At 44.1% G+C, this 57671-nt stretch carries 52 protein-coding genes and 1 pseudogene (1 of these 53 only partly in view); 31 read left to right on the top strand and 22 right to left on the bottom strand.

What is annotated here, in order from left to right; all coding sequences use genetic code 11:
- The 5 genes from ACFP56_RS16190 to ACFP56_RS16170 form a co-directional block, all read right to left on the bottom strand.
- A protein-coding gene (locus tag ACFP56_RS16190) for a response regulator transcription factor (protein WP_379236404.1) crosses the window boundary here: on the bottom strand, positions 1-1245 show its 5' portion. It extends 324 nt beyond the left edge of the window; the window shows 1245 of its 1569 coding nt (coding positions 1-1245); it begins with the start codon at positions 1243-1245; its stop codon lies beyond the left edge, outside the window.
- A 3-nt stretch (positions 1246-1248) separates the two neighbouring features.
- On the bottom strand, positions 1249-3090 hold the full coding sequence (locus ACFP56_RS16185; protein WP_379236402.1) for a sensor histidine kinase: 1842 nt from the start codon (positions 3088-3090) through the stop codon (positions 1249-1251).
- Positions 3091-3248: 158 nt separating this feature from the next.
- Positions 3249-4907 (bottom strand): extracellular solute-binding protein, encoded by a 1659-nt coding sequence (locus ACFP56_RS16180; protein ID WP_379236400.1) that lies wholly within the window; start codon positions 4905-4907, stop codon positions 3249-3251.
- A gap of 96 nt (positions 4908-5003) precedes the next feature.
- Positions 5004-5888 (bottom strand): carbohydrate ABC transporter permease, encoded by an 885-nt coding sequence (locus tag ACFP56_RS16175; protein WP_379236398.1) that lies wholly within the window; start codon positions 5886-5888, stop codon positions 5004-5006.
- 18 nt (positions 5889-5906) lie between these two features.
- Positions 5907-6827 (bottom strand): ABC transporter permease, encoded by a 921-nt coding sequence (locus ACFP56_RS16170; protein WP_379236396.1) that lies wholly within the window; start codon positions 6825-6827, stop codon positions 5907-5909.
- A gap of 146 nt (positions 6828-6973) precedes the next feature.
- Between ACFP56_RS16170 and ACFP56_RS16165 the strand changes: the two genes are divergently transcribed.
- From ACFP56_RS16165 to ACFP56_RS16155, 3 genes are all read left to right on the top strand, one after another.
- A complete protein-coding gene (locus tag ACFP56_RS16165) occupies positions 6974-7720 on the top strand; it encodes a glycoside hydrolase family 16 protein (RefSeq protein ID WP_379236394.1) in 747 nt (248 codons plus the stop codon).
- A gap of 97 nt (positions 7721-7817) precedes the next feature.
- Positions 7818-9008, top strand: a complete 1191-nt coding sequence (locus ACFP56_RS16160) for an oxalate decarboxylase family bicupin (RefSeq protein WP_379236392.1) — start codon at positions 7818-7820, stop codon at positions 9006-9008.
- A gap of 240 nt (positions 9009-9248) precedes the next feature.
- Positions 9249-10631 carry a diguanylate cyclase gene (locus tag ACFP56_RS16155; RefSeq protein ID WP_379236390.1) on the top strand — a complete coding sequence of 461 codons (1383 nt, stop codon included), beginning with the start codon at positions 9249-9251 and terminating at the stop codon, positions 10629-10631.
- A 65-nt stretch (positions 10632-10696) separates the two neighbouring features.
- Here the strand turns inward: ACFP56_RS16155 and ACFP56_RS16150 are convergent, their stop codons facing one another.
- Together ACFP56_RS16150 and ACFP56_RS16145 are read right to left on the bottom strand one after the other, a co-directional pair.
- The gene (locus ACFP56_RS16150) at positions 10697-11074 is read right to left on the bottom strand and encodes a PilZ domain-containing protein (protein ID WP_379236388.1); all 378 of its coding nucleotides are present in this window, start codon (positions 11072-11074) and stop codon (positions 10697-10699) included.
- A gap of 76 nt (positions 11075-11150) precedes the next feature.
- Positions 11151-11942 (bottom strand): DUF817 domain-containing protein, encoded by a 792-nt coding sequence (locus ACFP56_RS16145; protein WP_379236386.1) that lies wholly within the window; start codon positions 11940-11942, stop codon positions 11151-11153.
- A gap of 229 nt (positions 11943-12171) precedes the next feature.
- On the opposite strand from ACFP56_RS16145, the gene ACFP56_RS16140 reads away from it, so the two are divergent.
- A complete protein-coding gene (locus ACFP56_RS16140; protein ID WP_379236384.1) occupies positions 12172-12897 on the top strand; it encodes a 3-ketoacyl-ACP reductase in 726 nt (241 codons plus the stop codon).
- Positions 12898-13182: 285 nt separating this feature from the next.
- On the top strand, positions 13183-13833 hold the full coding sequence (locus tag ACFP56_RS16135; RefSeq protein WP_379236382.1) for a FusB/FusC family EF-G-binding protein: 651 nt from the start codon (positions 13183-13185) through the stop codon (positions 13831-13833).
- 104 nt (positions 13834-13937) lie between these two features.
- Here ACFP56_RS16135 and hxlB read toward each other — a convergent pair whose 3' ends face one another.
- The 3 genes from hxlB to ACFP56_RS16120 form a co-directional block, all read right to left on the bottom strand.
- The gene (hxlB, locus tag ACFP56_RS16130; RefSeq protein WP_379236380.1) at positions 13938-14495 is read right to left on the bottom strand and encodes a 6-phospho-3-hexuloisomerase; all 558 of its coding nucleotides are present in this window, start codon (positions 14493-14495) and stop codon (positions 13938-13940) included.
- A 6-nt stretch (positions 14496-14501) separates the two neighbouring features.
- On the bottom strand, positions 14502-15134 hold the full coding sequence (gene hxlA, locus ACFP56_RS16125) for a 3-hexulose-6-phosphate synthase (protein WP_379236378.1): 633 nt from the start codon (positions 15132-15134) through the stop codon (positions 14502-14504).
- A 208-nt stretch (positions 15135-15342) separates the two neighbouring features.
- Positions 15343-15720: a winged helix-turn-helix transcriptional regulator gene (locus ACFP56_RS16120; protein WP_379236376.1), complete on the bottom strand. Its 378-nt coding sequence runs from the start codon at positions 15718-15720 to the stop codon at positions 15343-15345.
- 244 nt (positions 15721-15964) lie between these two features.
- Between ACFP56_RS16120 and gnd the strand changes: the two genes are divergently transcribed.
- Positions 15965-16864, top strand: a complete 900-nt coding sequence (gnd, locus tag ACFP56_RS16115; protein ID WP_379236374.1) for a phosphogluconate dehydrogenase (NAD(+)-dependent, decarboxylating) — start codon at positions 15965-15967, stop codon at positions 16862-16864.
- Between the two features lie 125 nt (positions 16865-16989).
- Here the strand turns inward: gnd and ACFP56_RS16110 are convergent, their stop codons facing one another.
- The 3 genes from ACFP56_RS16110 to ACFP56_RS16100 all read right to left on the bottom strand — a co-directional run bounded on the left by ACFP56_RS16110 (position 16990) and on the right by ACFP56_RS16100 (position 19845).
- Complete coding sequence (locus ACFP56_RS16110; RefSeq protein WP_379236372.1) at positions 16990-17589, bottom strand: cupin domain-containing protein; 600 nt, start codon at positions 17587-17589, stop codon at positions 16990-16992.
- A 218-nt stretch (positions 17590-17807) separates the two neighbouring features.
- Entirely contained in the window at positions 17808-18641 is an 834-nt protein-coding gene (locus ACFP56_RS16105) for an aldo/keto reductase (protein ID WP_379236370.1), read from the bottom strand.
- Positions 18634-19845: an MFS transporter gene (locus ACFP56_RS16100; protein ID WP_379236368.1), complete on the bottom strand. Its 1212-nt coding sequence runs from the start codon at positions 19843-19845 to the stop codon at positions 18634-18636. Before ACFP56_RS16100 ends, ACFP56_RS16105 begins: the two co-directional genes overlap by 8 nt.
- A 165-nt stretch (positions 19846-20010) precedes the next feature.
- Here ACFP56_RS16100 and ACFP56_RS16095 point away from each other — a divergent pair, with 165 nt between their 5' ends.
- The 6 genes from ACFP56_RS16095 to ahpF all read left to right on the top strand — a co-directional run bounded on the left by ACFP56_RS16095 (position 20011) and on the right by ahpF (position 24911).
- Positions 20011-20385 carry a winged helix-turn-helix transcriptional regulator gene (locus ACFP56_RS16095; RefSeq protein WP_379236366.1) on the top strand — a complete coding sequence of 125 codons (375 nt, stop codon included), beginning with the start codon at positions 20011-20013 and terminating at the stop codon, positions 20383-20385.
- A gap of 19 nt (positions 20386-20404) precedes the next feature.
- Complete coding sequence (locus tag ACFP56_RS16090; protein ID WP_379236364.1) at positions 20405-21079, top strand: YdeI/OmpD-associated family protein; 675 nt, start codon at positions 20405-20407, stop codon at positions 21077-21079.
- 158 nt (positions 21080-21237) lie between these two features.
- A complete protein-coding gene (locus ACFP56_RS16085) occupies positions 21238-21666 on the top strand; it encodes a MarR family winged helix-turn-helix transcriptional regulator (RefSeq protein WP_379236362.1) in 429 nt (142 codons plus the stop codon).
- A gap of 32 nt (positions 21667-21698) precedes the next feature.
- Positions 21699-22325 carry a nitroreductase family protein gene (locus tag ACFP56_RS16080; RefSeq protein ID WP_379236360.1) on the top strand — a complete coding sequence of 209 codons (627 nt, stop codon included), beginning with the start codon at positions 21699-21701 and terminating at the stop codon, positions 22323-22325.
- 220 nt (positions 22326-22545) lie between these two features.
- On the top strand, positions 22546-23109 hold the full coding sequence (ahpC, locus tag ACFP56_RS16075) for an alkyl hydroperoxide reductase subunit C (protein ID WP_379236358.1): 564 nt from the start codon (positions 22546-22548) through the stop codon (positions 23107-23109).
- Between the two features lie 245 nt (positions 23110-23354).
- Positions 23355-24911, top strand: coding sequence for an alkyl hydroperoxide reductase subunit F (gene ahpF, locus ACFP56_RS16070; RefSeq protein ID WP_379236356.1), 1557 nt, complete (start codon positions 23355-23357; stop codon positions 24909-24911).
- Between the two features lie 114 nt (positions 24912-25025).
- On the opposite strand, the gene ACFP56_RS16065 is transcribed toward ahpF, so the two are convergent.
- A complete protein-coding gene (locus tag ACFP56_RS16065; RefSeq protein WP_379236354.1) occupies positions 25026-27353 on the bottom strand; it encodes a helix-turn-helix domain-containing protein in 2328 nt (775 codons plus the stop codon).
- A gap of 141 nt (positions 27354-27494) precedes the next feature.
- Here ACFP56_RS16065 and ACFP56_RS16060 point away from each other — a divergent pair, with 141 nt between their 5' ends.
- The 5 genes from ACFP56_RS16060 (at position 27495) to ACFP56_RS16040 (ending at position 33950) form a co-directional block, all read left to right on the top strand.
- Entirely contained in the window at positions 27495-29000 is a 1506-nt protein-coding gene (locus ACFP56_RS16060; protein ID WP_379236352.1) for an extracellular solute-binding protein, read from the top strand.
- 258 nt (positions 29001-29258) lie between these two features.
- Entirely contained in the window at positions 29259-30806 is a 1548-nt protein-coding gene (locus ACFP56_RS16055) for an extracellular solute-binding protein (RefSeq protein ID WP_379236350.1), read from the top strand.
- A gap of 110 nt (positions 30807-30916) precedes the next feature.
- On the top strand, positions 30917-31870 hold the full coding sequence (locus tag ACFP56_RS16050) for an ABC transporter permease (protein ID WP_379236348.1): 954 nt from the start codon (positions 30917-30919) through the stop codon (positions 31868-31870).
- Between the two features lie 23 nt (positions 31871-31893).
- On the top strand, positions 31894-32769 hold the full coding sequence (locus ACFP56_RS16045; protein ID WP_379236346.1) for a carbohydrate ABC transporter permease: 876 nt from the start codon (positions 31894-31896) through the stop codon (positions 32767-32769).
- Between the two features lie 74 nt (positions 32770-32843).
- Positions 32844-33950 carry a glycoside hydrolase family 88/105 protein gene (locus ACFP56_RS16040; protein WP_379236344.1) on the top strand — a complete coding sequence of 369 codons (1107 nt, stop codon included), beginning with the start codon at positions 32844-32846 and terminating at the stop codon, positions 33948-33950.
- A gap of 125 nt (positions 33951-34075) precedes the next feature.
- Here the strand turns inward: ACFP56_RS16040 and ACFP56_RS16035 are convergent, their stop codons facing one another.
- Genes ACFP56_RS16035 through ACFP56_RS16025 form a run of 3 tightly spaced genes read right to left on the bottom strand, consistent with a single transcriptional unit; the run spans position 34076 to position 36968 of the window.
- The gene (locus ACFP56_RS16035) at positions 34076-34750 is read right to left on the bottom strand and encodes an HAD family hydrolase (protein WP_379236782.1); all 675 of its coding nucleotides are present in this window, start codon (positions 34748-34750) and stop codon (positions 34076-34078) included.
- The gene (locus ACFP56_RS16030; RefSeq protein WP_379236342.1) at positions 34740-35672 is read right to left on the bottom strand and encodes an RNA polymerase sigma-70 factor; all 933 of its coding nucleotides are present in this window, start codon (positions 35670-35672) and stop codon (positions 34740-34742) included. The genes ACFP56_RS16035 and ACFP56_RS16030 overlap by 11 nt, the downstream gene beginning before the upstream one ends.
- Positions 35673-35681: 9 nt before the next feature.
- Positions 35682-36968, bottom strand: a complete 1287-nt coding sequence (locus tag ACFP56_RS16025) for a phytoene desaturase family protein (RefSeq protein ID WP_379236340.1) — start codon at positions 36966-36968, stop codon at positions 35682-35684.
- 356 nt (positions 36969-37324) lie between these two features.
- On the opposite strand from ACFP56_RS16025, the gene ACFP56_RS16020 reads away from it, so the two are divergent.
- The 7 genes from ACFP56_RS16020 to ACFP56_RS15990 all read left to right on the top strand — a co-directional run bounded on the left by ACFP56_RS16020 (position 37325) and on the right by ACFP56_RS15990 (position 43838).
- Complete coding sequence (locus ACFP56_RS16020; RefSeq protein WP_379236338.1) at positions 37325-38824, top strand: malate:quinone oxidoreductase; 1500 nt, start codon at positions 37325-37327, stop codon at positions 38822-38824.
- 156 nt (positions 38825-38980) lie between these two features.
- Positions 38981-39427: a DUF1801 domain-containing protein gene (locus ACFP56_RS16015; protein ID WP_379236336.1), complete on the top strand. Its 447-nt coding sequence runs from the start codon at positions 38981-38983 to the stop codon at positions 39425-39427.
- On the top strand, positions 39414-40349 hold the full coding sequence (locus ACFP56_RS16010; protein WP_379236334.1) for a M15 family metallopeptidase: 936 nt from the start codon (positions 39414-39416) through the stop codon (positions 40347-40349). The genes ACFP56_RS16015 and ACFP56_RS16010 overlap by 14 nt, the downstream gene beginning before the upstream one ends.
- Before the next feature lie 270 nt (positions 40350-40619).
- Entirely contained in the window at positions 40620-41369 is a 750-nt protein-coding gene (locus tag ACFP56_RS16005; RefSeq protein ID WP_379236332.1) for a methionine ABC transporter ATP-binding protein, read from the top strand.
- On the top strand, positions 41362-42024 hold the full coding sequence (locus ACFP56_RS16000; protein ID WP_379236330.1) for a methionine ABC transporter permease: 663 nt from the start codon (positions 41362-41364) through the stop codon (positions 42022-42024). The genes ACFP56_RS16005 and ACFP56_RS16000 overlap by 8 nt, the downstream gene beginning before the upstream one ends.
- A 21-nt stretch (positions 42025-42045) precedes the next feature.
- Positions 42046-42879 carry a MetQ/NlpA family ABC transporter substrate-binding protein gene (locus ACFP56_RS15995; RefSeq protein ID WP_379236328.1) on the top strand — a complete coding sequence of 278 codons (834 nt, stop codon included), beginning with the start codon at positions 42046-42048 and terminating at the stop codon, positions 42877-42879.
- A 71-nt stretch (positions 42880-42950) separates the two neighbouring features.
- Positions 42951-43838, top strand: a complete 888-nt coding sequence (locus tag ACFP56_RS15990) for a DMT family transporter (RefSeq protein ID WP_379236326.1) — start codon at positions 42951-42953, stop codon at positions 43836-43838.
- A 48-nt stretch (positions 43839-43886) separates the two neighbouring features.
- Here ACFP56_RS15990 and ACFP56_RS15985 read toward each other — a convergent pair whose 3' ends face one another.
- A complete protein-coding gene (locus tag ACFP56_RS15985; protein WP_379236324.1) occupies positions 43887-45464 on the bottom strand; it encodes a BCCT family transporter in 1578 nt (525 codons plus the stop codon).
- A gap of 150 nt (positions 45465-45614) precedes the next feature.
- Between ACFP56_RS15985 and ACFP56_RS15980 the strand changes: the two genes are divergently transcribed.
- Positions 45615-45884, top strand: coding sequence for a hypothetical protein (locus ACFP56_RS15980; protein ID WP_210178562.1), 270 nt, complete (start codon positions 45615-45617; stop codon positions 45882-45884).
- A 184-nt stretch (positions 45885-46068) separates the two neighbouring features.
- Positions 46069-46977 (top strand): SDR family oxidoreductase, encoded by a 909-nt coding sequence (locus tag ACFP56_RS15975; protein WP_379236321.1) that lies wholly within the window; start codon positions 46069-46071, stop codon positions 46975-46977.
- Positions 46978-47090: 113 nt separating this feature from the next.
- Here the strand turns inward: ACFP56_RS15975 and ACFP56_RS15970 are convergent, their stop codons facing one another.
- Positions 47091-47945 carry an SDR family oxidoreductase gene (locus tag ACFP56_RS15970; protein WP_379236319.1) on the bottom strand — a complete coding sequence of 285 codons (855 nt, stop codon included), beginning with the start codon at positions 47943-47945 and terminating at the stop codon, positions 47091-47093.
- Complete coding sequence (locus ACFP56_RS15965; protein ID WP_379236317.1) at positions 47942-48970, bottom strand: polysaccharide biosynthesis protein; 1029 nt, start codon at positions 48968-48970, stop codon at positions 47942-47944. Before ACFP56_RS15965 ends, ACFP56_RS15970 begins: the two co-directional genes overlap by 4 nt.
- Positions 48971-49388: 418 nt before the next feature.
- On the opposite strand from ACFP56_RS15965, the gene ACFP56_RS15960 reads away from it, so the two are divergent.
- Positions 49389-49940, top strand: coding sequence for a DUF1697 domain-containing protein (locus ACFP56_RS15960; RefSeq protein ID WP_379236780.1), 552 nt, complete (start codon positions 49389-49391; stop codon positions 49938-49940).
- Between the two features lie 73 nt (positions 49941-50013).
- Here the strand turns inward: ACFP56_RS15960 and ACFP56_RS15955 are convergent, their stop codons facing one another.
- Both ACFP56_RS15955 and ACFP56_RS15950 read right to left on the bottom strand, forming a co-directional pair.
- Complete coding sequence (locus ACFP56_RS15955) at positions 50014-50466, bottom strand: RICIN domain-containing protein (protein WP_379236778.1); 453 nt, start codon at positions 50464-50466, stop codon at positions 50014-50016.
- Positions 50458-51810, bottom strand: a pseudogene (locus ACFP56_RS15950) (family 43 glycosylhydrolase); the annotation flags it as partial. The pseudogene ACFP56_RS15950 and the gene ACFP56_RS15955, both read right to left, overlap by 9 nt.
- A 330-nt stretch (positions 51811-52140) precedes the next feature.
- Here ACFP56_RS15950 and ACFP56_RS15945 point away from each other — a divergent pair.
- The 4 genes from ACFP56_RS15945 (at position 52141) to ACFP56_RS15930 (ending at position 57361) form a co-directional block, all read left to right on the top strand.
- Positions 52141-54162: a family 43 glycosylhydrolase gene (locus tag ACFP56_RS15945; protein WP_379236315.1), complete on the top strand. Its 2022-nt coding sequence runs from the start codon at positions 52141-52143 to the stop codon at positions 54160-54162.
- A gap of 117 nt (positions 54163-54279) precedes the next feature.
- Positions 54280-55560, top strand: a complete 1281-nt coding sequence (locus tag ACFP56_RS15940; RefSeq protein ID WP_379236313.1) for an ABC transporter substrate-binding protein — start codon at positions 54280-54282, stop codon at positions 55558-55560.
- Between the two features lie 69 nt (positions 55561-55629).
- Entirely contained in the window at positions 55630-56526 is an 897-nt protein-coding gene (locus ACFP56_RS15935; RefSeq protein ID WP_379236311.1) for a carbohydrate ABC transporter permease, read from the top strand.
- Position 56527: 1 nt separating this feature from the next.
- The gene (locus ACFP56_RS15930; protein WP_379236309.1) at positions 56528-57361 is read left to right on the top strand and encodes a carbohydrate ABC transporter permease; all 834 of its coding nucleotides are present in this window, start codon (positions 56528-56530) and stop codon (positions 57359-57361) included.
- The last annotated feature ends 310 nt before the right edge of the window (positions 57362-57671 follow it).

Raw genomic sequence — 57671 nt, 5'->3', positions numbered from 1 at the left:
AATAAAGCGGATGGCCTCATTCAAATCCTGTGAATTGCGATAGCTGCATTTATACTCATAGTAAAACTGATTCAATCTAAGCAGCTGCTGCTGAAGCGCCTGAATATAGTCGCGAATGCCTGGATAATCGAATAGGTTGTGCAAGCAGGCCGTATCCAATGTTTCTTCGCCCATGTAAGGGAGAATAACCCGCTCATATTCCTCAAGCATTTCTACAGTGGCGCGGCATAGCTGCTGCGTGTAGTGAATGTGATAGCGCTGCAGCACATCCTTGTGAAAAATCATCGAGATGCCTTGCGCGATCTTTCCGCTGTTTTTCGTACCAATCAGCTGAAACAAGGCGTACAGCTCATCGTAAGGAAGCTCCCACTGCTGCTCCAGTTTTTCTATCTGCTCTGGCAGAATGCAGGGCTTATCTGGAAACAGATAACTGTGCTGATAGAGCTCTAACACCTGCGTGTAGCTGTTAGGCAGCTCCTTTAATCCATGAAACGGATCAGTCATCGCGATAATAGCATCAATTTGCGCCGTTTTAAGCGCAGCGGGCAATGCTTGAACCTCAACATTGGCATCAACAGCGAGAATAAGATACGGACGGTGCTGAAGGCATATGCATCCGTGCCTGCCATATACTTGGTAGGCGATTGATTCTATGCTATGCGAGCTGCTGGCACCAGGTTGGTTAATCCATAGCTCCTCGCGCAGCAGACATAGACGATATCGCTGCCACAGCTCAGGATGCTGCTGCTCGGTCTGTTCAATCCACGCCTCATCGCTAGCCGCTCCTTGCATAAACATGCGCAGCTCCTTGCGATCCGTTTCTTGTGCCCGGCGAGATAGATGCTCCATATTGCGCGAAAGGGCTTGCCTCGTTTGAATTTCTTGATAGACGTGATCCACCGCAGCTTGAAGGTCCTCACGCTTAACAGGCTTAAGCAGATAGCCTTTGACGCCCAGCCCAATCGCTTTTTGAGCATAAGCGAAATCGCTATATCCGCTAATAATCAAAAAGTCGACCTTGATGTGCTCCTCTTTCGTTTTCGCCATCAACGTTAGTCCGTCCATATCCGGCATCATAATATCGGTAATGACCAACTGGATGCAATGCTGACGCAAGCACTGCATCGCTTCAAGACCATTTGCAGCGCAATAAATACTGCCGAGCTGCAGAGGGAATTGTCGCAGCATAGCCTGAAGACCATCACGTATATGCTTTTGATCATCTACAATCAGTATATTGATCATGACCTACCACCCTCCAAGATTCACATTTTCCCAAGGCAAACGTAAGGTTACACACGTATAAGCGTCTTGCACGCTGTCAATCCATAGACCGCAGTCCTTGCCGTAATGCAGCTGCAGCCGTTTATGCACATTTTCCAGCCCAAGTCCATTTTTACTGGCAACGATCGGTGTATCCGAATCTGTCTTCAGCGCATGCTGCAAGCTTGCAAGCATCGCGGGTTCAATACCCATGCCATCGTCTCGTATCTCGATTAGCAGCAAACTGTCGCGTTCTACTTTTACGTTTATTTCGATGTGCACACTACCGCCAGATGGGGCAGCGTGGTGGACCGCATTTTCAACAATTGGCTGCATGCACATTTTCGGAATTGTATAACGCAGTACGTCCTGTGGCAGCTCAGCCTGCAGGACAATATTGCTGCCCTCCATAAAATTAATGAATTGTATATAGCTTTGGATGTTCGCGAGCTCATCCTTAAGCGCAACCGTATCACTACGCCACTGCATGCTATAGCGAAGCTGAGAGCCTAGCGATACAAGCGCACCTGCAATAGCCGGCTGCTGCTCGACTTCCGCTCTCATGCGAATGGATTCCAGCGCGTTATATAAAAAGTGTGAGTTAATCTGCGAATGCAGCGAGTGCAGCTGTGCATTTTTTGCAATGAGCTGCTTATCAACAACCTGTGTCATGAGACTTTTGATCTCATCCAGCATATGGTTGTAGTTGATGGCAACCTCATCAATTTCGTCACCTGTTTCATGCTCGTCGAGATCTATCTCGATTTTGGCATCAAGCTTTCCTTTTCCAACCTGCCTCATTGAGGACAGAACACTGTCTAGACGGCGCAGCATGCGGCGTGTTGTAAGCGAGACAAGAATCATAATGAGCAGCAGCACGCACAAGGTTATGGCTGCCACAAGTAGATACCAGGTGCGCGGACCCTTCATCAGAGCCTGATGCGACGCAATATCAACGACATAAGCATCCAGCGGCGCAATGTAGCGATACAGTGCGTAATAGGTTTGATCGCTTACATGAACCTTTATCGGATTGCTTTGCTGCTGCAGCATATCAAGCTCCTGATGAATTCCGCTTACAATATCGCTAAGTGCATCTCCTGCATGTTGAGCAAAGCCATGCTGAGGATTATAGACTACCTGTGTGGGATTCGATGCATCCACTACGATCGAAAAGAAATCTCCACCGTCATCTTCCAGCAGGCTGTTGAAAAACTCCTGATGCTCAACACGAATTTCCATAATCGTAGGCAGCTTGTTTTGCTGCCCTTGAAGACGAACTAATCGATAGTAGGAAAGGGTATGCTCCCCGTCCTTCCATGCGAATAATCGAAATGCGGCCCCGCCTTCATCACGCAACGTTACCCAATAATCCTGTGGCGAAAACCTGTCATAATGATAAATTTCCGGCCATATTTCAAATAAATTAGGATTGTCGACATAAAAGCTCAGCTCGCTAATCATTTCATGGCTTTGAATGATGTTATGCATTTGCTCATACTGATTTTGTCTAAATTTCACCAGCCGCAAGCCATCGATACGCATATCAGTATGAATAAAATCAACAAATGCTTTTTGCGTAAGCACAGTTGAGGAAGCGTTTTCAAGCATATCCATTTTAGAGCGAAGCTGTTCGTTCAATCGTGCTACATGACTGCTTCCTTTTGCCATGGCATCCTTGTACAGCTGATTTTCCTGTGTGCGAATAAATAAAAATGATACTAGAATTGCAGGGATGACAATCATAATGCTAAAAGCCAGAAACAATTTTTGTGATATACGTGCGTTTCGATAAAGCTTTTTCATATTTGTTATTATATCATTCATTCAGGTAGCCTCCCTACCTTTGTAATATACCATATATTACAAAAACGCTGATAGGGAATGAACAGTTCTCTCCCATTTTAATACGCCAAGGATACGCTCAATAGTCAAGGAAGGCCGGCCACCATATCGGCAGCCGGCAATACTTAACCTATGCACTATTACTCTGACATTTTAGCTTTGCGCGCATCAAGCTCAGCTTGGCGGAATGCCATAACCTGCTCAAAGCCGTAGTTGTTACGACGATCAAGGAAGCTTTCGAAAATTTTGTCAAAAGCAGCCTCATCCTTTGCTGTAATCAGCTCAGGCAATACTTCCTCCCAGTTTTGGGAAATACGCGACCAAGCGACTGCCACATCGGAATCACCAAGTGGGTCCAGGCCTTTGTAGATTCCGCTATCGATATCAGCCTGGCTGTTGGCGAAGTCCTCCATTTGCTTAATAACAGGAGCCTTTTCTGGTCTCCATTGATTAATAATAACAGGGTTGCGCACCATCCAGTACGTGTCCATAATACCGTATTCTTTTTCCAGCTTTTCAATATCATTATCAAGCAGCTGTACCATATCTGGCTTCAATTGCGGCTTGCCATCAACCATATCCCATGTTTCGCCTTCTTTTCCAAGGAACAGATCGCGTTGACCTTCTTCACTAACGAGGTAGGTTAAGAAGCGAATCGCACGCTCAGGGTTTTTCGTGGACTTGCTAATCATCGTAACCATCCAGCCGTCCATGTTGCCAGGGAATAGCTTAGCGCTGTCGCCATTGCTATTCTGCGGTCCATCAACTGCGATGTAGTAAGAGTCTGGATTCTCACTAGAAGCAAGCATAGGATTGACAGCAGCCATACCCGTCCATTCGCGAACCATCATGAAGTAGCGAGCGTTGTTTGTTTTTTCTTCAACCTGTGTATCGGAATCTACTAGGAAATCAACATTGATAAGTCCGCGCTCGTAAGCGGTACGGAACGTTTTCAACCACGTAACATAATCTGGATCGGTAATACGGTCATAGACCTGACCATCCTTCTCATGTGGAACGGCAAGCAGATTTTGCAGATACTCAGTCATGCCGTAAGGAACATTTCCTTGTGCGAAAAATGGGCTGATCGGTTGCCCCTTGTACGTAGAATACTCATCCTTCAACAATTGAAGCGCATTCAAAAACCCTTCAGGCGTGCTTAGATCTGGACGCCCCATATCCTCATACAAATCCTTGCGAACAAGGAAGGTTTGGTTAGCGGCAGTCATACCTGTTTCGTGCATCAGGTTAGGGCTGTAAGAATCGTTCGGAACGCCGTAAGTGTTGCCATTTTCCTGACGATACCATTTCAGCGTGCCATCGCCTGCTACTTGGAAGAAGTAAGGATCATATTGCTCAGCCAATTCGTTCAACGCATAGACGTGATCGCCTTCCCACAGTTTTTTGACAGCTGTTTCCCACGAGCCCATCGTAATCAAATCAGGCAGCTTGCCAGAAGTCATCATAAGTGTAATGTGCTCATTTGCTTCACCAGAAGGCATTTCAAGCTTAATGTTAACGCCTGTTTTCTCCGTTACATACTTGGAAGCCAAGCTTTCGCCCCAGCTATGCGGATACCAGTTCGCACCAACGAACCAAGTTAGATCAACCGGGCTTGTATCCAGCTGCCAGGCTGGCTCATCGGGGTTAGGAGGTGTTTCAGTTGTTTGCTGCGGGGTTTCCGTAGGCTGATTTGAAGAGCCCGGATTATTCTCGGATTTGGTGCAGGCCGCTAAACTAAGCGTTAGGATAACGGCAAAAATAATCGTCATGTAAAGCTTGTTGAATTTGTACGTCATGACATAATCATCCTTTCTTTGTTTCTATATTTTTGTATGATGGCGTCATGCTCCTCCCTGTACGGTTAGAATCGCATCGAGAGGTTGACGACCCCCTTACCCTTTAATCGCGCCAATCATAACGCCTTTGACCAGATAGCGCTGTATAAAGGGGTAAACCATGAGAATCGGAAGTGTAGCTGCCATCATAGATGCGAATTTAATCGAATTGCTTGGCAGCCTTGCACCAAATTGTGCCATAGCTTGCTGCTGCATGAATGACATCGAGTTTTCGGCAATGATTTTGTACAGCATCGTTTGCAGCGGAAGCTTATCCTGCGAGTGAATATAGATAACGCCTTGATAGTAGTCGTTCCAATGATAGACGGCAGAGAAAAGTGCAATCGTCGCAATAACCGCCATACTGTTTGGCATAACAATTTTGAACAGGACGCCGTAATCGGACGCACCGTCCACCTTCGCAGATTCCTCGAGACTTTCAGGAATGGTACGAAAGAAGCTCATGAAAATAACCATGTTGAAAAAGGTGTACATGGCTGGAATGATAAATACCCAGAAGCTGTCATACAGCCCGAGCTTTGTCATCAAAATAAAGGTAGGAATAAGACCGCCTGAAAACAGCATCGTAATTAATGCAATTTTCATATAAATTTTACGACCGACTAAATGCGTTTTGCTGAGCCCGTATGCAACAATTGCAGTAAACAGGACGTGTACGACAGTTCCAATCACTGTACGCAGCGTCGTAATATAAAAGCCGTTCATCAAGCTTTTATCATTAAATACGACACTGTAGCTGGCTAGAGAAAATTCTTTAGGAAACCAGTTGACCGTACCCAGCATCGCCTGCTCTGGCGAATTGAGTGAGTTCACAAATACAAACCACATCGGATACAAGGTAATGAAGCAAACTGCCAGCATAAATGTCGTGTTAACGATTTCAAAAGCACCGATGCGTCGAAGCTTTCTCCTTCTTTCCATCGCATGAATCTCTCCTTCCTAGAAAATGCCGTCGCCCGTTAGTTTTTTCGATGTGTAATTTGCCAAGAACAACAGACCTAGTGCCACGATGGAACGGACAAACAGGACAGCTGTTGAGAAGGAATGTCGTCCAGAAACCAAGCCCATGTTGTAGATATACAGATCGAGACTTTCAGCCATCCTCATATTCATATTGTTTTTCAGCATGAAGATTTGCTCAAAGTTACTACCGAGTATACCGCTGACCGCGAGAATGAATAGAATTGCAATCGTCGGACGGATGCTCTGAATCGTAATATGCCACATGCGCTGCCAGCGGTTCGCACCGTCTAGCTCAGCAGCCTCATATAGACCTGGGTCAATACCGGCTATTGCGGCAATGTAGATGATCGCACTCCAGCCCATTTCTTTCAGTGTGTCGGTGAAATAGACAATCCACCAGAAGTACTTGGGATCACTGTTATACAAAATCTCTCGATCCTGAAATCCTAAGGCCATCATAAGCTGATTGACGACTCCGCCTTCGCCCAGCCAATTCAGCGTAATACCGCCAAAGATCGTCCAAGCGATAAAGTGCGGGAGATACGAGATTGTTTGTACCGTGCGCTTGAATCGAAGCTTGCGTATTTCGTTAAGCATTAAGGCGAAAATAATTGGAATTGGAAAGCCTAGTAGCAGCTTAATGGTGCTCATCCCCAAGGTGTTGCGAATGGAGCGCCAAAACCGGTCATCCGTCATAAAGTCCTGAAAGTGCTTTAGACCGACAAATGGTGATTCCAGCATTGGCTTTGCAATGCTGTAGTCCATAAATGCAATGATCAGCCAGAACATGGGGATATAGCAGAAAATAAACATCCACACAATCCCGGGTATGACCATACTCTGCAGCTGCCATTGTTTTAAAAAGAGTTTGAGTTGTCCTCTCTTGGTTTGGATCATATGCTGTGCCCCCTTCCCTTTCATCGTATGAAAATAGTCATAGGAAAAAAAGGCCATGATTTTTGACCCTATCCCAATATTTTGGATTCAATTGACCAGAAAAGAGAATGAAGTATGATGTGAGTAAATGAAGGGAGTGTGCATGGATGAATAAGCTTACATGGGAACAGAATTTTTTGAAGCCTGATGCTAATTTAAGTGCATGGAACATTCGAATTGGAAATGACTTGCTGGACGACAATGGCAATGCAATATGTCCAGGTTGGGGCAATGGGGAAGAGCAGTTCTATACTGATCATCCCAATAATTTGTATATCGATGAGGCTGGGTTGAATCTATGCGCTCGCAGTGAAACAACGGACTTTAATGGAAAGCAATATGCATATACGTCAGCTCGCTTGGATACGAAGGATCATTTCTCGTTTTGCTACGGGAAGCTCGTCATTCGAGCAAAGTTGCCGGTTGGACAGGGGCTATGGCCGGCAATATGGCTGCTTCCGCAAGATCAGGCGTATGGACCTTGGCCTGCGTCTGGGGAGATCGACATTATGGAAGCAAGAGGTCGTCTGCCTAAGCAGGTGTCGGGAACGCTCCATTACGGCAAGGATTGGGAGCATAAGGTTATCGACGAGTTTTCCTATGATTTAGAAGATGGGACGATCAACCAATTCCGCGATTATGCTCTGGAATGGGATGCTAACGCGATTAAGTGGCTGGTTGATGGACACTGCTACGCTGAGCGTCGCATGGAACCGGACATCATGCCTTTTGACAAGCCGTTTTATCTTGTGCTTAATCTCGCTGTAGGCGGCTGGTATGACAAGGTACCAGTTGATGAATCGGCTCTTCCAGCGCGGATGACGGTGTCTGGCATATGGCTATATCAATCGTAGAATAATAGGACATTATTCTAAAATCAGCTTCAGTTCATAACTTGTTAATAGGCATTATGCCGTTAATATAATCAAGTGAAGAACGAAGGTGTGCGAGATGAATGACTTTCCTTGGAATAGAAGAATTCCACAGCCAATCAGAGAGGATGGAGCGGGATGGCAGGATGTAGGTCCACGGGATGTAATGAGAGATCTGCAAAATCCTGATATGTTCATTCCGCCCGTAACGGATGCTGGAACGGTTCCCAATCTGAAGTTCTCATTTTCCGATACGTATATGCAGCTGAATCATGGGGGCTGGTCGCGTGAAATTACGATCAGACAGCTCCCGGTTGCGACTACGCTTGCTGGTGTCAATATGGCGCTAACACCAGGCGGTGTGCGAGAGCTGCATTGGCATCAGCAAGCAGAATGGTCGATTATGCTAGCAGGTCGTGCACGGATCACGGCCGTTGACCAAAACGGCAGAAATTTTATCGCAGATGTGGGAGTAGGCGATCTATGGTACTTTCCGCCGGGTATCCCACACTCGATACAAGGGCTGGAGGAGGGCTGTGAATTTTTGCTTGTGTTTGATGATGGCAGCTTTTCCGACTTGAATACACTATCAATCTCTGATTGGTTGGCTCATACGCCCAAGGATGTACTTTCAGCCAATTTTGGAGTACCGGAAAGTACTTTTGATTCTATCCCGCAGGAGCAGCTCTATATTTTTCAAGGCTCAGTACCTGGTTCGATAGAAAGCCAACAGGTTCCGGATCCTTATGGAGAAGTGCCGTTAAGCTTTTCACATCGTTTGCTGGCGCAACCGCCCGCTGTTTTTCCAGGTGGGACTGTACGTATCGTGGATACGACCAACTTTCCCATTTCCCGAACGGTTGCAGCCGCACTTGTAGAGATTAAGCCTGGCGGGATGAGGGAGCTTCACTGGCATCCGAACGCGGACGAGTGGCAATATTATATTTCGGGAACAGCGAGGATGACCGTGTTTGCTGGCAGAGGAACTGCACGAACCTTTAATTATCGGGCTGGCGATGTTGGCTATGTTCCGCATGCCTTCGGTCATTATATTCAAAACACGGGTGATGAAAGTGTATGGTTTTTAGAGATGTTTAGAAGCAGCTTGTTCGAAGATGTATCACTTAATCAATGGATGGCGCTAACTCCATCTCAGCTCGTACAGGATAATGTGCGGGCTGGAAATGATCTATACCACGCCTTGCGCAAAGAAAAGTGGTCCGTTGTGAAATATCCTGGGTATACGTATTACCCAAAAAAGCATCCATAAGAAAACATAAAAAAAGCCTTTGGAGTAATCTCCTTAGGCTATTTTTAATTTGTGTAAGAAAAACCGACTAATAAAATTCAGTCATTCATAGCAAAATGAATATTAAATTTATTTGACATAGATAGCACCATTTAATCTTTTAATTGAAACCTTTTCACATAGTGATCCCTTGTTGAAATTACTGTTTACAAAAGCTCGTTATTGGACTACTATTCGATTATGTTGCTTGAGGGGGATACTATGAAAAAGGCACTAAATCTAGCCAACCATGTTTTGCTGTCGTTACTTTTTTTTGGTTTGGTGGCTTATGTTAAAGTCAAATACTTTTACCAGCTTCCGTATTATACGCATTTCTTTTTTGATATATTGTCGATTTCTTTTGTATATCTCTACGTACAGCCTGTATTTATTAATGTCTTTCATAAATACCGTCGTTGGGTTATTTACGGAACGACCGGAATTTCCTTCATACTATCGATGCTTTGGAATTTTGAATATGCGTATTTTACCCATCAGAAGATGGATATCAGCATATATTTCATCCCGATCATTTTTGCAACCGTATTTCTTTCTGTAAAAATAGGCTTGGGATTAACGGCAATGGCTTCTATTTCTCATATCCTTATGGATGTTGGCATACATGAGTTTGAATTCAACTTTATTGTAACGGGTATTCTGCTTGGCATTATTCACGGACTGGTCGTTATTCTTCTGGATAAAGTGATCAAGCAGCGAGATCGATTTGCCAATAAGCGAAATTTGCTCGTTCAGGAGTCGAATGCACTAATTATTGGTGTAAATGAAGAAGGAAAGATTGATATATGCAATAAAAAAATGCTGGAGTTTCTAGAGCTAACGGAGAAAGAAACACTAGGACAGTATTTTTGGAAGGTTAAGCCAAGTATTAAGAAGAAGGAAGCGTTGGAGATCTTCAATCTGCTGATAGAAGAAAAACCAGTCGAAAATGCAGAGCTGGAGCTAACGATTAATAAAGAGAATCATTATTTTATTCTAGATACGTATAGTCTCCGAGACGATGGATTTACGAATGGAAGAATGATTTCATTAAAGAATATTACAGAACGCAAGGAGATGGAGCGTAAGCTTCATGAGCTGTCGGTTAAGGATGAATTGACAGGTATGTATAATCGACGTTACTTCCAATCCAAATTCGAAGAGGAAATTATCCGTTCCGAGCGCTATCAGCATGACTTGTCTCTCATAATGATTGATCTGGATCATTTCAAGCAGGTAAATGATACGTATGGTCATGTGGCAGGAGACTATGTGCTGAAGGAGGTTGGACGAGCAATTGAGAGCTCTATTAGGCGTACTGATATAAGTGCTAGATTAGGTGGCGAGGAGTTGGCGGTGCTGCTTCCAGAAACGAAGCAATCGGATGCCTATGAAGTTGCTGAACGAATTCGGCTTCAAATTATGGAGCTGGAGTTTGAAGTAGAGCAAGGTGTCTTTCGGGTAACGGCCTCCCTTGGTGTAACGACACAATCAGAGGGATTTGTGATCGAACAGATGATGGAGGAAGCCGATAAGGCGCTCTACTCAGCAAAGGAAAGCGGCAGAAACAAGGTTGTACAATCTCAAAAAGTTCTAACTTCCTACTAATAATATACCATTTCAGTAAGGCCGCTAGACATGACGTCTAGCGGTTTTTATTAATCGATAATACGTTATTGAGCAAGAATGCGATTTTGTCCAGCAAGCTCTCTTAATTCGGCAGGCAGACGTTCGCGTTCTTGATCGGATGCATCCAGTTCAATACCATAGTAATAGCCATTTTGATGTGGGAGACTCCAGCGAAGTACACCCTTTAGTGTTATAGGCTCGTTGTTCAACACTATATTCATGCTAATCGCAATATTGGAGTTGTCAATAGGTAAGGATAGCGGCATCCATATCCGACAACCTGCACGATTAATATTATATAAATAAGCGAGAACAGGCTTTTGTGGTGGAACCATTCCATTAATGCTTAGAAATTGAAGTTCGAATGCTACAGCTTCCTTTAATTCGTAGCGGAAAGGAGTTTTTCTGCGATTAATGATCATAGTATGACCCTCCGTAAAGTATACAATTAATCAATCTAATACATTATACATCGACAGAAAAACGTTTGAAATGAAGTCAGGCATCATGAAATTTGTAATTTGCCTTGATTTGCTTTAACGTTGCGACGATCAAAAAGCTGACGATAACGAGTAAGAGCCAGGAGCTGATTTTACTAACGTGTACAAGACGCCAGGTATCAGTTTGATTAGGGTATTCCCATGCACTAAAGAAGGTTGCAACGTTTTCTGCTATCCAGATAAAAAATCCAATCAACACAAAAGAGAGAGACAAAGGCATGCGATAGCGATGATCGCCTACCTTATAACTAACCGATGTGCGCCAAAACACGATAACAACTAAAGCAGACAGCCACCAGCGAATGTCTATCCAATAATGATGAGTGAAGAAATTCAGATAGATGGAAGCGGCTAGTGGCGTAACAAGCCAAAGCGATGGCCAATGAATCAGCTCGACGTTCATCCGACGCCATGCCTGACACAAATAACTGGCCACACTGGCATACATGAACCCACTGTATAACGGGACACCGAATAGCTTTGTCCACCCTTCTTCCGGATATGACCAAGATCCCATATGAACCTTGAAAAGCTCTAATGCCAAGCCGATTAGGTGAAAAACCGTAATAACTTTTAGCTCGTCACGCGTCTCGAGTCCAGAACGCAACATCCAAATCTGCATGGACAAGCAAATCAATAACAGCCAATCGTAGCGGTGCAGCCATGGAAGCGGGAAGATTTGTGTTAGAGCGAGCGATGCAAAGATGACTACAGGAAAGACGCAGGACAGAGCTTGCTGCCAACCAAAACGTACAAGCTGCTTTAGAGCATGCGTTAATGATGTAATCATAGCGTAACTCCTTAATATTCATTTTATAATGATGTCATGACCATTCGAAGATAGCACAAAATTTATCGAATTACAATAAATAATTATTAATTTATATGATGTACATATCGTTAATATGCTACTTGAGTTGATCATTCAATTGACGTTCATCCGATGCATGCTTTAGCATAATTTAACCGAGCATAGTATAATGAATCTATAACCAAGTGTTTTGAAAGGAGCAAGAAAAATGGCACAGTCAATAAAGGGTAAGGTAGCATTTGTAACAGGTGCAGCAAGAGGCATCGGAAAAGCTACGGCATTTGCATTGGCAAAGGAAGGGGTAAATGTCGGTTTGCTTGCCAGAACAGAGGCTACTTTAAAAGAGGTAGCAGCAGAATTGGAAGGCTTCGGCGTAAAGGTTGCTTATGCAATGGCTGATGTAGCTGTTAAGGAACAAGTAGATGCAGCGATTGAGACTTTAACGAATCAATTAGGCTCAGCAGATATTTTAATCAATAATGCGGGAACTGCTACTTTTGCTTCAGTATTAGATATGGACCCGGTAGAATGGAAACGAATCATTGATACGAATTTGCTAGGTACATATTACGTAACGCGAGCAGTTCTACCGCAGCTGATCGAGAAAAACGGCGGAGATATTATTAATATTTCGTCTACTAGCGGATTAAGCGGAGCAGCAACGTCTAGTGCGTACAGCGCCTCTAAATTTGCGGTTATTGGCTTTACAGAATCGCTGGCGCAAGAGGTTCGCCGAAACAATATTCGAGTGTCGGCATTAAACCCAAGTACAGTAGCGACAGAGCTATCGCTTGAGCTTAGCTTGATTAAAGAAAATAATGATTCCAAATTCATGCAGTCTGAGGATATTGCAGAGATTATCGTAAATCAATTAAAGCTGAACCCGCGCATCTATGTTAAAACAGCCAGCTTTATCGCTACTAATCCATTTTAAGAGCATCGCTCAAGCAAAGAGAAAGATTCGGTTATCACAAGCTGATAATCGAATCTTTTTTTATGGTATACTAATTATATCTTTTGTATAAAAGGAGCGTGATCCTGATGGCAATCAGAGATTGCCGGATTGGAAAAGCCTCGTGCAAAGCCTAAAATTAGAGGCGATACTTTGCATGAGGGTGACCAGATTTCTTGGAAGTCGCCGGTATTTGTAGTTATCGTGTTCTAATATATGGCTTTGCTCAGATTGTTTTATCAAACTAGAGCAAAGGGGCTACCATCCATGTGTGAACCATTTATTAGAAACCACCAATATAACGTTATAAGAAAACAGGCCGAAGAGGTTGTTCGCGCCTATCAAGCGATTAGTGATCCAAAGGTGTTAGAATCTGTGCGTTATGGCGCTCAAGAGAAAGTGTTGGAGCTGTTTCCTAACGTGACGGAGGACTGCAGCAAGCTGCTCACACCGATCATTGATCTGCAAACGGTAGAGGCTGCTCGCAGGTATGTAGCGGAGCTAGAGCCTTATCTTGTCGAGTTTCCTTCAATTTCAGTGAAACAGATTCAGAAGCTGTTCCCGAAAAACAAGAAGCTGAAGCTGCCTGATCTTAGTCAAATCGATTATAGATATGTGTCGTATTTAAGCTGGAGTGACCTGTCGACGAATAAAATGTATATCGTGTACGATGCGGGAGGACAATTCGTAGGCATTGAAGGCAGATACACGATAGCCAATAAAAAGAGCTATTGCTTCGTGTGCAATAAATTTGAAAAGCTAGCTCTATTTTCAGCAGTATCTAAGAAAAGACATGCTAACCTGCCAGACTATTATAAATCAGTAGGTAACTATATTTGCATGAATGGTCATGATTGCAATCGAAACATCACAGATGTCACTGCTTTAGAGAAGTTCATTGCATCTGTCGTTCATTAGAACACGTCAGTCTAGCAGCAGCTAGCTATGCAATCGAACGTGTAGTCTGATATAAGAAAGGCCGGTCATCCTCATGACCGGCCTTCTTGCTGTAGCGTCAATATCTATTCAAGATTCGCATGACGATGGTACATAGCTTGCGAGTCCAGTCCGCGAATGTCCATTAATCTTAAAATAACGGCATCAAGAAACAAAAACAAGGTTTGTTCATACAAGGAACCCATTGGCTGTATAGTAACTGCTTCCTGTTGGGATTGATCCTTTGGAGCGCCTGGTAATGAAACAGTTAGTCTAGACAATTTTCCGATAGAAGACTCAGGGAAAATCGTAACAGACGCAATCGTTGCATGCAGACTATGAGCTTTTTGAGCCATAGAGAGCAGGCTTTTTGTCTCGCCCGATCCTGACCCGATAATCAGCATGTCTCCTGCGGCTAACCCTGGTGTTACGGTTTCGCCTACCACATACGTCTCGATGCCAAGATGCATAAGCCTCATTGCGAATGCCCGCATCATGAGTCCTGAGCGACCAGCACCAGCTGCATAAATTCTGTTAGCTTCCATAATATGCTGAACGAATGCTTCCGCCTCGATATCGGATATTCTGCCTGCCGCTTGGCTTAATTCGTCTAGAATTTTGCTTAGGTATTGGTTCGTTTGCATATCGGATTAACCTTGCTTAATCAATCTTTGCATTTCAGCGGCAGCAGCTTTTTTATCCGCTTCACCAGTAATACCGCCACCTACAATGACAAGATCAGGTTGAGACTTGATTACTTCTGGAAGTGTGCTCAGCTTGATGCCACCTGCTACTGCAGTTTTAGCGTTCTTTACGACACGCTTGATCGTTTGAAGGTCCTCGAAGGAGTTTTTGCCTACTGCTTGCAGGTCATAGCCTGTATGCACACAAATATAATCAACGCCAAAAGCATCTACTTCTTGTGCTCGTTGAGCCAGGTCCTTCACGCCAATCATATCGACTAAAATTTTCTTGCCTTGTTTCTTAGCCTCTTCTACAGCGCCTTTAATCGTCATATCCTCAGCTACCCCAAGGATTGTCACGATATCCGCACCAGCTTCTGAAGCCTTCATTACCTCATAGCCTGCTGCATCCATTACTTTTAGATCAGCTAAAACTTTTAAATGAGGAAATGCATCCTTAACGGCCTTCACTGCATGAAGTCCTTCGTTTATTACGACAGGAGTTCCAATCTCCACAATATCAATATATGCCTCAACTTCCTGTAACACCTGTTTTGCTTGAGGGATGTCGACAAGATCCAATGCTAATTGAAGTTCCATAATCCTTCACTCCTTACTGTTTATGATGAGACCTATTGTAATGCCTTATAGACAGCTTGAATAGAACGCACAATATTGATAGATAGTACCCAAAATGTTACTAATGCGTACGTACGCGATTTGTGCGGCTTAGGTTGGACTCATCGGCATCATCTTATCAGTGCTTGGTGGAGGGAATTGTTGTCGACAATCATTCCTTGAGGAAGAACTAGACCGATTGCTCGTTCTGTTTCTTTATGTCCTCAATTCGTTTTTTGCCCCAGTCATACATTAACTCTAATAGTGGCATTAACGTAAGACCGAGCTCTGTCATCGAATATTCAACTCTTGGCGGAACCTCTGGAAATACCTCACGATGAATGATGCCGTCGTCAGTAAGCTCCTTTAGCTGGCTCGTTAGCATTTTATGAGTAATTTTAGGCAGTAATCGTTGAAGCTCGCTGAAACGCTGTGGGCCTTCCTTCCCAAGATGCCAGAGAATAATCAGCTTCCATTTACCACCGATAATCGATAGGGTTAGTTCCTTCTCACAATTAAAGTCTCCATTTTTGAGCTTATTAAGTATTTCTTCCCTTAAATCAGCCATATGTTATATGTTCTCCTTATATGTAATACATGTGTACCTAACTGTAACTGTAACTTCTTTAGTTATACAGCATTCTACCCGATTGCACCAGTTGGAAGGAACAGGGATTAGGTTGATGCATGTCCGATAGCATTCCAATTTATTCGCTGGATATTGTTGAATGTTTTGAGTCGATAGCGGACAACATCAAGGTGAAGGCTTTTATTAATCATCTGGTTAAAAAGCAAGAAAGGTTGGTTACAGGATGAAGATAGGATTAATTGGCTTAGGCAAAATGGGACAGAATTTAGGCAGAAATCTGCTAGATCATAACTACAATGTAGTTGCCTTTGACGTAAATCAGGCAGCAGTAGAAGAGCTGAAAGCATATGGAGCGGAAGGAGCAGCCAGCTTGAAGCAGCTCGTTGAACAGCTTGAGCCGCCAAGAGTTTATTGGCTGATGGTGCCGCATGCAGTTGTCGATTTCATATTAACTGATCTGAAGCCTTTCTTGTCTAAAGGCGATATTGTCATAGAGGCGGGAAATTCTCACTATAAGGAGTCGATACGACGTTATGAGGAGCTGCAAGGATTAGACGTTCATTTTATGGACGTCGGAACGTCCGGCGGTATGGAAGGCGCTCGTAATGGTGCCTGTTATATGATAGGCGGAGATCGAAAGGCTTGGAGTGTGGTAGAGCCTATTTTCCGCGACACAGCTGTTAGTAATGGGTACCTCTATGCAGGAAAGGCCGGTAGCGGTCACTATCTGAAAATGGTCCATAACGGCATTGAATATGGTATGATGGCCGCAATTGGAGAAGGGTTCGAGGTCCTGGAGAAAAGCGAATTTGATTTTGACTTTAGTCAGGTAGCCAGAGTGTGGAGTCATGGATCGGTCATTCGTTCCTGGTTAATGGAGTTGACGCAGCGGGCATTTTCCAAGGATGCCAAGCTGAAAGGCATTCAAGGGGTTATGCATTCCTCCGGAGAGGGCAGATGGACGGTAGAGGAGGCGCTTGAACTTCAGGCTGCCACCCCAGTAATAGCGATGTCTTTACTAATGCGCTACCGCTCAATGGAGCATGATACGTTTACAGGGAAAGTAGTTGCAGCCTTGAGAAATGAGTTTGGCGGTCATGCGGTGGAAAAGGCTCACGAATAGTCAACCGCTGGTTCCTATTATTGGAAGACTCAATTGAATAGTTCTCTTCTTATTGGGACGAGCACAACCAATAAAAAAACGTCAACGCGATGACGTTTTTATACCTTGCTTGAACGCTGAAGAGATTATAGTCCCCAATAATAACGCTGCTGTAGCATGTATGGATATTGCAATTGAGGCTGTGGCGCTTGTTGGTAGCAATCGCTGTAAGGACCGATATAGGTCGAAGGCTTAACTGTCGCAATTGCCTGCTTCCAAGCGTGTTCGTCAATGCAGTAGGTGTGGGCAATCACATTCGACGGTGTGAATTTTAGAATGTCAGAGCCTAAAATAACTTCAGGGTTAGGGGCGTCGAAGATTGCTAGCAGATGCGTATTGTCAGCGGTTGCGACCTCATAATGCCACCAGCCTTGAGGAACATTCGCTACTTGACCAGGTGTAATTGGATAGTTCTGAATTTGCTTCGTATAGGGATTCAACAATGACACCGTCGCTGCACCCGAAATACAATAGACGAGCTCTGCAGCGTTCTGATGATAATGCGGCTCTACCACATTATTTGTACTTAAATAAATGTCCAAAAGCGACACATTTTCTAATGAGTTTAACTGCTCTACACCTAATATATTAATAAAATTATTGTCGTCCTTTTTGAAAAAAGGGCTTTTATTAACATCATAGGAGTAGTGCGTAGTAGGAGATGTGTAATCAAGCGATCCTGCCATTTGTGTTCACCTCGATAATATAGTCACGTTACATAGGCATTTTATGTGGATGCTTCTTATTCGGTGTGCAGTGACAGCGAGGAAAATTTGGGGCAACACAGGCTGTAACCTTTAGGCTAAGCTGGATAGTGGTCAGTCCAAGCATACATCACAGCATACAAATAGCCTCAAGCTACTAGAAGCAGCAGCCTGAGGCACATTCGCTTTACGTTATTCCGTTAAAAATCAAAGTTATCGGGATCAGGACCGACTCGCTTGTTTTGATTCAGCTGGTTGATGCGCGTCATATCTTCAGCTGATAATTCAAAATCAAATACATTGAAGTTTTCAACAATGCGATGCTCCTTCGTCGATTTTGGAATGGTGATTACACCGCTTTGCAGATCCCATCTAATAATAATTTGGGCAATCGATTTGTTGTATCGTTGTGCGATCTCAAGCAACTCAGTATTGTTCAATAGCTCTCCCTGCATTAATGGTGACCATGCTTCAAGCTGTATGTCTTGCGACTGGCAATAGGCAAGCAGCTCCTTTTGAGTCAGTCTTGGATGAAACTCCACCTGGTTAACCATAGGCTTAATCTCAGCATGTTTCATGAGCTGCTCAAGATGATGAATTTGGAAATTGCTCACGCCTATCGCCTTTACTTTTCCTTGTTTATAGAGAGTTTCAAGCGCCCGCCAAGCCTCTTCATATTTGCCCTCCACCGGCCAGTGAATAAGGTACAGATCCAAGTAATCGAGCCCTAGCTTTTGTAAGCTTGTTTCATATGCTTTAAGTGTGGACTCATAGCCAAGATCAGCATTCCAAACCTTTGAGGTCACGAACAGCTCCTCGCGAGCAAGTCCTGTTTCAAGCATGCTTTCATGCAATGCTTGACCAACGCCTTCTTCATTGCCATAGATTGCTGCAGTATCAATGCTGCGGTAACCATGTTTAATCGCAAATTTGACAGCATGGACAAGCTCATCGCCTTCCTCCACCTTAAATACTCCTATACCAAGCCAAGGCATCGAAACGCCATTATACAGTGTTGTAACTTGATTATTCATGTACGATTCCTCCAATATCTCGTTGTTGTTCTCGTTGTTCAAGCGTGAGGCTTCTCCTTGTCAGGACGACAGCAGCTAGCACCATTAATGCTCCAATCCACGTTGTATGAATCATTCCAATAGAATCGGTGATCAGTCCCCCGATATAGGAGCCTAAGGCGATGCCAATATTAAAGGCGGCTATATTCATAGCAGAAGCTACGTCAACCGCCGATGGCACGAATCGTTTGGCTAGTGTGACGACATAAACTTGCAGACCGGGTACATTCATGAAAGCAAGAAGTCCCATAAAGAAGATCGTGATCAAGCCCGCGGTCTTAAATGGCGCTGTAAAATACAATATAACCAGCACAATAGCTTGTACAATAAACATAACCCATAAGGCACGAAGCGGTTGTTGATTAGACAGTTTACCACCAATCATATTTCCTATTGCGATGGCAACACCATAAATGAGCAGAATGAGTGCTACAGTGCCTTCCTTAAATCCGGCTATATCCTGTAATATAGGCGATAAATATGTGAACACGACAAAGGTTCCGCCATAGCCTAAAGCGGTAATGGCAAAGACAAGCAGCAATCGACCATTTTTCAGCAGCTTAACCTGGTCATGTATCGATGTACGCGTGCCTGCTCGCAAATCAGAAGGGATAAGCGTACTGTTGGCAATAAGGGCTATAATCCCAACGATTGTAATGAGGACGAATGCCATCCTCCAACCGAAATGCTGACCAATAAATGTGCCGAGCGGTACACCAGTGACAGTTGCTACCGTCAGTCCTGAGAACATAATGGATATCGCGCTCGCTCTACGGTTTTCCGGCACTAAATCAGCCGCTATGGTAGATCCAATCGACATAAAAACACCATGCGAAAACGCCGATATGATACGTGCTGCAAGCAGTACACCTATACTTGTTGCACTTGCTGCAATGCTGTTGCCAACAATGAAAATCATCATAATCCAAATGAGCAGCGTTTTGCGTGGTATATTGGATGTGAGCGACGTTAAAATAGGTGCGCCTATTGTGACACCTAATGCGTACAATGAAACGGTTAGGCCTGCTGTTGTGATGGGGACGTTAAGATCTGATGATAATAACGGCAGTAGTCCAACACTAATAAATTCAGTCGTTCCTATCGCAAAGGCGCTGATCGCTAGTGCAAGTAAAGCCAGGGTGCTTCGCCTTCTATTTAGAGACATGCTGTTCCTCCTCGATGGTTAATAGCTGAATACATTCATTCTTGCTGACAAATGTTATTATGGATAATAGGAGTTCAATTGAGAAGTACACACTTTTAAGTGATATAGAAACGTTAAAGTAATATAAGCACTTTTTAGTACCTGTAAATTAAGGGAGCAAGTAGCATGAAGAAAAAGAAATACAATATTTCGGTCGAGGTGACGTTAGAGGTAATCGGGGGGAAGTGGAAGTGCGTTATTTTGTGCCACTTAACTCATGGTAAAAAGCGGACTAGCGAGCTTAAGCGTCTCATGCCGAACATTACACAGAAAATGCTGACTCAGCAGCTGCGTGAGCTGGAGGAAGACGGGATCATTAATAGGATTGTATATAATGAGGTTCCGCCTAAGGTTGAATATGAGCTTAGTGATTACGGGCAAAGTCTGCGGGGAATCCTGGATTCGCTATGCGCATGGGGAGAAAAGCATATTGCAAGAGAGCATGGCAATCATCTTGAGCTGTTAGAGGATAATGTATTGAACGAGCATCTAAAGTACTAAGAGAAAGGATGAACAAGAAATGTCTAAAACGATCGTTGAAAAGCTGAGCTTAACTAAATATAGCAAGGTAGCTGTTCTATATACACCAGAAAAAGAAGAAGCTCTGGCTGAGCTGACTTCTACCGACCATGAATTAAAGGAAAACGAAAAGTACGATCTGATTTTTGCTTTTGTGCTCGATATGAATGAGCTGCAGCAGCTTGTGACAAATGTGATTAAACAACAAGCATTGCTGGAAGGCGGTTATTTGTATGCTGCCTATCCGAAGAAGGGAAATAAAGTGTATGCAACCTATATCCACCGAGATGAGCTATTGGCAGGATTGGGGGCTAACGAAGAAGGCTACATAGGGACAAGTCAATTGAAGTTTAGTCGCATGGTAGGCATGAATGACGTATTTACGATAGTGGGATTAAAACACGAGTCGAGCAAAAAGAAAACATCGACTGCCAAGAAACCGAGTCAATTAGTGGACGATTATATTGCATATATCCCGAACATCGAAGAGGATTTAAGCCAAGCACCGAATGAGCTTGCCTTCTATCAGTCGCTTACGCCAGGCTATCGCAAGGATTGGGCTCGTTATGTATATAGCGCTGTTCAAGAAGAAACAAGAGTTAAGCGTAAAGAGGAAATGATAGCGGTATTGGCTCAAGGCTATAAAACGATGGATTTATATCGCCGAAGATCATAGTATCATTGATGTTATTCAATATAGAATTATGCATCATGAGTAGGCATGCTAAATGGAAACTTGCAAATCGAGAAATGATGAGATACAATTGACTCGTCAATGATTGATCAGTCAACAGTTGATGAGTCAATTCTAATACAGTTAGGAGAATCACTGTAATGGATAAGTCGCACCAAGAGCTAAAAGAGCTGTTTCTCATGTTCAAGAATATAGATCGACGAATAACGCAGTGCTTCGAGAAGCGAGCTGGTATTAGTCTGACTCGTTATGAATTGTTGTATAAGCTGTTAACCAAAGGGAAAATTACGCAAATATCACTACAGCAGGAGTTGAATATTGACCAGGCAGCAATTACCAGGCACCTCAAGCTGTTAGAGGAGCAGCAGCTTGTACATCGTCAGCGGAATGAGTTGAATAATCGGGAGATAATTGTTGAAATTACCGATATCGGAAAACAACTTCTGACTGGCTGTGATGGGGATAGACAGCAGTTTATTAATGAGCTGTATAGAGATTTTACTACAGAAGAAGTTGAACAGCTGCAAGCTCTCGTTCGTAAGCTGAATTATAATACCGATCGTTTGTAATAAAGTGAATTTATTTGAAAGGACTGTTAAACATGATACACACACAAACAAAATTAGAGCAAATTATGCATGACCGAAAGTCGGTGCGCAAATATAAAGAGAATGTCGTGATTCCTCGTGAAAAGCTTAATCACTTGCTAGAGCAAGCGATGAGCGCGCCCTCTTCAAGTAACATGCAGCCTTGGCGCTTTCTTGTAATTGATGATCCACAGGTTAAGAAGGAAGTACGTGCGATTGCAAATAACCAAGAGCAGGTGGAGACATCATCTGCAATTATTGCCGTGTTAGGCGACATGAAAATGTATGAAAATGCGGAGCAAATTTATAATGAGAATGTTGAAAAGGGCTATATGTCGCGTGAAATTGGGGATCATATGATTAAAAATAGCTATGGGCTGTACAGTGGATTGCCAGAGCATATCCTGCAAAACATTGTTCACTTCGATGCTGGACTAATTTCTATGCAGATTATGCTTCTTGCGAAGGATATGGGTTACGACACTGTACCAATGGGCGGGTTTGACAAGGCTAAATTCGCAGAAAAATTCAATCTGCCTAAGCATGAAATCCCAATTCTTTTGATTGCAATTGGAGAAGCAGCTGCTCCGGCTTATGGTTCATCTCGATTGCCTTTTGATCAAATTGTTAGATACGTCTAATTCGTGACAGCGAGCAAGTATAATTTTCCTTTTTATTGGAAATAGCTATAAATGCTGTGACTGCGAATGAAAATTATCTTCATTTAAAATTTAGATTTTTGACACGTAAGAAATGTTGACTATGAGGCAATTATATACGATAATTTTATTAATGATTATAATTATTGTAATGTAATTATAATTACTTAAAAATAAAAAGAGAAAGTAGGAGGAAACTGTCATGGCATTAATTGGAAAAGAAATTCAACCATTTACAGCGAAGGCGTTCCACAAAGGCGAGTTTATCGACGTATCTTCAGAAAACTTTAAAGGTCAATGGAGTGTAGTATGCTTCTATCCAGCAGACTTCACATTCGTATGTCCTACAGAGCTTGAAGACTTGCAAAATGAATACGCAACGCTAAAAAGCCTAGGTGTTGAAGTTTACTCCGTATCAACTGATACACACTTCACACACAAAGCATGGCATGACCATTCACCAGCTATCGGTAAAATCGAATACGTTATGATTGGTGACCCAAGCCACGTAATTTCTAGAGCATTTGATGTATTGAATGAAGAAGACGGACTAGCTGAACGCGGTACGTTCATCATCGATCCAGACGGTATCGTTCAAGCGTATGAAATCAACGCTGGCGGTATTGGCCGTGATGCTTCTACAATCGTAGGAAAAATCAAAGCTGCTCAATACGTACGCAACAATCCAGGCGAAGTTTGCCCAGCTAAATGGCAAGAAGGCGCTGAAACATTGAAGCCAAGCCTAGATCTAGTAGGTAAAATCTAAGTTAAGTATTTAATTTAACATAGGATGAAGAAGGCGACAGGAACAATCCGTAGGGTTGATTTTTTGTCGCCCTATTTATAATAAATAATGTCCTTTTATATAGATAATTAGTACAACATTGCGAAAAGCGAGGTGATTGACTGCTACGGCTAGATGGATGTTGATGCAGATGAGTTAAGTGCAGCAGCTCGCTGAACAAAGAGAATGTACATCATCAATCTGCCAATCATGTAGCAGTTGTGCATATGGTATTAGACAATCAGATTAAAGCACAGCTACAGCAATACTTGACGATGCTAGAAGGAGATCTAGTTATCAAGGTAAGTGCAGGAGAAGACAAAACATCCCAAGACATGCTGGAGCTTGTAACAGAATTAAAGAACATGTCTCAGCGTATTACGGTGGAGAACGTTCAGCTAGAGCGTACGCCAAGCTTCAGTATCAATAAAGCAGGCAGTGAAGAATCAGGCGTTGTATTTGCCGGGTTGCCGTTAGGTCATGAATTCACATCCCTGGTTCTTGCCTTGCTGCAAGTTAGCGGTCGTGCACCGAAGATTGAAGATGCAGTTATCAAGCGTATTCAAGCGATCAAAGACAAGCTGCATTTTGAAACGTTCGTTAGCTTAACCTGTCATAACTGTCCAGATGTTGTTCAAGCGCTCAATATTATGTCCGTGTTGAATCCGAACATCTCGCATGTCATGGTTGAAGGCGGTACGTTCCAGGATGAGGTACAGGCAAGAGATATTATGGCTGTGCCGACTGTATTCCTGAATGGCGAGAACTTCGCAAGCGGTCGTATGGAGATTGAGGATATACTTGCAAAACTAGGCAGCCAATCAGATGGCTCTGAGTTTGCAGACGTTGAACCTTTCGATATTCTAGTTGTCGGCGGTGGACCTGCTGGCTCTAGCGCAGCGATTTACTCCGCTCGTAAAGGCCTTCGCACCGGTATTGTTGCAGAGCGCTTTGGCGGTCAGGTCAATGATACGTTAACGATTGAAAATATTATTGGTACAAGATCTACAGAGGGCCCTCAGTTTGTTGCTAGTCTGGAAGGTCATGTGTCCGAGTATGATATCGAAGTGATGAAGTCACAGCGTGCGGTGAAGGTTGAGCGCAAGGAGCTTGTGGAGGTTACACTCGAAAACGGTGCTGTCCTAAAAGGGAAGACGGTGATTCTTTCAACAGGTACTCGTTACCGTGAGTTAGGTGTTCCTGGTGAGGAAGCGTTCAAAAATAAAGGTGTTGCTTACTGTCCGCATTGCGATGGTCCGATCTTTAAAGGCAAAAACGTAGCGGTCGTCGGTGGAGGGAACTCTGGAGTCGAGGCAGCTATTGACTTGGCGGGTGTCGTAAAGCACGTGACACTTCTTCAGCATCGCGATGAGCTGAAGGCTGACAAAGTATTGCAGGAGCGCTTATACAGCTTGCCGAACGTAACCGTTTTGACTAACGCTTCTACGCAAGAAATTACAGGTACGGACAAAGTGAATGGCCTAACGTATCTAGATAAAGCTACAGGCGAAACGCATCACATTGAACTCGAAGGTGTGTTCATTCAAATTGGCTTGCTGCCAAATACCGAGTTTTTACAAGGTACCTTGGAGATGAACCAGTTCGGCGAAATAGTAATTGATAAGCATGGCGCAACGAGCATGCCTGGCGTCTTTGCTGCAGGGGACTGCACAGATACAATCTACAAGCAAATCGTCATTTCTATGGGTTCAGGCGCAACAGCAGCGCTTGGCGCATTTGATTATATGATTCGCCATACAGCACCAGATCCGGTTACAGTATAAGTGTGCACTGGCTAGCTAGCCGCATGAAGAGCCCTTCCAACCAGGAAGGGCTTTTTTTGTTTTCAATTTATTAAGGAGGCATTAATTGTTCCATCCATACGATGAATCATGTTTTTACACAACATGATCAGTGCTCGTTTTGTACCTGTCGCGATACTGGCCAGGCGTCATACCCTCCTGCTTGCGGAAGGAGCGAATAAAGTTTTGTGAGTTGTTATAGCGCAGCTTGGCTGCGATATCTTTTACAGGAATATCCGATTCGGATAACCATTTTTTAGCCATCTTAAATCGATACATCGTCAAGTAATCACTAAAGGACACATTGGTTTCCTTACGGAACACACTGCTCAAGTAATTTGCGTTGTAATGCAGGCGAGATGCGCATTCCTCAAGCGTTAGATCAGTATCGTAATATTGCTGCACCAGATCGATAATCTTCTCTGAGAGCTTATGGTATTGCTCCTCCTGCCGATCTCGATAGATGATGACAAGTGGATGGATGACGACCTTCCAGAACCAGCGCTCGATTTCCTGCTTGTGCTGGATTTTAAGCAGTTGTTCCAGTAGAGAGCCCTGCTTATGATGGAGCTGCTTTAGCGTAATGCCTGATTCCTGCATCGAAATGATCAAATTATTCAATAACCTCGTAAGCGGGAATTGAAATTCATGCGGCGAACGATCAGATTGGAAGATGCTCGTTAAGATATGAGCCAGCAGTTCCTTGGCTCTTCCTTCATCAGCTACTTTCACCGCATCAAGCAGCTCATGCTCAAGCTGCTGCGGATAATTCAACTGTAGAACATGACGATTCTCATTCATTTGGTCGTACTGAATAATAATACCTTCGCCAAGTATCATTCGGTGCTTCAATGCATCCAATCCTTCTCGATAGGCCGTACTAATCCCGCTCAGCTCGTGGAACGGTGTACTAATGCCGATGCTGATTTGCAAATTCAATATTTGTTGAACCTGCTGCTGCACATATTCTGTCAGGCTGTACTGCATCGAATGAAAACTTTCGTAATCCTTTTCAGGTGAACCGATAATGGTAACAACGCTTTGGTCCAAAATGATAGAGGCAAGACGCTGCTCCGCTGGAATCAATTCCTCAATCACATTGTGCAAGGCGAATAATAGCAGATCAATATCCTGAACGGTATGGCTGCTAGAGGGATGGAAGTCGATCTGTATCGTGATGGCAGCCATCATATGCCACTGCTCCAGCTGCTTGCCATAGCCAAATTGATAGAGCTGAGAACGGACCTCGGACGGTTTGATCTGACCTTGATACGCCTTCATAAAAAATAACGTGCAAACTTGATGGATATGCTGCTGAAGCTGGTGCTCCAGCTCAGACTTGGATTGAAACAAGTCATGAACGCGCTCGCTAATTAGCTGAAATTCATTGGACGGCTGCCTGATGCCCTTCCATCCAGCTTCCACGCCGCTTATTTGCATGAGCAGCCTGCGTATCGGGCTATAAAAGCGCTTGGTTCCTATCCATACCAATAAAAAGCATAACAGAACAATACCCGCACAAATGTATAAGGTATACATGCCGATTTTTTTCGATTCCGCCGTTAACGCTTCAATCGAGGATATCGACATATACGTCCATCCCGTTAAAGGAGATTTATAATAGGTGACAGCTGACGCCGTCTGATGAATGGACGTATTGAATTGTCCGTTCATTCCAGTGAGCTCATTCACATCAATATCGGCAGCTGCCACAGGCTGACCAACAAGCGCTTGATCAGTATGAATAATGATATTTAACTGATCATCAAAAATAATGACACTGGAGCTGGAGTCAATATTTTGCTCGACCATTTCCTGAACGCTGCAGGTAGATAAAGTAGCTAATGCCAGCCCATAAGTATCAAGGCTATTAGATGGCAGCTGCTTTACAAGTGTAATATGATAAGGACACACAGCTGTATTTCTCGCAAATTCCTCGCTATAAAACAAATAGGACGGAGTAAGCACCCAGGAAGAATGTTCTGGCAGGTCCATTAGCGCTAATAGCTGCTCTTGATACTCATATTGATTCAAATCATACAACCCAGAATTTTTTATTAACCATTGATGACGCTCATTAAGCAAAACGACATCCTCCAGTTTTGTGTCAAAGGATTGCATATGGCGAATTTCATTGCGCAGATCATCATACAGCATAAAATCAGATGCGGTTAACGTTTGCGACATCGCACGCTTTAAAACGGTAGAAGCGAGCACTTGATTCATCGTATGGTTGACAGTCGTTAATTTCTGCTCTACATTTGAATTGATCTGCATAATCAACTGGTTTTTGCCTTCGTTAACATTTTTTTGAATCTCTTTGGAGGACGTTACATACGCAAATATACCGATGAAAATAACGGGTATTGTGCTAAGCAGACATCCGAAAATAGCCAGCCTTGCAAAGTAGTTCAAGGAACGCATATCAACTCAACACCTTGTCATAGAGATACATTAGCTTTATTTTAGTAAACGCATACATTTTTCACAATAATCATCTTACTAGACTATAATCATCATCTCACATCTGCCATAAAAATCCAATCTTATTAAGGAGGAGTGACAATGAAACGGCCAATTCGTGCTGTGCAATCTCTCTCCCAAGTTGTCTTGCTGCTGCTTGCAAGCTCTTTACTAATCGGATGTGCTGCATCTGCAGTTACACCGAGGAAAGAAGAAATAAGGTCTGCTGAAATCTCTATTATGGCACCTCTTCATTTTCCACACTCTCCAAGCGATGAAGCAATTGCACTACTGGAACAGCTGACACATACGAAGCTGGAGCTTAACTGGGTACCAGATGTTATTTATTCAGACAAAATGAATACAGCGCTTACGACAAACTCTTTGAAAAAGGTCATGTTCGTTAAATATACGGACTACATCACGGTTAAAAACTCTATTCGTACAGGCGCTTTTTGGGAGATCGGACCGTATCTCGAGCAATTTCCCAATCTGAAAAAGCTTAATCGAGATATTCTTCAGCAAACGGCAGTGGACGGTAATATTTATGGACTGTATACGGAACGTCAATCTTCACGCCAAGGGATTATTTTGCGCAAGGATTGGCTCGATCAGCTAGGCTTACAAGAGCCACAAACGATTGAAGAGCTGTATGATATTTTATATGCATTTACCTATGATGATCCTGATCAAAATGGACAGCATGACACGGTTGGCTTAACAGATCGCAACGACTTGATTTATGGTGCGTTCAAAACATTAAGCTCTTATTTTGGCACTCCGAATAATTGGGAGATCGTCGATGGTTCATTTGTTCCCGAATTTGAAACTCAGGGCTATATGGACACGATGAATTTCATGAAAAAACTGTATGAGAATAAGCTGATCAATGTTGATTTTCCAGTAACAAGCAAGGATGTTCAGCGTGAGCTTTTAATTCGTGGGACAGCAGGCGTCTATATTGGCGCGATGACGGATGTACAGCGACTGTATGAGGAAGCCAAGCGATTCAATGAGCAGGTGGAGTTTACCGTCGTCAATCGTATAGCTGGTCCAAAAGGCTATCGAATATGGTCGATACCGAATTTTAACGGGTTGTATCTGTTTTCGAAGAAGGCCATTCCTACTGAGGAGGAGCTGCTGCGCGTGTTGTCCTTTTTTGATCGGACGATGGACGCAGATGTCGCTAATTTGCTGCATTACGGTATACAAGACAAGCATTATTATCTGAAAGAGGGCAAGGTCGTCTTGCCTGAGGAGCTTGCAGCGCTGCGCACCCAGGAAATAAACGCACTTTATTCCTTAATGATTGCTGATTCAGGCAATCCAAACATTATGGAGATCGCGGAGCAGCATCATTTGTGGAGCTATGCTGAGCAATTAGTAGAGGATAATAATCAATTTATTGTGCCAGACCCTACGTTGGGGCTTGAATCATTAACCTATGATGAACGCGGTGGGGAATTGTACAAGATTATTTCCGATGCAACATACAATTATATGTTAGGCGCCATTGATGAGCATGGATTCGCACAACAGGTAGAGCTGTGGCGAAAACATGGCGGCAATCAAATTATTGCAGAGTATAATGAAAGCTATTTTAAATAACGATTACACATTCATACGCCGCAGGGAAGCAGCCAACGCTGCAACCTGCGGTTTTTTGCGTGCTATCGGCATGTTAGTCTACGTGAAGTGTCATTATCTCTTGTCATAATCATGAGCTCATATGCTGATTCGGACAAGCTCAGCATGAACAAATGATTGTTTCGGTACCTTTGCTTTGAATGTTACGTTAATGCTGTTCCCGGTAAGCAGCTGCTTCACGGGACAGGTCTTATTATATGAAAATGGAGGTCATGATGTATGAAGAAAAAGCCGGCAATTGTACTGAGTTCTTTGATAGCGCTTTCTTTAATGGTGAGCGCATGTGGCGGTAACAGTAATAGCGGCTCGACTACCACTTCTACGCCGAATACGACTCAAAGTACAGAGGGCAATAAGGAAAATTCATCAGAGACAAGTCCAACAGAAATCACTATAATGCTGCCGCTAAATGTTGCAGAAACACCACCAGACACGATCAAAAGTGAGGTTGAGAAGTTAACGAATACGAAGCTGACGTATCAGTTCTTCCCAGCTGATACGTACGAAGAGAAGCTGAATGCTTCCTTTGCAACAGGATCGTTGCCTCAAGTTGTTTATTTGAAAAATCAAGCGACGTTTCTTCAGATGAAAGAAGCTATTCGCGACGGACAGTTTTGGGAGATCGGACCTTATATGGCCGAATTCCCGAACCTAAGCAAGCTAAAGCCTGAAATTCTTAACAATACGAAAGTAGATGGCAAGCTCTATTCGTTATACATTGGCCGTCCGCTTGCACGTCAGGGCATCATTTATCGTAAAGACTGGGCTGATAATTTAGGTTTGGAGGCGCCAAAAACAGTGGATGATCTATATGTCATGATGGAGAAATTTACGAAAGAAGATCCAGACGGCAATAATATTGACGATACGATCGGCCTTGCAGACCGCAATGACTTGATCTATGGCGCATTCAAAACAGTCGCTTCATGGTTTGGCACACCGACAAATTGGGGTGAGAAGGACGGTCAGCTGCTGCCAGAATTTATGTTCGAGGAATATATAGAGGCGATGGATTATATGAAAAAAATTCGCGACAACAGCTTAATGAACGTAGACTTTGCAGGAACTAGCAAAACGGATCAAGTAGCTTTGTTTACGAGTGGCAAGGCAGGTGTATATATCGGCTCAATGCAGGATATCAACTCCTTGGACAAAGACTTGATTAAAAACGTACCGGATGCTGTAGCAAGCGTGCATGCACTTATTGCAGGCCCAGACGGCAATGTCTCAACGTGGGCCATTCCGGGCTATAACAACGTCGTATTGTTCCCAAAAACGGCTATTAAAAATGAAGATGAGCTGAAGAGCATCCTTGCATTCTTCGACGCGATGATGACGCCAGAGGTGTCCAACACGATGTTCTGGGGCATTGAGAATGTTCATTATACGGTAGAGGACGGCAAAGCGAAAGCATCAGACAATCAGGAGCTGACAGAGCGCGAGGTAAAGGGCTACAAGGATAGCGTAATTGGCGAGTCAGAAACGAACGGCATGCTTGAGCCTTATCATGACCTTGAAGCTCGTATTCTTGCAGAGCAGTTCGTTATTGAAAATGAAAAAGTCGCGATTCATGATCCAACCGCTTCACTAGATTCCGCGACATTTGCAGAAAAAGGCACGCAGCTTCAGGAGCTTATTAATGATGCGACTTACAAATATATGTACGGCACGATTGATCGCGCGGGCTTTGATAAAGCCATTGAGGATTGGAAGTCTCGTGGCGGTCAGCAAATTATCGACGAGTTCAATGCTTCCTATAAGCAATAAGGAGTAGAAAGGTTCAAATTTATGTAGCAGGTTGGAAGCTAGAGGGGCAAAGCAGACAAATAGCTGATGCCCTTCTCTTCCTCTCGTATTAGGGAAGGAGAGAAGATAAGATGCAGGAAGCAGCGATAGAGAATATAAAGGTTCCAGCCAAACGCCCAAGCAGTGAGCGAAAGAGGAGAATATGGCGCAATAAGTGGCTGTATGCCATGATTGCTCCGGGTGTGTTATATTTCATTATTTTTAAGTATATTCCGATGTTTGGTTTGGTTATCGCCTTTCAGGATTTCAAGCCGTTCTTCGGCTTCACAGGCAGCGAGTGGGTGGGATTCAAGCATTTTGAGCGTTTATTTACAGAGCCAGATTTTTTGAACATATTGTCCAATACCTTAATACTGTTTGCGATGAATTTATTTTTTTATTTCCCGGTTCCAATTATTTTGGCACTGATGTTGAATGAGGTTCGAATTAACTTCTTTAAGCGATTATTTCAGTCGCTTGTCTATTTGCCGCATTTCTTATCATGGGTCATCATCGTTTCGATCAGCTTTGTCATGCTTACGATGGATGGCGGTATTATTAATGAATTGCTTGTTTTTTTTGGTTTTGAAAAAGTCAATTTCCTCCTTAGCAACGAATGGTTTCGACCAGTTTATATCATTCAAGTGATATGGCGTGAAGCAGGGTGGGGAACGATTATATATTTGGCAGCTATTGCATCGATCGATCCGCAGCTTTATGAAGCGGCACGAATGGATGGAGCCTCTCGCATGAGACAGGTATGGCACATTACACTGCCAGCCATTCGCAGCGTCATTATTGTGCTGCTTATTCTAAAAATCGGTGATGTACTGGAGCTTGGCTTTGAGCATGTGTATTTGCTGCTTAATGCGATGAATCGCGATGTCGCAGAAATTATCGATACCTATGTGTACACAGCTGGGGTACGTCAGGGGCAATTTAGCTATAGTACTGCTATTGGATTCTTCAAATCATTGGTCGGTTTGATCCTTGTCATGTTTGCAAATTACTTGGCTAAGAAAATGGGTGAGGAAGGCGTTTATTAATCTTATGATGAGGAGGGAACCTCATGATCGAGGATCGCACAATAAATGGGCGAATATTTGCCCTGGTCAACTATCTGCTGCTAACCATTATTGCAATCATAACGGTGCTTCCTTTTTTGCACGTTGTTGCAGGATCTTTTACAACGAGTGCAGAGTTAGCAGTGAAACGGTTTATATTGATTCCAACAGAGTGGAGTCTTGATGCGTATCGTTTTATTTTTTCCACAAATACAATATTTAGAGCGATGGGCGTTTCGGTTGGGGTCACGCTGTTTGGTACGTTATTCAGTATGCTGATTACGTCGTTAATGGCATACGGTCTTGCGCGCCGCGATCTGGACGGCCGCAAATATATTATGTTCCTTGTCGTGTTCACGATGCTGTTTAGTGGAGGATTAATTCCAAGCTTTCTTGTAGTAAAGGAGCTCGGCTTGATTGATAAGTACGCAGCCTTGATTCTTCCGTCCACAATTAGTGCGTTTAACTTGATTATATTGAAAAATTTCTTTCAGAACATTCCAGAGGGACTAGAAGAATCAGCGAAAATTGACGGCTCCAGCGACTTCGGCATCCTGTTTCGTATCGTGCTGCCATTGTCGATGCCAGCCATTGCAACGCTGTCGCTTTTCTATGCCGTAACGTACTGGAACACATATCTTAGTGCCATTCTTTATTTGAATGATAGCGCCAAATGGCCGATTCAAGTGCTCTTGCGTCAAATTGTTGTGCTGGCAAGTGGGCTAGATACCAGCCCAGATCTTGATGCATCTGTGCCTCCACCAGAGCAAACCTTGAAAATGGCTGTAATTGTTGTTGCTACGCTTCCAATTTTGTGTGTTTATCCGTTTTTACAAAAGCATTTTGCCAAAGGAGCCATGCTTGGATCAATTAAAGGATAGTGTTGTAAGGTTTGAGCAATCACGTAGGCGGGCAATTAATGCTTGAACTCGAAAGATGAATAAGGAGGTTCCATATGAATCAACGAATAGAGCGGTCACCGCTTGATTGGGCAGAGGCTGCCTGCCAGTCGTTAATGCAGCAGTTTATGCCAGAAGAGCTTCCGCCAGCGCATCGCTGGCACTACCATCAGGGCGTGTTTCTATGCGGAATGGAGGAAGTAGCAGAGCTTACAGGAGAAGATCGGTATGCAGCGTATATTAAGCGTTATGTAGATAAGCTGATTGATGAGCAGGGCAACTTGTACTTCGCGCGCGATGAGCTTGATGCGATTCAGCCGGGTTTGCTGCTGTTTCGTCTAGCTAAGCAGCATCCTGATGATAGCCGTTATGAAAAAGCCGCCTATAAGCTGCGGCATCTGTTTCACACGTTGAATCGGACGAGCGAGGGCGGCTTCTGGCATAAGGATAAGTATCCTTATAATATGTGGCTTGATGGCTTATATATGGGCGGAGTGTTTGCCTTGAAATATGCTAATGCTTACGGTGAACCCGAGCTTCGTCAGCTTGCTTTGCTGCAGGAGCAGCTCATGCGCAAGCATATGCGCGATGACAAAACGGGACTGCTGTATCATGCATGGGACGAGAGCAGGCAGATGGCATGGGCTAATCCTGAGACAGGCTGCTCGCCTGAGTTTTGGGCACGCTCGCTTGGATGGTATGGCTTGGCGGTCAGTCAATTTCTTGATGAGCTGCCTGCCGGTGAGCCAGGCATTCAGCAGTTGGAGGATGCGCTGGAGCAATTTGTTCAGGCGATTATTCCGTATCAGCATGCAGCGACAGGCCTGTGGTATCAGGTTGTAGATAAGGGTAATCTAGAAGATAATTGGCTGGAAACGTCGGGCACAAGCTTGTTTATCTACGCTATCGCTAAGGCATACCAGCGAGGACTGGTGGATGAGAAAGGATTGGAAGCAGCGAAGCGAGGATATCAAGGATTGCTCGAAACCGTGCAATACGCGGAGGGACGATTTGTGCTTCCGAAAATATGTATCGGCACGTCAGCAGGCGACTATCAGAATTATGTGACCAGGCCGACGAGTGAGAACGATCTGCATGGCGTCGGAGCCTTTATCCTTGCATCAGTAGAAATGGAGAAGATACTGACTGCTGTTGCACAATAAAAATCAATCAAGCGAAAAATCTATTCTGGCTATTATTTCGGAAATAATTAAAAGCTGCTTTTCAGCCTATTGAAAAGCAGCTTTTTTGTCTGGATACAAGGGAAGCCAATTTAAATAGGAAGGCATTATATAGGATCTGCCTGTGGTAGAACGATCGTAATGAGCTCTTTTAAGTCCTCAATTGTGGCATCAGCATCAACTGTCTGATCAGATTGCCCGTTTCGCTTCCAGACAGCTCTCATTCCAACGTCACGACTAGCACGGACGTCATTGACAGGATGATCCCCGACAAATACAGCCTCCTCAGCCGATACGTCAAGCTTATGAAGTGCGCGAAGGAAGATAGCGGGATCAGGCTTTCGCAACCCCTCCCACTCGGATATCAGGATCTCGTCGAATAAATGGTCGATGTTTAACGCTTTGAAATTATCGTATTGAAATTGTCCGTAGCCGTTGGAGACTAAAGCAAGCTTAATCTGATTGTTTTTGAGCTCCTTGAGCATACGCAGCATATTGGGATAGCCGATGCAGTGCTGCTGAAAGTTACATAGATAATCCTCTAATAGTAATCTCCAATCTATGTGCTGTAAAGAAAATTGCTCGATCAACTGTTGATAGACAATATCTTTCCATACGTAGCCATGACAATCGAGCTCAATGAACCGCTCAATAAAGCGGTTTTTTTCGACAGCTTGAAGCTCGGGAATTCGTTCATATTGCTTGCTGACGAATGATAACAGGGATGAATCACGATCCAGCAGTGTTCCATCCAAATCAAATAGAACGGCTTTAATCGTCAAGGCCCCCATTCCTTTCTTCACCTAGTATATTCGACATTAGGCAAGCTTGCTCATACTTTGGGAGCTTATGCGGGTTGAGCGTAATGTAGATTTCATTAATGCGTTCTTGAACAATAGAGAAGCTGATAACGCTCTGGAGCTGTCCATTCATATAGCATACAAGGGCGGGCTGAGCATTTACAGTTTTGAGCTGATAATAAAAGTCGTCTGGTGCTTTTTTGACAATACCGGACAGAAAGGCAAGAACATTGGAGCGGGTAAAGATAGGACGAGTAGCTGCATGAACCTCGCCGCCGCCATCAGAGAACAGCGTAACGTTGTCAGAGATCAGCTCCAATAAGTCCTCCATTTTTTGATTCTGAAATGCGTCTACAAAGGAATCAATGATAGATTTATTTTTGGTATAATCCAGATTTTCATCATTACAGCTTGATAATTTTTGTTTAGCTCGACTAAACAGCTTTCGGCAATGCTCCTCTTTCTTCTCCAGTATTTCTGCGATTTCTGTGTAGGAAAAGGTAAATACTTCACGCAGCAGCAAAACGGCCCTTTCCGCTGCTCCCAAATGCTCCATCATCCGCATATAGGCGATACTAAGGCCTTCTTTTCTCAAGTAAGCCTCAGAAGGCTCCTCCTGTGCATAGGCAGATAGGTCCATCACAAGCGGATCAGGATTCCATGGCCCAATATACTGTTCTCGTTTATAGCGAGCAGATTTTAGCAGATCAAGACAACGATTGGTCATCATTTTGCACAGATAAGCCTTTTTATTAACGACCATAGCATTCTCATTAATGAGGTAAGCACGCATAAACGTTTCTTGTACCATATCCTCGGCATCATTAACGGAACCGAGCAATCGATAGCCTAAGGAAAACAATAGCGGCTTCAACTGCTTATACTCCTCATTGCTAATTTGCATGCAATCTCCTCATCTTTCAAATTGACTGATAAGCCGTTCTGCGGCTGCCTTGGCACTGCTTAGCGCACCATCAAGCAGCATGTAATCGGGTGAGCTCCAATCTCCAGCAAGGTATAAACCAGGCATTGCGGTAAGTGCTTGCTTCAGTTCTTCATTGTCACCCGCTTTCGGTAAACGCTGATTAACCGTAACATGCGGCATAAAGCGCCAAGCAAGCTTGTAGCTTTTCCAGCCTGGCTGAAGCTGCTCCAGCACATGTTCAAGCTCTGTCTTTACATGCTTAGGATCAGCTTGATCTGCAGGATGTAAATATTTTTGTACGTGCAGGATTACGGCATTACGATTATCTGAAAGTCTAGCATAGTTTGAATGCACAGAATAGTAGTAGGGCTCTTCCGTACCAATGGCGAATAACCGTTGAGGCCGAGGAAGCTGAGAAAGCGCGACGTCAAGCACAGCTCCTTTTACGGGAATGATGCGTGAGAAAAAGCTTTGCTGAACAGGTAGTGCATGATCGCCGAGCATACCTAGCAGTTCCTGAGGACCAGCAGTATAAATAACTGTTTTCGTCAGCAGCTCCTCGCCGTCTGTAAGTACGATACGAAAACCTCCGCCAGCAAGCGGTTCAATCTGCTTCACTCCATTGCCTGCTTTAACTTCGACGCCAAGCATAACGGCACGATTATGCAGCTGATCGATCATCGATTGCCAGCCGCCATCGAGATAGAGGACACCCCCAAGCGCTTGTTTAATATGGGATAATGTTGTTTTTGCGCTAACCAGCTCAGGCGCATGGCAATACGTTGCCAGTCTGCCAAGTGATCGAAGGAGATGCCTAACCTTCTCAGAATGAGCATGCTTTTCGATCCATTGCTGGTAGGTTTGGTCCGCTGCATGCTCTGGTACGAAACGGAAGATATGCCACACTGCATTCAGCCATTCCAATCGTTGCTTCCAATTCAGATACGTTGTAGACAACATTCCTCCAAGATAGAATGGTGCTGCATGAGTCGATCCGTTGTCATAAAGCTCACCGTCCAGCTTGGGCGACTGTCCGCTAACCCGAATACCTAATTGTTCGAGTATCGCATAACCTACTCCTTTACGGTATACCGCATGCGGCCCCAGATTAAAATAATGTCCGTTCATTATATTTGTTTTTGCTCTGCCGCCAGTTGTTCTGCTTTTTTCAAGGAGCATAACGGACAAGTTAGATTTCGCCGTAAAGTGAGCCGCGGTATACCCTGCCAGACCAGCTCCAATGATAAGCACATCGTAATTCCATTTATAAGTCATTTGTTTAGCCTCCTATGCTTTATAACACCTATGACGAGATTGCATTAAGAGGCGTGACGTTCAGCGATATAATATTTTTATGGTTCATAATAGAACTTTTATAGAAGCAGGCAAAAGCCTTCTATGGCGCTGTAATTCGCTTGTTTATAGGGGGTTACGGAAATTTTCTGTCTTTTATATCTCATTTGACTATCATATAATAGTAAATATGTTAATCTGTAATTATTAATGATACACTATAGTAAATTGGATTCTAATTGAAAAGGTGTGTGACCAGGTCGCACTCTGCCTTGCTATGAGCCTACGCAGGAGCGCCTACATCCTTTCTTAAATCTTAGAGTGTAAGGACGGTTAAAATGAGTAACAGTGAAACGAAAACAGACGTTATTTTAATTGGTGCCGGAATTATGAGTGCGACACTAGGATCATTGCTGAAAGAATTAGTACCAAGCTGGAACATAAAAGTGTTTGAAAAGCTTGCTAAGGCAGGAGAGGAAAGCTCTAACGAATGGAATAATGCTGGTACAGGGCATGCGGCACTTTGTGAGCTTAACTATACCGTTGAAAAATCAGACGGTTCAATAGATGTGAGCAAAGCGTTAAAAATTAACGAACAATTTCAAATTTCGAAGCAATTCTGGTCTTATCTTGTTCAAAATAAGCTAATTACAAAGCCACAGGATTTTATTATGCCATTACCTCATATGAGTCTAGTACAAGGTGAAAAAAATGTTTCCTTTTTAAGAAAACGTTTTGAAGCGCTATCAAAAAATCCATTGTTTCAAGGAATGGAGTACTCAGAGGACCCAGCCACATTAGAGGAATGGATTCCTTTAATTATGGAAGGACGCCAAACAAACGAGCCAATGGCGGCTACCAAGATCGACTCTGGGACAGATGTTAACTTCGGCGCACTAACGCGTATGCTGTTTGATCATCTGCAGAACCAAGGGGTTGAGCTTAACTATCAGCATAGTGTCAGCGATTTGAAGCGCACAAGCGATGGTTTATGGGAACTGAAGGTTCGCAACTTAACTACAGGCTCTGTGGAACGTCATCAAGCCAAATTTGTATTTATTGGCGGTGGCGGCGGAAGCATTCACCTGCTGCAAAAATCGGGCATTCCTGAAGGAAAGCATATTGGTGGTTTCCCGGTTAGTGGATTGTTTATGGTGTGCAATAATCAGGAGATTGTTGAGAAGCATCACGCAAAAGTATATGGAAAAGCGAAGGTCGGAGCACCTCCAATGTCTGTTCCGCATCTGGATACTCGTTATATAAATAATAAAAAGTCATTGTTATTCGGTCCGTTTGCAGGATTTTCACCAAAGTTTCTGAAAACAGGCTCGATGTTTGACTTGATTTCATCAGTTAAGCCGCACAATGTTACCACTATGCTGGCTGCTGGCGTGAAGGAAATGGCGCTTACGAAATACCTGATTCAGCAGGTTATGCTCTCGAATGAGAAGCGACTGGAGGAGCTGCGTGAATTTATTCCGAATGCCAAGCTTGAGGATTGGGACATCGTTGTAGCGGGACAGCGCGTGCAGGTCATTAAAGATACGCCAGCTGGAAAAGGTACACTTCAGTTTGGTACAGAGGTCGTAAGTGCTTCTGATGGTTCGATTGCAGCCTTGCTGGGCGCTTCACCAGGGGCATCCACTGCTGTTCACGTTATGCTTGAAGTATTGAATAAATGCTTCCCGCAGCATATCAAGGAATGGGAGCCTAAGCTGAAGCAGATGATTCCATCCTACGGTGTTTCACTGCTGGATCACCCTCAGCTGCTTCGTCAGGTTGAACAAGAAACGACACTAACTCTTAAATTAACCTCGAAGCAAGCAGTTAGAATGTAAGCTGCTTACGAATTAGGTGCAATAATGATAAAGGAAAAGGAAGCATATGGCTGCCAAGCATTTGCTTCCTTTTGTTATGACCTCGTTATTGGTAGCTGAGCTCAGCAGCTAACGAGGAGGTAACAGAATGATAGATTGAAGGAAAGGCTGATCAGGATGATAAATGATACGTACATTTCACAGATTGATGATAAATGGCGAGATAGCTTTGTCCAGCTATCGGAAACCGTTCAAAACCATATTCCAGACGGCTTCGAGTCTGTCTTGCAATATGGTGGTATAAGCTATGTTGTACCGCTGTCTACTTATCCGCAAGGATACCATGTCACACCAAACACACCGCTTCCGTTTATATCGATTATTGCGCAGAAGAAGCATCTGTCTTTATACCATATGGGTGTGTATTCAGACCCTGAGCTGCTTCATTGGTTTCAAGAGGAGTATGCGAAGCAAGTGCCGACCAAGCTAAACATGGGAAAGAGCTGTATTCGATTTACCAATCCCAGCAAAATTCCATATTCCTTGATTGGAGAGCTGGTTGAAAAGATGACTGTTGCAGATTGGATTCAACGCTATGAGGCAAGCAAAAATGAAGAACGGTAAGAGACAGTGGCTCTATATATTGGTCGTGATGCTTGCATGTGCAATCATGCAGGGATGTTCGGCTCCACATCCAGCCAATTCGTTGGCGAGCGGCGATCAAGTGGAGCAGCAGGAACCGTCCCCGTCTCCTGCTGCTGCGGATAACGCGGAATTGAATTCATCAATCATTGATGAGCAGCAAGATGCTGTTCAGCCTACAGATGAACAGGACTCATCCTCTAGTGATTCCTTGCATGGGAGTGAGATCGATTCAGCAGTTCCATCTAGCGAGGATGTAGCAAGTGAGCCAGCCCTTCCTGCTAAAACGTATGCATTGCCTGACGGATTTGTATATTTAGACGATATATTGGAAGATGCGCAATATGATATTCGTTATTACGGAGAAAACAATTTTGTAGGCAGACCGATTGAGGGTTATTTGGCACCGTATGCAATAGCAACGGAAGAGATGGCTGCGGCCTTGGTGAAGGTAAGTGAGGAAATGCAGGAACTGGGCTACGGATTACTGATCTATGATACGTATCGACCAGCTAAGGCAGTCGAAGTCTTTAAGGAATGGTCACAGGATGAAGCCGATACGCTTATGAAGGACTCGTTTTACCCGAATGAGGAAAAGAGTAAGCTGTTCCAGCGTGGATATTTGTCTCAACGCTCTGGTCACTCGCGGGGGAGTACAGTGGATTTGACCTTGTATGAGCTGGCAAGCGGTGAGCCGCTTGATATGGGTAGTCCGTACGATTTGCTTGATGAGATTTCTTATTTTGGAACACGTCTCATTACAGATGAACAAGCAGCCAATCGAGAGCTGCTGAAAAAAGTAATGAAGAAGCATGGCTTTAAGGAATACAGCAAGGAATGGTGGCATTATGTGCTGCTGGATGAGCCGTATCCATCCACATATTTTGATTTTGATGTGCAATAATAGCTGTTCATCGTAAGCTCGAAGGAGGGGATGTCTGTAGAGATATCCTCTTTTTCCGTGTATGCAAGAGGAAAAACAACAAATTGCGAGATAAAGTAGCAGTTTGCTCGGTATAACGTGTGGAATGGCTTAGAAAGACGGACTATGCATATGACACAGCTTATACTTTAAGCTATAATTAGGGGCGTGTCTGACCCCTGTTCAGGGGCACCTTTGCTCAGACACGCCCTAGTATCGCTATAATTACCCTGTATAGGTAGGGGGATCAATATGATTACTCTACATCAAGTAAGCAAAAGCTTTGGATCGTATGAGGCGATTAAAAGCGTTTCGTTGACTATAAATCGTGGTGAAATATATGGCATCATTGGACCAAGCGGCGCAGGCAAGTCAACCCTGCTCCGTCTAATGAATGTGCTGGAGAAGCCTGACTCCGGTGAGGTTGAGGTAAATGGACAACTGTTAACAAGCTTGACTCCGGCTGAGCTGCGGCGAGCACGTCAATCAATCGGAATGATTTTTCAGCATTTTCATCTGCTTTCGAATAAAACCGTACATGACAACGTAGCGGTGTCGTTGGAGTTAACGGGATTTCCGCGCAAGCAGAGACGAGCAAGGGTGATGGAATGCTTGGCATTTGTAGGCTTGGAGCATGCTGCAAGCAAATATCCTGCGCAGCTAAGCGGCGGTCAGAAGCAGCGCGTTGCGATTGCGCGGGCATTGGCCAATAGTCCGCAGGTGCTGCTCTGTGATGAACCAACATCATCGCTTGACTCCAGTACGACAGCAGAGGTACTGCAGGTGCTGCAAAAAATCAATCAAACACTTGACGTAACGGTAGTTATTGTCAGCCATGAGCTTGATGTGATTAAGAGCATCTGTCAGCGTGTTGCGGTCGTTGATGATGGGTTCATCTATGACACGATTATCAATGAGCCAACAGGTATACAGTTTGTTGATAAAGACCCTCAAAGCTTCGTCGACCGACTAAGGGAGAGGGGGAACAGATCCGATGCCTGAGGTGCTTGTACAATATCAAGCGGAAATAATAGAGTCGATTGGTGAAACCTTCTACATGGTTGGCGCTTCCGTATTAGCCGCCGTCCTGCTTGGCCTGCCGATCGGTACATTTCTATTTTTGTGCGGCAAGGGCAGCATATTGGAGAATCGCACCGTATATGGGCTGTTAAATGTGCTGGTTAATACGATCCGTTCGTTCCCATTTTTACTGCTGGTCGTTTTTTTGATTCCATTCACGAGATGGATTGTTGGAACCGCGATTGGCACAGCAGCAGCAACCGTGCCGCTGGCGATTATTGCGATTGCGCATTATGCCCGTTTGGTAGAGCAGTCATTGCTCGATGTACCTAAGGGAGTATTGGAAGCGGCGGTGTCGATGGGCGCTTCAATTAAAGAGATTATCTTCAAGTTTTTATACGTGGAGGCACGATCTGCTCTTGTGCTGTCTCTGACTACGTCAACGGTTAGCTTTATTTCTTATTCTACGGTGATGGGTATCGTTGGTGGCGGAGGCATTGGTGATTTTGCGATTCGTTATGGCTACCAGCAGTATAAGACTGACCTAATGCTGTATGTTATTGTGATTATGGTTATACTGGTGCAAATGATTCAATTTATTGGATCAACTGTATCCCAAAAAATAGATAAAAGATAATAGGAAAGTGAGAGAAACAAAATGAAAAAAATGCTATTTACAGTAGTGCTTGTTGCTTTAGTATTGAGTGGTTGCGCTCAAAACAATAAAACGGAGGAGAACAATACACAGCAGCCTGTTGCTGAAACTGAAGCTGTTACGTTAAAGGTTGCTTCGCTAATCCCTCCTATGACAGAAATTTTGGAGCTTGTAAAACCTGATCTGGCTGAACAGGGTATTGATCTAGAGGTTGTTGTACTGAGTGACAACGTTCAGCCTAACAGTGCTTTGTGGGCGAAGGAAGTAGATGCGAACTTCTTCCAGCACGTGCCGTACATGGAGGAGTTCAACCGCAATAACAATGCTGAGCTTGTGCCGATCACACCGATTTATTTTGCCAACTATGGTGTTTATTCAAAAAACTATGCCTCTATGGATGAGCTGCCTGAAGGCGCAGTTATTGCGATTGCCAACGATGTTTCGAATATCGACCGTTCATTATCGTTGTTGGCTCAACATGGTGTAATTACGCTTCAGGAAAAAACAGGGCCATATTATACGCAAGCTGATATTACCGAAAATCCTAAGAACTACAAATTTGAAGAGCTTGATTTATTGATGCTTGCAAGAATGTACGATGATGCCGATGCGGTTGTCATGACACCTGCGTATGCAGCTCCACTTGGTCTAACGCCAAAAAGCGATGCACTGCTAACAGAAGGTGTTGAAAATAACTTTGCGATTACACTTGTTGCACGCAAGGATAACGCAGAATCAGAGGCGATTAAGAAGCTTGCAGAAGCGATGACAAGCGAGCCGGTAAAACAATTTCTAGAGACCAATTACGATGAAACAGCTATTCCTGCTTTTCAATAGAGCAGCATGATAATAAGAAACCAGCTCATTAAGTGATGAAGAAGAAGTATGACATAGCAAGAAGGTGACTTGTGGGATATATTATGCTGTTGTTGGCGACATTGGCGTGGAGCTTTGTCGGTGTGCTCGTCAAAACAGGAACAACGATGGTAGATTGCGCAATCCTTTCATTTGCCAGGTTCTTTTTTGGGGTTTTATTTTTAGCAGCTTATTTATGGCTTCGCGACGGTAAATTACAGCTCAAATTCGGGATGAAATGGATATGGATTGGTGCTATAGGAAAAGCCATTAACTATGTGTTTGAAAATATTGCGCTGTACATCGGTTATTCCTATGGCAATATTCTTGTACAGCCCGTCCAGACTGTTGTACTGCTGCTTGCTGCAGCATTTATGTTCAAGGAAACGATAACGAAGCGAAGCTGGGCGGCTGCCGCCTTGTGTATTATTGGGGTTTTAATCGTTGGATGGAATGGTGTGCCTTTTGCTGAGCTTATGCAAGGAGGAGGCCTTACAACGCTGCTGTTCACCATTGCGGGTGTTGGTGCTGCGGTTCACGTGTTGAGTCAGCGGATGCTTATAAAAAGCATGGACAATGGAAATATGAATACGTCTATCTTTATCGTAAGTACATTGATTGTGACGCTGCCTATTCCATTTCAGTCAGAGGGCTTTATTGGTCCTGTTACTCCATGGGCCTGGGGAGCATTGCTTCTGCTAGGTTTTATTACAGGATTTAGTTTTTTATGGTCAGCTGAAGCAATTAAACGAGTACCGTTTTCTTTTGTTGCAATTGCGGGTAATTGTACCGTGTTGTTTGCTATCTTTTGGTCTTATTTGTTTTTCAACGATCCGATCACAATATACTTGATGGTCGGGACATTTGTATTCGTAGCAGGTTTGCTGCTGCTTAATTTCCCGCTAACTAGACATAAAAGAGTTAAGCAGATCAATGTCTGATTGAAGGCAATCGTTTATACCGAAATAGCAATGAGCAAAGGCTCATTGCTATTTTTCTTTATTCTTTTTTTCTTGCTCACGCTTTGCTGCTGCTTCAAGCTGCCGAAAACGCTTGACATCAACCTTGCGTACGGGCAATGGTTCATGCCGCAGCAGCTTGGACATGGATATGATTAGCAGTAATAAAATTACAGTGAAGGGCAATGCAGCAACAAGCGAGGCTGTCTGTAATGCCTCCAAGCCTCCTGTATAGAGCAAAACTCCTGCAATAATCGACATTAACCCGCCCCATACAAATTTAATGAATTTTGGTGGATTCAAACTTCCGTTGGACGTCATACTGGATAGCACATAAGTTGCTGAATCAGCTGAAGTTACTAGGAAGATCAGAATAAGCACCATAGAAATAACGGAAATGATCGTTGTTAACGGAAGATGCTGCAGCACTTCAAATAAAGCCGTTGTGACATCTGAATGTACTGCCTCTGCAATCGATGTATTTCGCTTCAGATCAAACCATAAGGCTGTCCCGCCAAAAGTCGCAATCCAAAAACATGCGATGACAGGGGGGATAATCATTACGCCTAATACAAATTCTCGAATTGTTCTGCCTTTAGACACGCGTGCAATAAATGCACCAACATAAGGCGACCAGGCAATTGCCCATGCCCAGTAGAAGATCGTCCAATCTCGAATCCAAGTTCCGCCTCTATACGGCTGCAGTCGCAGGCTGTACGAGATATAATTCGATAAGTAATCACCAAGTCCTAATGTAAACGTTTCAAGAATGAAAACAGTAGGGCCTGTTACAAAAACAAACAATAGCATGCCAATCGCAAGGCCTAGGTTAAGATTGCTCAAATATTTCATGCCTTTATAAACTCCAGATGTCGTGGAAAGCATATACAACAAAAATATAACTACGATGAGCAGCAGTTGAATCCAGTTTGAGCTTTGAATACCGAACACATAGCTCAATCCACCATCAAGCTGCATAACACCTAGTCCTATCGAGGTAGCAATACCCATGACTGTTGCGATTACAGATAAGGAATCAATTGTATTTCTTGTAATTGGACGACTGCCTGTTACTGGCTCCAATGCTGTCGATATAAGGCTGTTCTTCTGTTTACGAAACTGAAGGAAAGCAATGACGAGACCAACCATTGCGAAGATGGCCCATTGGCTAATGCCCCAATGAAAAAAAGCATAGCCCATCGCAACTCTCGCTGATTGAACGGTTAGTCCTTCAAGATCGGAGAATGGTGGCGTATAAAAATGACTCATTGGCTCTGCGACTCCCCAAAACACAAGTCCTACGCCAAAGCCTGCTGAAAAAAGCATGCCAACCCATGAAAAAAAAGGAAACTCAGGACGCTCTTTTTCTCCGCCTAATCGGATACCGCCGTACTTACTTACGACTAATCCTATTAGAAACAACGTGATAACGAACACAGACAACAGAAAAAACCAACCAAAATATTCAGTAATGATGGAAAAGGATGAGTTAGCAACCTTTCCAAACCAATCAGGAATTACGCCTCCAATGATTGCAAAAGCTGCAATTATAACGGCTGATACTGTGAAAACTAGATTGCTCCATATCTTTGACATGCTTTTTGTCATGCTGACACCTCCAGAGTTACCATTATTCCACCGAATTGAACAATGTATGCAGAAGGTATTCCAGCATTAAAAGCATAACTTTACGTTATTTATCGAACAATAATCTGGCTGCAATGATCAATCATTTATAAGTTAGGGAGGACACCTCATATGGGTAAAAATTCTGATGTAACCTGGAAGCAAGATCACCCCAGCACATTATTAAGCAATGCCGTACAGCGTGCTAATCGTGCCGTCAAGCAAGCTATGTCTCATCCAGAGCAACAATTGATTGAGCAAGCATATCAATCGCTTTCACATGCAGAACATGCGCTGGACAATGCTGTTCAGTATGAGGAGCACATGGATACGGTTCAGCAAAATCAACAGCAGCTAGAGGTGCTAAAGCAGCAGCTTCAGCATACAACAGAGCAGCAATAAGCTACGCTTTTGCGGTATGCAGCTTTAGATGCTGCATACCGCTTGTTATATGTAAAGCAATGACAAGAAGTTTGGTACATGTAAGTTATGCAATGTATAACATACAAGTGTATTGACACCATTCTAGACTAGGCGAATATTCTAATTGAAGATGATCAGAAAAGAAAATAAGGAGGATGAACCAATGAGCACAGTTCCTGGGTATCCTTACTATGGATCTGAGACAGAATGTCAGCAAATTCCGATTACTTTCCCTCCGCAGCATCAGCCGATACAGCCTGGTTTGGAATACGCGATGACACCATTACCGATAAGTGATAATCCAAACTACAAAGGCAGTGGTAAATTAAAAAACAAGGTTGCCATTATTACAGGTGGTGATAGCGGGATTGGCAGAGCGGTTGCGATTGGATTTGCCAAGGAAGGCGCCAATATGGTAATTACGTATATGCCGCATGAGCGTCCGGACGCAGAGGCGACCAAACAAATGGTTGAAGCATACGGTCAACATATTTTACTTATAGAAGGTGACTTGCGAGTACCTGGCTTCTCACAGGAAATCGTTGATCAGACGATGGGACATTTTGGCAGAGTTGACACGCTCATATTGAACCAGGCGGTGCAATATCCACAGGAGAGCATTCTTGATATTACGGATGAGCAGCTAGAGCAAACGTATCGTACGAATATTTTTCCGTTTTTTTATTTGACGAAGGCGGCACTTCCACACATGAAGTCTGGAAGCACCATTATTTCCACTACATCTGTTACGGCATATGAAGGCCATAAAACGCTGCTTGATTACTCAACGACTAAAGGAGCGATTGTAACCTTTACTCGTTCGTTATCGCAGCAACTGGTTGAGAAGGGCATACGTGTAAATGCAGTTGCGCCGGGACCGATCTGGACGCCATTAATTGTTTCGAGCTTTTCAGCCGAAGAAGTAAAGGTATTTGGATCAGATACTCCTATGAAACGTGCAGGACAGCCATTTGAGCTTGCCCCTACTTATATCTACCTTGCATCGGATGATTCCTCGTATGTAACGGGTCAGGTGCTTCATGTTAACGGCGGTACGATGACCGAAACGTAATTTCAGCACATACTTTAAAGTATGACAATCACCATGGCTGACAGTGGTAGTTAGTTAAGCAGCCAGCGCCTTAACGGGGCTGGCTGCTTGCTTCTACTACACTTAGTCATCACTTAGCTTTTATAATAATGAGGATACAGGTAGTGGTGCTCCTTAATCCACTCTTTCATTTCTACAACCATTTGCTCATAGTGAGGAACTTTGAACGTAAAGTCCTTGCGGTGGTTAATCAGTGTTTTATCGACTCTCACTGCATCTGCCGGTAAAATGTCAAGACGTCCGTCCTTAAAATGCTTATTGAACAGCTGGAGCAGATCATACTTGCTTATGCTTGCAGGATGGACAAGATTATATAAACCTGTAATGCGTTCTGATATAGCGTGTTCCATCGCCTTTGCAAGGGTTAAAGTAGTTACTCCGGTCCATATTGCTCTTGTATAGCCATGAATGCTGCTCTGTTGTTTCATGAACCAATTGAACAGTCCTATGCCGTCAGACTTCATATCGGGACCAATAATGGAATTACGGAAGGTTAAACTTTGATAATGATTTAGCTCTCCGAGCGCTTTCGTTCGGTCATACAGCGTTCTGCCATCTGGGAAGCTTAACTCATCGTATGGTCCGGATTGTCCTGAAAATACGCAATCGGTACTCATATGAATGAAGTAGGCAGGTTTATCCAGCAGCTGCTCATGAATGAAATGCGGCAGATAGCTGTTCACGTATATCGCTTGTGAAGGATGTTCATCGCACGTTTGATTCAACACGCCTAAACAGTTGATCACAACATCAAATGGGCGGGCAAGAAGTTGCTTTAGCAGCTTTTCATCTCGAATATCGCCTCGCACATTATAGCCAAAAGGAAACGGCTTGCGCGTAAAGGTAGTGACTTCATGCCCCCGCTTTAAAAAATATAGCGTGATTGTATGACCAGCCATACCGCTAGCTCCTAGAACGAGAATATTCATGAAGAACTCCCCTTCCAGTGAGTAAGCTCCTCTTGAATATATGGAAGTTCCAGCAGTTTCTCCTTCATTTCGCTAATTGTAAGAATGCGAGTATTGTTCGAGTTGTATTCGTCAGTAAGTGTTATTTTGGGTGAACCCGTTTCGATGTACTTGTCGTAATTAAGATCGCGATTATCCGCAGGTACACGGTAAAAATTTCCCAAATCGATGGCTTTCGCAGCCTCTTCCTTCGTTAACAGCACCTCATATACCTTTTCGCCATGACGTGTTCCGATAATTTGAATATCAAGCTCTACTTCAAACAGCTCCATTAGTGCTTGTGCGAGCACATGAATATAGGATGCAGGTGATTTTTGCACCATAATATCGCCATTTTCGGCATGTTGAAAAGCGTACAGCACAAGCTCAACGGCTTCATCCAAACTCATCATGAAGCGGGTCATATGCTCATTCGTAATCGTTAATGGCTTTCCCGACTTGATCTGTTCAACAAATAGAGGAATAACAGAGCCTCTAGAAGCCATGACGTTGCCGTATCTCGTTCCACATATTAATGTCCGTCTTGGATCAACCATTCGAGACTTGGCGATAAATGTTTTTTCCATCATCGCTTTTGAAATGCCCATAGCATTTACGGGATAGGCAGCCTTGTCTGTTGAAAGGCAAATGACCTTGCGCACCTTCGATGCTATTGCTGCTGTCAAGACATTATCAGTTCCTAGCACATTCGTTTTTACGGCTTCTAGTGGATAAAATTCGCAAGAAGGTACCTGCTTTAATGCAGCTGCATGGAAGATATAATCGACATCATACATCGCAGGTGCCAAGCTGCTTGCATCGCGCACGTCACCTATATAAAATTTGAGTTTGTCATTCTTGTACAGTTTGCGCATATCATCCTGCTTTTTTTCATCCCTTGAAAAGACACGGATTTCTTTCAGATCGGATTGAAGAAATCGTTTGAGCACGGCATTGCCAAATGACCCCGTACCACCAGTGATTAGCAATGTTTTATTCTTAAACATCATGTCGGCACCTTTCTGTTTTCTTCTGGATGTCTGTTGTGTTTATTCTTAGCCTCCAGTAAAGCCCTTCCTTATACGAGAAATTGTAATTTTCCATATAATGCGGTGAATAAAAAAACGTAACCGGACAGTATTGCGGTGGAATAGCCGGACATAACTAGCAAGGTTTATAGTATTTCAGGGCGATACAGATAGACTCGCGCGGCAGCTCTAACTCGTTCATATTGCACATATTGGCATCATATGCGGACAATGCGTTAGAGGTTCAAAAAGCGATGAGATTGCCTACTAGAAATAGAGATAATCTACGAAACTTTCAATTTGAACATAACCATGCGTTTAACGATTCTAACGGTAAGGCAGCTTTCTTGAAGTTTTTGGATTATACTGGTGTTAAAGTGAAAAGGAGGCGTGTATGATGATCTATGTAGCGTTGCTGCGAGGAATAAATGTTGGTGGAAATAACAAAGTGGATATGAAACAGCTAAAGAAAACGTTCGAACATGCAGGGATGAATAACGTTGTTACATATATTAATACTGGAAATGTAATATTCGAGCATAACAATCTAGCGCAGGAAGAGTTGGTTGAACTATTGGAGAAAGCGATTGCTGACGATTTTCAGCTTCACATTAAAGTCGTGATTCGCAGTATGGAGCAGTATGCTGCCATGATGAAGGACATTCCAGCGGATTGGACCAATGATGCAGCGATGAAGAGTGACATCATGTTTCTATGGGAAGAGGTAGATCATGAATCGACATTAGAAAAGCTGGACATGAAGCCTGGCATCGACACAGTACGCTATGTTAAGGGAGCTATCCTATGGTCCGTTGCGAAAGAACATGTTACAAAAAGCGGGTTAAGCAAAATAATAGGAACAGAGCTCTATAAAAAAATTACCGTTCGCAATATCAACACGACTCGAAAAATTTTTGAGCTTATGCTGAAGGCATCGAGCAGTTCGTAAAAACTGTGATAAGCCATGCATAATACATTTTCATATAGAGAAGCCCTCACCACTAGGCGAGGGCTTGTTAGGTTTAATATTTTCGATGCAGCTGCCAGGTTTGTGCGGCATTGCCGTAGTCGCTCCAAATCTGCACATTCGTGCCGTTAGCGGAATTTCCGCCCTCCACATCAAGCACCTTGCCACTGTTTGGATTAATCAGCTTCCAGCCATTGTTGCTAAGCTTCAACACCCACCGCTGTGCAGCATTCCCGCCATAGTCCTGCCAGATGTGAACGTTGGTCCCATCAGCAGTGCCTGTTCCTGCGACATCAAGTGCCTTGCCGCTATTCGTATTAATTAACGTATAGGCACCATCCCCAAGACTGGTTATGCGCCATTCCTGCGCAGCGCTGTTGTTATCCTCCCAAATTTGCACATTTGTGCCGTTGGCCGTACCAGCTCCCGCAACATCAAGCGCCTTGCCACTGCTTGGATTAATCAACTTGTAGACAGAGCCAGACAATGCGGCAGGCTCAGCTGGCATAAGGTCAAAGAAATCAAACTCCGCATAGCCGTTTCCTTTCGTAAACCGCACCGTATTCCAGCCTTCATTCAAATGCGTGCGTATAGTAGATAGTCCCCAGTTGTCCCAGCCTTTGTTCGTGACATGAAAAGGCGAAGTCGTACCATTAATCGTAATGTTCAAATTCGACCAACCACCGCCCGCCGTGCCATTTCCAGTACGTGCTGATAAAATATACTCCCCTGCTGCTGCCGTATACACGGAAAATTCCACAAAGCTTGCTGCTGTATCAATGTGTCCAGCCTTGCTGCCCCCTGAGCTGCCAGGCCCAGGAGAGGCATATGCACCGCCGCCAAATGTACCTTCCTCTGCTTCATAGCGTACGCGCTGCGATTCGCCAGATGGCAGAGGGATTGGAGTGTTTGGTGCTACAGGAGCGCCCAAATTTGGTGTGTTGTCTTGATTCCAAGTAAATCGTTGTGCACGAATTTCACGATTCCAGCCAGCGTTGTTGTATTTCGCGACATGATACATGATCCAGTCCTCTTTACCGTCTGGTGATACGGTGAATGAGTGATGACCCGGACCATATAAGCCGTTAGCCGAGGAGAAAATTGGCTGGCTGCGCTTCGTCCATGAGGAAGCTGATAGCAAGTTGCTGCTAGTACTTGCTGTAATTAAACCAAGGCAGTAATCATTGGTCCAGCTTCCACTAGCTGAATAGACAATGCTGATAACGCCATTGCGCACAATAACCTGTGGGCCTTCATTGACATGTGGAGAATGATTGGTCTCCCAGCCAAAGGTCGGTCTAGCAATTTCAACCCGGTTGGAGCTGATTGTCCATGGGTTGCTCATCGATGCGATATAGATGTTCTGACGTACGTTGACATCTCCTTCCCAGCCTGACCATAAGAAGTATAACTGATTGCCAACCTGAAGCACGGTGCCGTCAATTGCCCATTTATTTGTTGCATCGGTAATTTGTCCTTTATTGACCCAGGTGCCTTGCATTGGATCAGCCGAGGTGTTTTCGAGAACATACATCCGATGGTTCACGTTATTGCCATCATCCTTGGCGTAATAAATATACCATGCCCCATTAATATGATGGATCTCTGGCGCCCATATATTGCAGCAGCCTGTTTCAATCACTCGAGTTGGAGCTGCGTCGATGCCAGTCATACTGGCGCTTTTCCAAATCGTTACGTTGTTCCCAGTTGTTTTGGTGAAGTAGTAGTAGCCGTCTGTATGTCGATAAATCCATGGGTCAGCCCCATCCTGCATAATGACATTGTAAAAGTTTCCTTGTTGCGATGCTGCACCAGCCCATCCTGCGGGTACTAGCAATGCAATAAGCAGCATGACAATGAGTGCATGACTGCTTAACCTGCGCCACGATTGGTGTCCAAGCCTCATTTTCCTTCAACCCCTTTTTTAGAGTATGCGCTTTCAAAATGCGCATCTGCTTTCAGTCAAACATGTTGAAGACGACGAAAACAGGTCCAATTTTTGTAAATAGTGGACCTATCACTGGCCCATGCTAGAGAACACCTAAAAATATGTCCATAATCTCCAAAGATGCGCACTGTCCTAACTCAGGGCCTACTTACTATACTTTAGCGAGAGAAGAAATGAAGTCGACAGTTTATCGATTTCAGAATTTAGCAGATAACAAACTTGGAGGGAACACATATGAGCACCTACACCAATCCCGTGAATATTTTGGTCAGTTCTGAAGCCGTGGCTTGCCGCAAGCTGAATCCGAAGGTTAATCCAGATCCATTTGTGTTGAAATACAATGGTGAATATTATGCCTATGCAACATCAGGTGGCGGGGTTAGCGTACTTCACTCCGTCAATATGACGGAGTGGACCCATTTGGGATATGCCTATAAGCAAGAAGGGCAAACCGATTACTGGGCTCCAGCCGTTTTTTATGATAATGGATTGTTCTACTTATACGTGTCCTCTAGGTCTCAAGATGAGGAAGATGTGCACTACGAATATTTGCAAGCAGCTGTTTCGGAGCGACCTGAAGGACCTTTTCGTTATCAATGTCAGCTATTTAATACCTTTTCGATTGATGCTCATGTAGTACGCGACGTTAATGGAGGATTGCTTTTGTTTTATTCCACTAATGAAACGCTTGGCATCGATCATGAGCGTCCAGGCACAGTAATATTGGCGGATCGTTTGCTCGATCCTTTCACGCCTGAAGGAAAACCAAGGCTAATCGTCAAGCCTACGCTGGATGAGGAGATATACGAGCGCAACCGCTTTGGTGATGGGAGAGACTGGCACACCATTGAAGGGGCTTTTCATTTGCAGCGGCGCGGCATTCATTATGTTATGTACAGCGGCAACGCATTTACGAAGCCCCATTATTATATAGGCTACAGTACGGCAAGGCATCAGGAGGGTGTTTCAATAGCGGATCTGGAATGGACGAAGTATCCTGATGAATTTACCTATGAACCTTTGCTGCGCCAAAATGATCTAGTAGAAGGCGTTGGACATAACAGCGTTGTGAAAGCTCCGAACAATGTGGACGATTGGATAGTTTATCACGGACGAGAGCGACAGGCTAAGACAATGGATGAGGCCGACGCTGTTGCTGGGTTAAGTGAGAAGCAAGCGGAAGATGAGACTGACGGAGAGCACCGACAGATGCGGATTGATCCATTGCTATGGCTTGGTGACAAAATGTGGGTTCCAGGTCCGAGCAGCGAGGAGTGTGCTGCTCCAGCTCTACCAGGCTTTCGCGATCTGTTCGAAGGGGATGTACTTGGCAGCGGCTGGCACTCTGTAAGCGGCAATTGGCAGGTCGAGAACAGACAGTTATTCCAGCAAAGTGTTATTGGAACAGGGCGTCTACTTCTAGAGAAACGCTATGCAGCTGCATGGTTTGAAGTGAATCTGCGCTGGCTTCCTCATCATATGGGAGGGCTGTACGGTGCGGTTGTGATGTATGAGAATGAGCAGCATTATGCGGAGGTGCTGCTTGACGTTGGAAAAGGAACGATTGGCTTATATGAAACGTTTGCTGGCGTACAGCTTGAACCGCACACCGTTAATGTACCCGCGGGCTTTCGCTTCGATGCCTATCACCAGCTGCTTCTAGCTGTTGTGGGCAATCATATTTCAGTTACTCTCGATGGTGTTCTCATGCTAAAAACAAGCATGCATACGTTAGGCAAAGGCTGTCTGCCTTGCTTTGGTCTTGCTACGCATTATACGTCGGCTGCATTTGCAGGTGTTGCCTTGACTGGGTATGTAGCGCAAACGGAGGATACGGCTGTGCAGCTGCTATCTTATGTTACTACGCGGAAGGGCAACTGGAGAATAGAAGGAGGAGCATGGTTAGGGCGCACTCATGAAGGTGAAGCGGCAATCGAGCTGCTTAATCCTTTTGCTTCAGAAGCCAGCAAGCTTCGCTTTGATGTGCAGGGTAGATTGAGCGAATCGTCGTTGCAGCTAGTTGTATTGCCTGGCCAACAATCAGAGCAGCAGGCGATCAACCTGCTGCTGCCTGCCTCAGCGGATAAGCGAAGTGGAACCGTGCATGTAAAGCTTCAGAATAAATTGCTGCAAGTGTGGTATGGACGCGGGCTGCTGGCAAGCCATGCTTGGACAGATGAGCTGCACTCGCTCAAACTCGAGTCCAGCAGCGATATTCGGCTTGAGGCCATCGAATGGACAGCGCTAGAGTTCTAAAAATATGTCCATTTTATCGAAAGAGATGACATATCTTTGCACACGGTTGGCGCTTAAGATGAGAGCAGGGAAGAACATATAGCTTCTCAATTAAACATACATGAGGGGGAAATAACGATGAAAAAGTCAACTTTGCTTATGCTCTTGATCACGATTGCACTGGTTGCAGCTGGCTGCAACGGTGGCAACAGTGGTGGCAACAGTGGCAGCAATAGCGGCTCAGAGGAGCAAGGCTCCAAAAGCGGCAAATCAGGTAAAACGGAGTTTTTATTCTGGTCACCGTTCTCTGGCGCAGATGGTCCATTCATGAAGCAGATCGTAGACAGATATAATGCATCTCAGGATCAATATAGCGTAAAGTTCGTCATTCAACCCAATGGGGAGTACTACAAGCAGCTAGATGTAGCGTTGAGCGCATCTAAGGATCGTCCTGATTTGGTTATTATGCATTTGGATCAAATTCCAACCTATCAAAGCAAAGGTCAGCTGCAGGAGCTTGATGACATCGCGGCAAATGCGAGTATCAGTAAAAGAGATTATGTAGAAGCAGCTATTGATTATGCGACTATTGATGGCAAATGGTACGGTATTCCGCTAGATATCCATCCATTGGTGATGTACTACAATAAAGATTTGTTTGATAAAGCGGGTATTACAGCAGCACCGACTAACCGTGAGGAGTTCGAGGCAGCTGTAGAGAAGCTGACGGATCCAGGCGCGGGCGTATACGGCTATGTTGTACCGACGCTTTGGCCGCAACAATTTATATTCCCGACACTCGTATGGCAAAATGGCGGCGAGCTATGGGATGGCAGCACTGTAGCATATAACTCGCCAGAAGCAGTGGAAATGGTAGAGTGGATGCGTGGATTGATCGATAAGGGTGTATCTCCGGGCAATGTTCAGCAGGATGGAGAGAACACATTGTTCCTGCAAGGTAAAAATGCGATCCAATTTAACGGCCCATGGATGAAATCTCAATTTGATGAAGCGGGTCTAAACTTTGGTGTTGCACCAGTGCCGCAAATTGGTAAGGCGAAGCAGGCTGTGTATGGAGGTTCACACAACTTTGCGATTCCGCAAGGCGTAACGGATGAAAATGTGTTGGCTGGCATTGGCGATTTCTTGAAATATATATCCTCCAATTCATTGGATTGGGCTGAATCAGGTCAAGCGCTTGCCTCTATTCCTATGATCGAAAGCGAAGCATTTAAAGCGTTGCCGCAAAGTGCAATTGCTGAAAGCTTCTCTTATGTACAATTTGCACCGAATGTGTTGAACTGGCCGACGATTTCCGAGCCGATTTGGGGCGAGCTTAACAACGCCCTGTTAGGCAATAAATCTGCTCAGCAGGCAATGGATGATGCAGTTGCCAAATCCGTGCAAGCGATCGAATAGTAAATAAACTCTGAAAAAGGGAAGGCGATCCGCCCTTCCCTTTTTCAGCCTAGTTAGGAGGTCATAAGTGTGAAAACAACCTGGAAGTCTCGTTTAAGCTCCTCTCTGTTTGCCTTGCCGTATACGTTTTGCTTCGCTGCATTTATGCTGTTTCCGATTGGCTATGGGATCTATATTAGTCTGCATGATTTTGAATTATTGTCGCAGGAGCATCCGTTCGTTGGGCTCAGCAACTATGTTTCGATATTTACCTCTGGCAGCTATGAAAATGCTCTGTTTTTCCGCGGGCTGTGGGTCACCATTCAATTTGTTCTGTTTTCCGTGCCTTTGCTTATTGTAGTAGGGCTGGGTATAGCTTTGCTCGTCAATGCACTGCCTCGCAAAATTAGAGGCTTGTTCCGCACCTTTTATTTTATGCCTTACGCCATCTCGGCTTCTGTAATGGCAGTTATCTGGTTAATGATGTTTGACACGAATGCAGGTTTCTTGAATGGAATGCTGGGGAAATTGGGCATTCAATCGATTCCTTGGCTTACCAGTACACCTTGGGTATGGATATCGTTGATTGCTACGACACTGTGGTGGACGATTGGTTTTAATATGATTATTTTTATTAATGCCTTGAACGAAGTACCGGAAGATTTTTATGAGGCAGCTTCAATTGACGGCGCGAGCACATGGAGCAAATTCAAGCACATTACACTGCCCTCCATCCGTCCAGTAATGCTGTTTGTCATGATTACGTCAACGATAGCTTCCTTTAACATATATGCGCAGCCGTTCTTGCTTACTCGTGGCGGTCCTGGCGATACAACGCGCGTGCTGTTAATGAATGTGCTCGATCATGCTTTTATTCGTAAGGATGTTGGCTCAGCTTCCGCAATGGCGATTATGATGGCGTTCATCATTATGATTATTTCCGTTGTGCAGTACCGATTAACGTATGGACGCAGGGAGGGGAACTAATATGAGCAAATTTCGCCAAGCGATGCTTATTTTGCTGGCAGCCTTGCTAGCAGCACTGTTTTTGTTGCCATTAATATGGATGCTGTCTACCTCCTTGAAAAATGATTTTGAAGCGCTCGCGGGACAAATGAATTTCATTCCGAAAAAACCGACTTTCGAAAACTATATTCAAGGGTTGAGCGGCGAGTTGATGAATGTACCGATTATGCGCTGGATAACAAACTCATTGTCAGTTGGAATTATTGGAACTGCGATTGTGCTGTTTATCGACTCAATGGCAGCTTATGCACTGGCCAGATTAAGCGACATGCCGTTTCGTAAAACGCTGTTTTCAATGTTTATTGCGTCCTTGATGATTCCAGGCGTGTTGACGTTTTTGCCTATGTATATGGAGTTTAACGGGCTCGGCTTGATTAACACCTATGCTGCGCTGGTGCTGCCATATACGGCGGGAGCGTTCGGTGTATTTCTGCTTTATCAGTTCTTTATCTCTTTTCCTAAGGAAATTGAAGAAGCTGCGCGCATTGATGGCGCGAACAAGTGGCAAATTTACACACGAATTTTGCTGCCGGCTTCTGTTTCAATAATGGTAACGCTTGGTATTTTCACATTTATGGGCATCTACAACGACTTCGTATGGCCGCTATATGCGACGACCTCGCCAGAAATGCGTACGATTACAGCAGGGATTGCGCTAATGTCCCAAGGCAGCTACACGCAAGCTTATGGTAAGTTGATGGCAATGACTACGATTGCAACTTTGCCGGTACTGATCATTTTTATCGCAGGTCAGCGCTCCTTCGTTAGAGCGATTACACAATCGGCGATTAAATAAAAGCAAGGGCTTCTACTTCAAATAAGGATCAAAAAGCTAGACTTTCAGAACCAAGAAGATGGCTGGAAACAGAAAGCGAGTAGCGCAGCGTAGACAGATCTACGTGAGCAACGGAGCGCATCTGTAGACGGCCATATTCGACGTCGAGTAAACTGCCACGCAACACATCGTTATCAAAGTTCAGCTTTTTGATTACATCATCAAATAAAGATTAAAAAGCTGAGCTTTCAGAACCAAGAAGATGGCTGGAAACAGAAAGCGAGTAGCGCAGCGTAGACAGATCTACGTGAGCAACGGAGCGCATCTGTAG

It is taken from the genome of Paenibacillus septentrionalis, assembly GCF_042659865.1.
GTDB classification, from domain to species: Bacteria; Bacillota; Bacilli; order Paenibacillales; family Paenibacillaceae; genus Pristimantibacillus; species Pristimantibacillus septentrionalis.
Note: the sequence above shows the minus strand (reverse complement) of the source record. Positions and strands in the feature narration are given on the sequence as shown.

Coding starts and splice junctions, on each gene's coding strand:
- ACFP56_RS16110 (WP_379236372.1), bottom strand. CDS start 17,589: ATGGCAGGATCGCTTGATTACACATCTCCTACTACGCACTACTCCTAT.
- ACFP56_RS16170 (WP_379236396.1), bottom strand. CDS start 6,827: ATGATCCAAACCAAGAGAGGACAACTCAAACTCTTTTTAAAACAATGG.
- ACFP56_RS16055 (WP_379236350.1), top strand. CDS start 29,259: ATGAAGAAAAAGCCGGCAATTGTACTGAGTTCTTTGATAGCGCTTTCT.
- gnd (WP_379236374.1), top strand. CDS start 15,965: ATGAAGATAGGATTAATTGGCTTAGGCAAAATGGGACAGAATTTAGGC.
- ACFP56_RS15970 (WP_379236319.1), bottom strand. CDS start 47,945: ATGAATATTCTCGTTCTAGGAGCTAGCGGTATGGCTGGTCATACAATC.
- ACFP56_RS15955 (WP_379236778.1), bottom strand. CDS start 50,466: ATGCCAGCTGAGCCTGCCGCATTGTCTGGCTCTGTCTACAAGTTGATT.
- ACFP56_RS16165 (WP_379236394.1), top strand. CDS start 6,974: ATGAATAAGCTTACATGGGAACAGAATTTTTTGAAGCCTGATGCTAAT.
- ACFP56_RS16175 (WP_379236398.1), bottom strand. CDS start 5,888: ATGGAAAGAAGGAGAAAGCTTCGACGCATCGGTGCTTTTGAAATCGTT.
- ACFP56_RS16080 (WP_379236360.1), top strand. CDS start 21,699: ATGATACACACACAAACAAAATTAGAGCAAATTATGCATGACCGAAAG.
- ACFP56_RS15960 (WP_379236780.1), top strand. CDS start 49,389: ATGATCTATGTAGCGTTGCTGCGAGGAATAAATGTTGGTGGAAATAAC.
- ACFP56_RS16095 (WP_379236366.1), top strand. CDS start 20,011: ATGAAGAAAAAGAAATACAATATTTCGGTCGAGGTGACGTTAGAGGTA.
- ACFP56_RS15980 (WP_210178562.1), top strand. CDS start 45,615: ATGGGTAAAAATTCTGATGTAACCTGGAAGCAAGATCACCCCAGCACA.
- hxlB (WP_379236380.1), bottom strand. CDS start 14,495: ATGCAAACGAACCAATACCTAAGCAAAATTCTAGACGAATTAAGCCAA.
- ACFP56_RS15945 (WP_379236315.1), top strand. CDS start 52,141: ATGAGCACCTACACCAATCCCGTGAATATTTTGGTCAGTTCTGAAGCC.
- ACFP56_RS16090 (WP_379236364.1), top strand. CDS start 20,405: ATGTCTAAAACGATCGTTGAAAAGCTGAGCTTAACTAAATATAGCAAG.
- ACFP56_RS16045 (WP_379236346.1), top strand. CDS start 31,894: ATGATCGAGGATCGCACAATAAATGGGCGAATATTTGCCCTGGTCAAC.
- ACFP56_RS16005 (WP_379236332.1), top strand. CDS start 40,620: ATGATTACTCTACATCAAGTAAGCAAAAGCTTTGGATCGTATGAGGCG.
- ACFP56_RS15995 (WP_379236328.1), top strand. CDS start 42,046: ATGAAAAAAATGCTATTTACAGTAGTGCTTGTTGCTTTAGTATTGAGT.
- ACFP56_RS16020 (WP_379236338.1), top strand. CDS start 37,325: ATGAGTAACAGTGAAACGAAAACAGACGTTATTTTAATTGGTGCCGGA.
- ACFP56_RS15940 (WP_379236313.1), top strand. CDS start 54,280: ATGAAAAAGTCAACTTTGCTTATGCTCTTGATCACGATTGCACTGGTT.
- ACFP56_RS16105 (WP_379236370.1), bottom strand. CDS start 18,641: ATGAATAATCAAGTTACAACACTGTATAATGGCGTTTCGATGCCTTGG.
- ACFP56_RS16025 (WP_379236340.1), bottom strand. CDS start 36,968: ATGACTTATAAATGGAATTACGATGTGCTTATCATTGGAGCTGGTCTG.
- ACFP56_RS16010 (WP_379236334.1), top strand. CDS start 39,414: ATGAAGAACGGTAAGAGACAGTGGCTCTATATATTGGTCGTGATGCTT.
- ahpF (WP_379236356.1), top strand. CDS start 23,355: ATGGTATTAGACAATCAGATTAAAGCACAGCTACAGCAATACTTGACG.
- ACFP56_RS16100 (WP_379236368.1), bottom strand. CDS start 19,845: ATGTCTCTAAATAGAAGGCGAAGCACCCTGGCTTTACTTGCACTAGCG.
- hxlA (WP_379236378.1), bottom strand. CDS start 15,134: ATGGAACTTCAATTAGCATTGGATCTTGTCGACATCCCTCAAGCAAAA.
- ACFP56_RS16060 (WP_379236352.1), top strand. CDS start 27,495: ATGAAACGGCCAATTCGTGCTGTGCAATCTCTCTCCCAAGTTGTCTTG.
- ACFP56_RS16040 (WP_379236344.1), top strand. CDS start 32,844: ATGAATCAACGAATAGAGCGGTCACCGCTTGATTGGGCAGAGGCTGCC.
- ACFP56_RS16135 (WP_379236382.1), top strand. CDS start 13,183: ATGTGTGAACCATTTATTAGAAACCACCAATATAACGTTATAAGAAAA.
- ACFP56_RS16180 (WP_379236400.1), bottom strand. CDS start 4,907: ATGACGTACAAATTCAACAAGCTTTACATGACGATTATTTTTGCCGTT.
- ahpC (WP_379236358.1), top strand. CDS start 22,546: ATGGCATTAATTGGAAAAGAAATTCAACCATTTACAGCGAAGGCGTTC.
- ACFP56_RS15985 (WP_379236324.1), bottom strand. CDS start 45,464: ATGACAAAAAGCATGTCAAAGATATGGAGCAATCTAGTTTTCACAGTA.
- ACFP56_RS15965 (WP_379236317.1), bottom strand. CDS start 48,970: ATGTTTAAGAATAAAACATTGCTAATCACTGGTGGTACGGGGTCATTT.
- ACFP56_RS15975 (WP_379236321.1), top strand. CDS start 46,069: ATGAGCACAGTTCCTGGGTATCCTTACTATGGATCTGAGACAGAATGT.
- ACFP56_RS16150 (WP_379236388.1), bottom strand. CDS start 11,074: ATGATCATTAATCGCAGAAAAACTCCTTTCCGCTACGAATTAAAGGAA.
- ACFP56_RS16015 (WP_379236336.1), top strand. CDS start 38,981: ATGATAAATGATACGTACATTTCACAGATTGATGATAAATGGCGAGAT.
- ACFP56_RS16155 (WP_379236390.1), top strand. CDS start 9,249: ATGAAAAAGGCACTAAATCTAGCCAACCATGTTTTGCTGTCGTTACTT.
- ACFP56_RS16085 (WP_379236362.1), top strand. CDS start 21,238: ATGGATAAGTCGCACCAAGAGCTAAAAGAGCTGTTTCTCATGTTCAAG.
- ACFP56_RS16065 (WP_379236354.1), bottom strand. CDS start 27,353: ATGCGTTCCTTGAACTACTTTGCAAGGCTGGCTATTTTCGGATGTCTG.
- ACFP56_RS16145 (WP_379236386.1), bottom strand. CDS start 11,942: ATGATTACATCATTAACGCATGCTCTAAAGCAGCTTGTACGTTTTGGT.
- ACFP56_RS16030 (WP_379236342.1), bottom strand. CDS start 35,672: ATGCAAATTAGCAATGAGGAGTATAAGCAGTTGAAGCCGCTATTGTTT.
- ACFP56_RS16050 (WP_379236348.1), top strand. CDS start 30,917: ATGCAGGAAGCAGCGATAGAGAATATAAAGGTTCCAGCCAAACGCCCA.
- ACFP56_RS16160 (WP_379236392.1), top strand. CDS start 7,818: ATGAATGACTTTCCTTGGAATAGAAGAATTCCACAGCCAATCAGAGAG.
- ACFP56_RS16000 (WP_379236330.1), top strand. CDS start 41,362: ATGCCTGAGGTGCTTGTACAATATCAAGCGGAAATAATAGAGTCGATT.
- ACFP56_RS15930 (WP_379236309.1), top strand. CDS start 56,528: ATGAGCAAATTTCGCCAAGCGATGCTTATTTTGCTGGCAGCCTTGCTA.
- ACFP56_RS16120 (WP_379236376.1), bottom strand. CDS start 15,720: ATGGCTGATTTAAGGGAAGAAATACTTAATAAGCTCAAAAATGGAGAC.
- ACFP56_RS16140 (WP_379236384.1), top strand. CDS start 12,172: ATGGCACAGTCAATAAAGGGTAAGGTAGCATTTGTAACAGGTGCAGCA.
- ACFP56_RS16185 (WP_379236402.1), bottom strand. CDS start 3,090: ATGAATGATATAATAACAAATATGAAAAAGCTTTATCGAAACGCACGT.